The organism is Allorhizobium borbori, assembly GCF_014196535.1.
GTDB lineage: Bacteria > Pseudomonadota > Alphaproteobacteria > Rhizobiales > Rhizobiaceae > Ectorhizobium > Ectorhizobium borbori.
In genome coordinates this window covers 113,625-169,058 of record NZ_JACIDU010000008.1, presented here as the reverse complement: position 1 = coordinate 169,058, position 55,434 = coordinate 113,625, and the positions used below count along the sequence as shown (strand labels likewise).

Below are 55,434 nucleotides of genomic sequence, written 5' to 3'. Positions count from 1 at the left end.
GGCGCTGGCCGGGGAGAATGATGTGCCGCAGAGAAGGCCGACACTTGCGTTGTTCCGCCATCCGGTGTTTCGCGCGCTGTGGATCGCCACGCTGGTTTCCAATCTCGGCGGGCTCATTCAGGGGGTGGGCGCTGGCTGGTTGATGGCGACAATCTCGCCGTCGCAGGATATGGTGGCGCTGGTGCAGGCTTCGACCACGCTGCCGGTGATGATTTTCTCACTCGCTTCGGGTGCGCTTGCCGATAATTTCGACCGTCGTCGCATCATGCTGGCGGCCCAGCTCTTCATGCTGGCTGTTTCGCTGCTTCTTGCCTTCGCGGCCTTTGCAGGGTTGATCACGCCCTGGCTGCTGTTGTGCTTCACCTTCCTCATTGGTTGCGGCACGGCGCTGCATAATCCGTCCTGGCAGGCTTCGGTCGGCGATATTGTGCCGCGTGAGGATGTGCCGGCTGCCATTTCGCTGAACAGCATGAGCTTCAACCTCATGCGCTCCATCGGCCCGGCCTTCGGTGGCGCCATCGTTGCGGTGGCCGGCGCTGCGGTAGCCTTTGCCTTCAATGCCGTCAGCTATCTCGCACTCATCGGCGCCATATGGTTCTGGAAGCCGGAGCCGCGCCCGTCGGGCCTGCCGCGGGAACATTTCGGCAGCGCCGTTATGGCCGGTCTGCGCTATGTCTCCATGTCGCCGAACCTTATCAAGGTCATGTTCCGGGGCTTTCTGTTCGGCACCTTCGCCATTTCCGTTCTCGCACTTTTACCGGTTATCACACGCGATATGCTGAACGGTGACGCTTTCAGCTATGGCGTGCTGCTCGGCTGCTTCGGCCTTGGCGCCATCGGCGGTGCGCTGGCAAACGGTCGGGTGCGCGAGGTTCTGGCCAATGAAACCATAGTGCGCTTTGCCTTTGCCGGCTTTGCCGCCTGTCTCGGCGTGCTTGCCGTCAGCCGTTCGATCTGGCTGGACTGTCTGGTTCTCCTGCCGGCCGGTGCCTGCTGGGTCATGGCGCTGTCGCTGTTCAATGTCACGGTTCAGCTTTCCACGCCACGCTGGGTGGTTGGCAGGGCTTTGGCGCTCTATCAGACGGCGACTTTCGGCGGCATGGCGCTCGGAAGCTGGATCTGGGGCGTGATTTCGGAAGGGCAGGGGCCGGAAGTCGCGCTGGTCCTGTCCAGCTTCGCGATGCTGATCGGGCTTGCTGTCGGCCTTCGCCAGCCTCTACCGCCCTTCAATGATCTCAATCTCGACCCGCTCAACCGCTTCAGCGAGCCGGAACTCAGCCTCGACATCCGCTCCCGCAGCGGTCCGATCATGATCATGGTGGACTACCAGATTGCGCAGGAGGACGTCCCGGCCTTTCTGGCCGCCATGACCGACCGCCGGCGTATCCGGCTGAGGGACGGGGCGCAGCAATGGGCGCTGCTGCGCGATCTCGAGACACCGGACATCTGGACCGAGACCTATCACGTTCCGACCTGGGTTGAATATATCCGCCACAACCAGCGCCGCACGCAGGCGGATGCCGAGGTGACGGAACGTCTGCTGGCGCTGCATCGCGGTTCGGAAAAGCCGAGGGTTCACCGCATGATCGAGCGCCAGACCGTGCCGCGCCAGGACGACATGCCGCTCAAACCGCAGCACCACGATCACCATCCGATTCTCTGACGGGAACTGGATCAGGCCCGGACATCAGCAACCAGCGGGAATATGGCGATCAGCGTGAGCGGTATGGCGAAGACGAGGGCGGCGGGCAGTCCGAACAGGGCGAACAGAAATGCGCCACAGATGCCGCCGCTGAAGAACAGGCCGATCATGCTGAGCAGCAACTGCAGCTTGGCCCGGTCGGCCCTGACGGGCGGCAGACCCGGACGTGGCAGCGGCCCGTTGCGGTAAAGCAGCTTGCCGAACTCGATGCCGACATCCGTCACCATGCCAGTGACATGGGTGGTGCGGATGCGCGCGCCGGAGAGCTTGGTAATCATGGCGTTCTGCAAGCCCATGACATAGCAGAGAAGCACGACGATCAGCAGCGTGTAGCGCATCGGCGCAATGTCGGAAACGGCGATGCTGCCGGCAAACACCACGAACAGTGCGGCCTCCAGCGCCAGCGGCAGGGCATATTGCGAGTGCAGGTTTCGCCGCCGGGCCCAGTTGATGAGGATGGCCGAGGTCGCGGCCCCCGAGACAAAGGCGGCGATTGCGCCAAGCGCCAGCCCCACGAGTTTCATGTTTCCCAGCACGATGTTATCGGCAAGGGACGAAATCATGCCGGACATATGCGAGGTATACTGATGCACGGCCATGAAGCCGCCTGCATTCACCCCGCCCGCCACGAAGGCAAGCACATAGGCAAGGTGCCGGTCGCCGCGTTCGCTGCGGTCCCGGTCTGCAAGGCTGAGGAAATAGGTTTTCATGGCAGGTCCGCTTCAGCCGGTGACGCCTGAAGCGCTTCATTCGGCACGTCTTATTCGGACTTTAGTCTAGGAGCCGTTTTCGCATTCATCAACCGCGAAGGCGAAGGCTGATGTCGATTTGCAAGGTCCGGGGCGGCGTTTGCCACCCCCGGACCGGCGCAGGTCAAGCCTTCAGCCGCGCCGCGTGCCAGCGCAGGTGGTCGTCCATGAAGGTGGAGATGAAGTTGTAGGAATGGTCGTAACCTTCCCGCAAATTCAAGACGACCTTCTGGCCTGCCTTTGCGGCGGCGTCGACCAGAAGTTCCGGCATCAGGCCGGTCGTCAGGAAACTGTCGGCCTCGCCCTGATCCACGAGGAGTTCGGGGAAGCGCTTGCCGTCTTCAATCAGAAGAACCATGTCATAAGCCCGCCAGGCGGTTTCATCCGCGCCGAGGTATTTTTCAAGCGCTGGCTTTGACCAGCCGGCCACGCTCGGCTTGACGATGGGTGCAAAGGCTGAGGCGCTCTTGAATGTGTCCGGATTTTTGAGTGCGATCGTCAGGGCACCGTGGCCGCCCATGGAGTGGCCGGTAATGCCCTGGCGGCTCATATCCGCCGGGAAATTGGCTGCGATTACCGCCGGCAATTCCTTGGTGACGTAGGAATACATCCGGTAGTTCTCGGCATAGGGTGCCTGCGTCGCATCGACATAGAAGCCGGCACCCGAACCGAACTGCCAGTTATCCTTTTCATCCGGCACGGTTTCGCCGCGCGGAGAGGTGTCTGGCAGAACGACGATGAGGCCGAGTTCGGCGGCAAGACGGCGATACTCGCCCTTGTCCATGCAGTTGGCATGGGTGCAGGTGAGCCCCGAGAGATACCAGAGCACCGGCAGCTTTGCGCCTTGCTCGTGGGGTGGCACGAAGACGGCGAAGGTCATCGGTGTCTTCGTCTCGGCGGAGGCATGGCGGTAAACACCCTGCACCCCGCCATGCGCTTTCGCGGTGGAAATGGTTTCAAGTGTCATGACCGACCTCAGTAAACCACGACCGAACGGATCGACTTGCCCTCGTGCATCAGGTCAAAGGCCGTGTTGATCTCGTCCAGCGGCATGGTGTGGGTGATGAGGCTGTCGATGTCGATCTTGCCTTCCATGTACCAGTCAACGATTTTCGGCACGTCGGTGCGTCCGCGCGCGCCGCCGAAGGCCGAGCCTTTCCAGACGCGGCCGGTGACGAGCTGGAACGGACGGGTGGAGATTTCCTGCCCTGACGGTGCCACGCCGATGATGATGGACTCGCCCCAGCCGCGATGGCAGCATTCCAGCGACTGGCGCATGGTGTGGACGTTGCCAATGCATTCGAAGGAGAAGTCGGCGCCGCCGCCGGTGATGTCGACGATGGCTTCGACCACCTTGTCATGACCGACTTCGTTCGGGTTGACGAAGTGTGTCATGCCGAACTTCTTCGCCATCGCGACCTTGGAGGGGTTGAGATCGACGCCGATGATCTTGTCCGCGCCAACCATGCGCGCGCCCTGAATGACGTTGAGACCGATGCCGCCGAGGCCGAAGACCACGACATTGGCGCCCGGCCAGACCTTGCCGGTGTAGACGACCGCGCCGATGCCGGTGGTCACGCCGCAGCCGATGTAGCAGATCTTGTCGAAAGGCGCGTCCTCACGCACCTTGGCGACGGCGATTTCCGGCAGCACGGTGAAGTTCGAGAAGGTGGAGCAACCCATGTAATGGAAGACTTCGCCGCCATCGCAGGAAAAGCGGGTGGTCTTATCTGGCATAAGGCCCTGACCCTGTGTCGAGCGGATGGCGGTGCAGAGGTTGGAGCGCTGCGAAAGGCACGTCTTGCAGCCGCGGCATTCCGGCGTGTAGAGCGGGATGACGTGATCGCCCGGCCGCACCGATGTAACGCCTGCGCCGACTTCGCGCACGATGCCGGCACCCTCGTGGCCGAGAATGGCCGGGAACTTTCCTTCGGAATCAAGGCCGGAGAGCGTGTAGGCGTCAGTGTGGCAGACACCGGTCGCCATGATTTCGATCAGGACCTCGCCTGCCTTGGGGCCTCCGATCTCGATGGTTTCGATGGTCAGCGGCTTGTTGGCTTCCCAGGCAACGGCGGCGCGGCTTTTCATGGTCTTGTCTCCTTGGCTGTGGCGGGTGCGGTCACTTGAGATAGGTGCGCACGATCTTCATGATGGCGTCCAGATTGTCGCCGGTATCGGTGGAGGATATGGGGCCTTCAGCCCTTTGCGCCAGACTTTCCCTCAGGTGGATATCCAGCACCTCGGCCATCAACCCACCCGTCGCACCCCGAAGGGCGGCGATCTGTTGCAGGAGCAGGCTGCATTCCGTGCCGGCCTCGACGGCGCGTTCCAGCGCTTCGACCTGGCCCTTGATGCGTTTCAACCGCACCAGTGCTCGCTTCTTGTCTTCGGGTGAATGGGGCATGAAACCTCTCCTGAAAGGAGGCATACAGATACTGCATGGGGTATGTCAACATACCCATGGGAGTATCGTGTATGCCGAAACGGATGAGGCATCTGCCCAAGAAAAAAGCCCGCACGCGGCGGGCCTGAATGGAGGACTGAAAGAGTGCGGTTACGCGTCGTCCTTCTTCTTCCGGTCGGTATGGCCGAGATCGCGGTCGGGGTCGATGATGTCGCGCACGCGCTGCTTCAATTCCGCCGGGCCGGGAAAGCCGCCATCCGTCTTGCGCTCCCAGATGGTCTGGCCATCGAGCGTGATCTCGAAGGCACCGCCGGTGGCGGGAATGAGCGCGACTTCACCAAGCGTCTGGCCGAATGTCTGCAGCAATTCCTGCGCCATCCAGCCTGCCCGCAGAAGCCAGTTGCACTGGGTGCAATAGGTAATCGCAATGCGTGGCCAGGGTGCGGCATTTTCGCTGGTGGTTGTGGTCTCGGTCATCGCAAACTCCCTGAATAGAAAGGCATTAACGTCGCAGGCCATTGCGGGCAAGAAAATCTACGGCGTGAACCTCGTGATTTTGGAATCTCATTCCCTTGCTTGACGGCGTGTCTTCGAGAATATCAGCGCCGCATCAACAATGAAAACCGGCGGGAGACGAAGAAATGACGGCGAGCCTGATGCTGGCAATCACACTTCTGTTGCTGACGCCCGGTCCCACCAACACATTGCTGGCCATAGGCGGCGCTTCGGCGGGCTTCCGTCGCAGCCTGCCTCTCATCCTCGCTGAAAATCTCGGCTACCTTGCCACCATCGTGCCGCTCATCGCCTTTGCCGGCCCGTTTCTGGCCGACCATCCGATGGCGGCAAGCGCATTGAAGCTATGCTCGGCGGCCTGGGTCACACTGCTTGCGATGAAGCTCTGGGTGACGCCGCTGGGTGAAATCACGGAGCGTGGTCTCATCACGTTCCGGCAGGTCTTCGTGACCACCATGCTGAACCCGAAGGCGCTGATCTTCGGGATTGCACTCCTGCCCAATGGCTCCTTTTTCCAGACCTTGCCGCGTCTTGGTGTTTTCGCGATGATCGTTGCCGCCGTGGCGGCGTTCTGGCTTTCGGCTGGTGCCTCGATCCTTCGTTTTGCCAGCCGGCGCTTTCCCTGTCTCTTCTGCCGCGTGGCGGCAAGTTTTCTCATGGCGTTTGCCGTCAGCCTCGCGGGCAGCTCGCTCGGTTGGCTCTAAGCGTCTGCGGGCACGAATTCGATAGCTATTTCCGGGCATATGTGAGCAGGATGATTTTTAAGGAGATCATCATGCGTTCCCCGCTTTTCCTTCAGGCCGTTTTTCTTGTCGCTTTCGGAGCCTGCCCCGTCCTTGCGATGGAATTGCCGACCGAGGTTTTCCTTTCGACCGCTGAGAAGGCGAACGGTGTCAAGAACGCCGTCGTTCTGGGAAAGCCGAACGTGTTTCTGTTCAAGTCCACGGAAGCGCGCGACATTACCTTCACGCTGGAGGCGGAAAACGGCTTTTGCGGTTTCGAATTGCAGCGGAGCTCCGAACTGGGATACCAGTTCAATCCAAGCCGCTTTCCGGTCGTACGTGTGCAACATGCGCAGGCGGGCGAGACATTTACGTTGCAGTTTCACCAATCGCGAGCCGCATGGGTCGAGAACAAGCCCTGCACTTTTTCGTTCGATATCCGCTGATACGTCCGGCGAAGCACAAGTTGCCTGACGTTCTTCAGGGGCGGATGGAACAAAAACATCTTTAAAGACTTGAAGGCCCCGGATACGCTCCGATGTGAAACGGTGCGGCCTCGGGGGGAATGGGATGAAGGCATTTTTGGCGCTGATCGCCCAGATTGCGTTCGTTCTGTTCGCAGGCGTTCTGGTGGTTCAGGTCGCTACTGAAACGTCCGGCTCCCCGACATCGAGGAACGTCAGGCTGGATGTGAGTGCCGAAGGCCTCTGGACAAACGTTCCGGTGAAGGTGGTCAATGCGCAGAATCAGGAATTCGAGCGCCTCCCTGTTCCGCCCGATCCCTATCCCCTCAAATTTCGCGCGGACGGCCGCTGGCGTGCACTGGACAGCAATCACTTCAGTTTCAACGGGGTAACTTACCGGGTCATGGATCTGGCGCCCGTGGAGCGCAACCGCGTTTGCATAGACGCGCAGGGGCGCCGGTTCGCCTGTGGCCTGAACGCGTTCAAGGCGCTTGGCAATATCGTGCGGGGAAAATTTCTCGAATGCCGCATTCTTCCCGGCGAAGACGCTGAAATGACAGCGGACTGCGTGATCGACGGAAAGAGCCTGGCGCAAATCTTGAGCCGGGTGCCCGGCCTGCCACCGCAATAAGCCGGTCCCGCCTCAGGGCGCTCGGCAATGAGCTGGTCAGTAGCAGGTCGATTGACCGCGCTCGTCCGTGTAACAACGGGACTGCGTTGTACCGCCTGTGCGTTTTTGCTGCGGCGGAACGACGATGACCGGATTACGGCGCTGCGATCCGGGCTGGCTCTGGGGGCGGCTATAGTCCCGTTCCACCTGAAAGTTCTGACCGCCATACTGGCCGGTCGCGCCGCCACGTCGGTCAGGCGTTACTTCCAGATTGGGATATTGCTGAGCAAGCGCGCCGGCTGCGGAAAGACAAAGGCCGAGCGCGACGGTTGCTGCAAGCAACACGCGGTGTTCGAAAGACTGGCTTGGCGACGACGATTTGAACATGACCCTTATCCTCCCGGAAAACCCAGTAGAGCGCAGGATGGCGGTCGATTTATGGCGCCCAATGCAGGGCGCCATAAACATGGGAAGGCGGAGCCTCCGGCCTTACTCGTCGTTCATCTTGAGGGCGGCGATGAAGGCTTCCTGCGGAATTTCGACCTTGCCGAACTGCCGCATGCGCTTCTTGCCTTCCTTCTGCTTGTCCAGCAGCTTGCGCTTGCGGGTGGCGTCGCCGCCGTAGCACTTAGCCGTCACGTCCTTGCGCAGTGCGCGCACGGTTTCGCGGGCAATGACCTTGCCGCCGATGGCTGCCTGGATCGGGATCTGGAACATATGCGGGGGAATAAGCTCCTTGAGCTTTTCGCACATGCCGCGCCCGCGCCGGTCGGCCGCCGAACGGTGGACCAGCATCGAAAGCGCATCGACCGGATCGCCGTTGACGAGGATCGACATTTTCACAAGGTCGCCTTCGCGGTAGTCCGTGATGTTGTAGTCGAAGGAGGCGTAGCCCTTGGAAATCGACTTCAGGCGGTCGTAGAAGTCGAACACCACTTCGTTGAGCGGCAGTTCATAGGTCAGCATGGCGCGCGAGCCGACATAGGTCAGTTCGGTCTGGATACCGCGGCGATCCTGGCAAAGCTTGAGGATCGAGCCGAGGTAATCGTCCGGCGTCATGATTGTCGCCTTGATCCACGGCTCGCGGATTTCCTTGATCTTGACCACATCCGGCATGTCGGCCGGATTGTGCAGCTCCTTCTCCGTGCCGTCGGTCAGCGTCATCTGGTAGACGACCGAGGGCGCGGTGGCGACGAGATCGAGGTTGAACTCGCGCTCCAGCCGCTCCTGAATGATTTCGAGATGCAAAAGGCCGAGGAAGCCGCACCGGAAACCGAAGCCGAGTGCCGCAGACGATTCCATTTCGAAGGAGAAGGACGCGTCGTTCAGGCGCAACTTGCCCATGGCAGAGCGCAGGTCTTCGAAATCGGCAGCATCGACGGGGAACAGGCCACAGAAGACGACCGGCTGGGCCGGCTTGAAGCCCGGCAGGGCTTCCGTGGTCGGGCGCTTGTCATCGGTAATCGTGTCGCCGACGCGGGTATCGGCCACTTCCTTGATGGAGGCGGTGATGAACCCGATTTCGCCGGGGCCGAGTGAATCGACATTGACCATCTTGGGCGTCAGAATGCCGACGCGCTCCACACCGTATTTTGCGCCGGTGCCCATCATGCGGATCTGCTGGCCCTTGGAGAGAACGCCGTCGATAATGCGCACGAGAACCATGACGCCGAGATAGGTGTCGTACCAGCTATCGACCAGCAGCGCCTTGAGCGGAGCCTTTTCATCGCCTTTCTTCGGCGGCGGCAGCTTGTGCACGATGGCTTCCAGCACGTCGGGAATGCCGAGGCCGGTCTTGGCCGAAATCAGCACCGCGTCGGACGCGTCGATGCCGATCACTTCCTCGATCTGTTCCTTGATGCGCTCCGGTTCGGCGGCGGGCAGGTCCACCTTGTTGAGGACGGTCACCAGTTCATGGTTGTTGTCGATGGCCTGATAGACGTTGGCCAGCGTCTGGGCTTCCACGCCCTGCGAGGCATCCACCACCAGGAGCGACCCTTCACAGGCCGACAGCGAACGCGAGACTTCATAGGCGAAGTCGACATGGCCGGGCGTGTCGATGAGGTTCAGCACATAGGTTTCGCCGTTGTTCGCCTTGTAGTGCAGGCGCACGGTCTGGGCCTTGATGGTGATACCGCGCTCACGCTCGATATCCATCGAGTCCAGCACCTGTTCGGACATTTCGCGCTCGGCAAGGCCGCCGCAGGTCTGGATCAGACGATCGGCCAGCGTCGATTTGCCGTGGTCGATGTGGGCCACGATCGAAAAGTTGCGGATATGGTCGAGGGGCGTGCGGGTCGAATTGGTGCTCATGGAACCGGCGTATAGCAGGGGCCAAGTTGACAGCAAAGGGGAAAGAGGCTGAAGAGCCCACGAATGCTGAAAATTTTAAGGATTTTCGCCGGCGTTTTCGGAAACGGGCTGGGTGAGGGCGGTAGCATCGGGCACCTGGGCGCTCCGCATCTCGAATCCGTCCCGTTCCTCTTCGGCGCTCGGTGGACGCTGCCTCAATCGCAGAAGCGTAAAGGCCGCATATGCAATGGCGACGAGAATCGCCGTAAAAAGGAAGGTCTTGGGCCCGAGGATCGGCGTGAGCGCTGAAATCCCAAGCGGAACGATGGTGGCCGAGATGGACCAGGCGATGAGAAGCGTGGAGGCCAGCGGCACGAAATAGGACGGGTCCGCGCGGTCGCTGGCATGGGCGGATGCGATGGAATAGATCGCCTCCGAGGAGCCCGCGAGCACAGAGAAAACGATGAGAAGCAGGATGAAGGACGAGAAGGAAACGCCGAGCGCGAAGAAGCCGGCCACGGCGATGATCGCGCAGGTCAAAATCAGCACGTAACGGCGGTCGATGCGATCCGAGAGCGCGCCAAGCGGATACTGGACGAAGAGAAGGCCGAGCGCCATGACGAACATCAGCGTGGCGATGGTTTCCTGCGAAACGCCGTTGACGGCGGCGTAGACGGGCGTGAAGCTCTGTACCGAGGTGGAGAGCGCCCCGGACGCCAGAATGCCGATGAGGGCGACAGGGGAGTTGCGCCAAGCGAGCCGCAAATTAACCTTCACACTGGCCGGTGCCGGCGGGATCGGCAGCCGGGTGAGGCTGACGGGCAGGATGGCGATGGCGCAGAAGATGATGGCGACGACCGGCGCGATGTTGGTGGCTTCGGGCAATTGTCCGAGCAGAAGCGCGCCGAAGCCAAGGCCGATCACATAGGTCATGTAGAAGAACGACATGGCCTTGCCGCGCCAGTCGTTCGAGGCGGCGTGGTTGATCCAGCTCTGGGTGATGATGAAGTTCATGTTGCCGGCCGCACCGAAAATGCCGCGAGCGAGAACCCATGCCCATGGATTGACGCCGATGGCGATGATCGCCTCCGAAACGATTACGAGCGCGAAGGAGGCGGCAAAGAGGCGTGCATGGCCGGCACGGCGAATGAGCGGCCCGGCGATGACGCTGCCGATCAGGCCACCGAACGCCACGGCGGCAATCGCGAAGCCGGCTGCCCATTGGGTTTCGGGTGAGCGCGCCAGCGTATAGGGCACGTAGGTGAAGATGATGCCGTTGCCCAGCGCCAGGATCGTCATCGACAGAATGATGGCGGCAATCGAAAGCGGCGATGCCGTGCCGGGTACCTGACTGTCCATGATGGCCTCTGATGGCGTTTCGGAAACGACAGGGACCGGCGCCGCAAGACGCCGGTCCCTGAATGCATCGGGTGGATTACCTCAGCGCGCCTGAAGCGGCTTCGGACCTTCACCCAGGCCGGTCGCCACCACGGAAACGCGGAAGCGGCCGTCGAAATTCTGGTCGAAAATGGCGCCGACAACGATATCGGCCTCATCATCGACTTCGTCGCGAATGCGGGTTGCGGCTTCGTCGACCTCAAACAGCGTCATGTCCATGCCGCCCGAAATCGAGATCAGCACGCCGCGCGCGCCCTTCATCGACATGTCGTCCAGCAGCGGGTTGGCGATGGCGGCTTCCGCCGCACGCAGCGCCCGGCCTTCACCGGAAGCTTCGCCCGTACCCATCATCGCGCGGCCCATGCCCTTCATCACCGATTTCACGTCGGCGAAGTCGAGGTTGATGAGGCCTTCCTTGGTGATGAGGTCCGTGATGCAGGAAACGCCCGAGAACAGAACCCGGTCGGCGATGACAAAGGCATCGGCAAAGGTCGTGTTCGCATCGGCGATGCGGAACAGGTTCTGGTTGGGGATCACGATCACCGTATCGGCGGCCTCGCGCAAACGCTCGATGCCTTCTTCGGCAGCCTGCAGGCGACGGCGACCTTCAAAGGAGAAGGGCTTCGTCACAACGCCAACCGTCAGGATGCCGGCTTCGCGTGCCGCGCGCGCAATGACCGGAGCCGCGCCCGTGCCCGTGCCGCCGCCCATGCCGGCGGTCACGAAGCACATATGCGTACCGGAGAGGTGGTCCATGATCTCGTGTAGCGATTCTTCCGCAGCGGCGCGACCGACATCCGGCACGGACCCTGCGCCAAGACCTTCGGTGATATCGGCGCCGAGCTGGATCAGCCGCTCGGCTTTCGACATGGTCAGGGCCTGCGCATCCGTGTTGGCGGCAATGAAATCGACCCCCTGCAGGCCCTCCGTGATCATGTTGTTCACAGCATTGCCGCCGCCACCGCCGACGCCGATTACCGTGATTTTCGGCCGCATCTCCGCGATCTGCGGTCTCATTACATCGTTCATGCCTCTCTCCAAGAGCGCCGTGCGCCCGATTGGGCGCGCGAAGGACGTTCTAAATTGTTTAGTTCCGGCTTCGACTCGAAAGCCGATTCCCCTCGAATCATCGGGATGCCATCTGAACTTGGAAATGGGCAGGATGTGGGCGGAAGTGCAAGCATTCTGTTGCATTCGTCAGGAATTTCCGCAAACCGAGAGTCGGCTTGACTCTATTATCGTAATCAGCAAGTCTACGATAATGGAAAATGACGATGAACTGAACCGAAGAATTGCAGGGCGGCTGAAGGCTTTGCGGGCCGAGAAGCGCCTGACCCTCGATGAACTGGCAACCCTTTCCGGGGTTAGCCGGGCGATGATTTCGCGGATCGAGCGAGGCGATGCGAGCCCGACGGCCGCCCTTCTTTCCCGGCTGGTCTCAGCCCTCGGGCTTTCCCTTTCCGCTTTTTTCGAGGAAGCGGAAAAGGTTACTTCGCCGCTCGCCCTGCGGGCAGATCAGCCGGTCTGGCGCGATCCGGAAACCGGTTATGTCCGTCGCTCGGTGTCACCCTTCGGCATGCCGGCGCGGGCGGATCTGGTTGAGGTTGAGTTTCCTTCGGGCAAGACCCTGTCCTACCCGGCGCTTACCGGTCAACCTGCCATGGTCCAGCATGTCTGGCTGTTTTCCGGTGTGCTGGAAATGACGGCGGATGGCGCGACGCACCGGATGCTGCCCGGCGACTGCCTGTTCATGACGCTTTCCGCGCCGCATGCCTTTCACAATCCGGGGCCGGAGCCCGCACGCTACGCCGTCATCATCGAAAAACCGGCCTGACCATCAGGAGAAAACCATGACCGAAATCCGATTTCTGACCCGCGAAGAGGCTCTTCAACGTCTGGAAGAGCTGAGCGCGGTTCTTTACGATTGCGTCCATGGCGGCGCATCCGTCAGCTTCATGCTGCCGTTTCCACTTGAGGAGGCGCGCGATTTCTGGCGCGACGTGGCCGAGAGTGTAGGTCGGGGTGATACGTTACTGGCGACTGCCCTTCATGAGGGCAGGGCGGTCGGCACGGTTCTGGTCGGACTCAAGCAGGCGCCGAACCAGCCGCATCGCGGGGACTTGAAGAAGCTGCTGGTCCACCGTGACGCGCGCGGACTTGGCCTGTCGCGTCTTCTCATGGAGGAGGCGGAACGCAAGGCGGCGGAGGCGGGCAAGACGCTTCTGGTGCTCGATACGGCGACCGGTAGCCCTGCAGAAGAGATTTATCCGCGTTTCGGCTGGCAGCGCGTTGGCGTTGTACCGGATTACGCGCTTTATCCCGATGGCTCCTATTGCGGCACCACCATTTTTTACAAGCGTATCGTCTGAAAGCCGAAAAGAATCCAAATGGCGCCCGCCAATTGATCTTCATCAAGTCGTTGCCATTCGCCTTGCGCGATGATGCACTGAAGAACTACCCTTCGTTGATGATCGTTACATGATCGACATGCAGGGGCAGTAATCGTCGCTTGGTATGAAAACGAAGAGGGTCAGGTTTATGGCAGAAGCAGGGATCGCAACGGTTGCCCGTCCGGCAGAGAATGAACTTGCGCTGATTGACCGCTATTGGCGGGCGGCGAACTATCTTTCTGTCGGCCAGATTTACCTGCTCGATAATCCGTTGTTGAAGGCGCCGCTGGAATCCGAACACATCAAGCCGCGCCTGCTCGGCCATTGGGGCACGACGCCCGGCCTGAACTTCATCTATGCCCACCTCAACCGCATCATCAAGGCGCGTGACGAAAACGTGCTTTACATCTGCGGCCCCGGTCATGGCGGCCCCGGCATGGTGGCGAATACCTATCTTGAAGGCACCTACAGCGAAATTTATCCCGACATTCCGGAGACGGAAGAGGGGATCCAGAAGCTGTTCAAGCAGTTTTCCTTCCCCGGCGGCATTCCAAGCCATGCGGCGCCGGAAACGCCCGGTTCCATCCATGAGGGCGGCGAACTCGGTTATGCGCTGGTGCATGCCTATGGCGCGGCCTTCGACAATCCCGACCTCGTGGTCGCCTGCGTTGTGGGCGATGGTGAGGCCGAAACCGGTCCGCTGGCCACGGCATGGCATTCCAACAAGTTCCTGACCCCGGGTAGCGACGGCGTGGTCCTGCCGATCTTGCACCTCAACGGCTACAAGATCGCCAATCCCACGGTTCTCGCCCGTCTGTCAGATCAGGAGCTGACCGACCTGTTTACAGGTTACGGCTACGAACCCTTCTTCGTGGAGGGGTCCGAACCCATCGACATGCACGGCCAGATGGCCGCGACGCTGGACACGATCTTCGACAGGCTGAATGCCATCCGCGCCGCCGCAAAGGCGGGCGATCTTTCGCGTCCGCGCTGGCCGATGATCATCCTGCGCAGCCCAAAGGGCTGGACGGGTCCGAAGACGGTCGATGGTAAGGTGGTGGAGGGTCACTGGCGTTCGCACCAGGTACCCGTTTCCGGTTGCCGTGAGCATGAGGCGCACCGCAAGATCCTCGAGGACTGGCTCAAGTCCTACAATGTCGCTGATCTCTTCGATGAGAAGGGCGCATTGAAGCCCGAACTCAAGGCGTTGGCGCCCAAGGGTGAGAAACGGATGGGCGCCATCCCGCAGGGCAATGGCGGCCTGTTGCGCAAGGAACTCAAGCTGCCGGATATCCGCGCCTATGAGGTAAAGGTCGCGTCACCGGGTGCGGGAGACGAACAGTCCACCAAGATCCTCGGCGATTTCCTGCGCGACGCACTGACGCTCAATGACGCCGAGAAGAATTTCCGCATTTTCGGGCCGGATGAAACGGCCTCGAACCGTTTGCAAAGCGTATTCGAGGTGACGGATCGCGTCTGGCAGGCGGAAATCCTTCCAACGGACGATCATCTGGCGCGTCACGGCCGGGTCGTTGAAGTGTTGTCGGAGCATATGTGCCAGGGCTGGCTGGAAGGCTATCTGCTGACGGGCCGCCACGGCTTCTTTTCCTGCTACGAAGCCTTCATCCACATCATCGACTCCATGTTTAACCAGCACGCCAAGTGGCTGAAGGTGACGCGCGATATCGAGTGGCGCAAGCCGGTCGCCTCGCTGAACTATCTGCTGACATCCCACGTCTGGCGGCAGGATCATAACGGCTTCTCGCATCAGGATCCGGGCTTCGTCGATCACGTCGTCAACAAGAAGGCCGATGTGGTGCGCGTCTACTTCCCGCCGGATGCCAATACGCTGCTGTGGGTGGGCGATCATTGCCTGAAGACCTGGAACCGCATCAACGTTATCGTGGCCGGCAAGCAGCCCGCGCCGCAATGGCTGACAATGGATGAAGCCGTTGCCCATTGCGAAGCCGGCGCCGGCATATGGCACTGGGCCGGCACGGAAGAAGAAGGCTTCGAACCCGATGTGGTTCTGGCCGCCGCCGGTGATGTGCCGACGCTTGAAGCGCTCGCCGCCGCTGACCTGTTGCGTCAGGCGCTTCCTGACCTGCGCATCCGCGTCGTCAACGTGGTCGACCTGATGGCCCTGCAATCACCGGACCAGCATCCGCACGGTCTGACGCATGAGACCTTCGATGCGATGTTCACGACAACGAAGCCGGTGATCTTCGCCTATCACGGCTATCCATGGCTCATTCACCGTCTGGTTTACAAGCGCAAGAACCACGATAGCTTCCATGTGCGCGGCTACAAGGAAGAAGGCACCACCACCACGCCGTTCGACATGGTGGTGATGAACGATCTCGACCGGTTCCATCTGGCCATCGAGGCGATCAACCGTCTGCCTTCTCTGGGACGCAAGGGTGCGGAAGCCATCGCCAAGTTCGAGGCAAAGCTCGCCGAACACCACGCCTATGTGCGCGAGCACGGCGAGGACATGCCGGAAATCCAGAACTGGAAATGGCCTTACGGCAAGGGCTGAAGCGACCGGAGCGCCGGGCCGTCGCGGGGATCACTCCTCGCGGAAGGCCCGGTTGATCTGGTCGGTCATCGGCTTCATGAAGTAGGAGAGGGCGGACCGCTCTCCCGTCTGGATGAAGGCTTCGGCCGGCATGCCGGGCAGAAGCGTCAATTGCCCGAGCTTTTTCGTCTCCGTTGCCGGTACGGAAATCCGGACCTGATAGTAGGAGAGGCCGCTGCGTTCCTCCGTCGTCAGATCAGGTGCGACGCGGTTGACGAAGCCGTTCAGTTCCGGCGTCGTGCGCTGGTTGAAGGCGGACATGCGCAGCACGACCGGCTGGCCGGGCACGATCTGATCCACATCCTTCGGCTGGATCTTCACGTCGAGGGCGAGATTGTCGCCTTCGGGAACAATCAGCATGACCGGATCGCCGGGTGCGATAACGCCGCCGACCGTGTGAACGGTGAGCTGGTAGACGGTGCCCTTCTGGGGGGCGAGGATGTCGATGCGCCGCAATTCGTCGTCTGCGGCAATCTTGCGTTCGGAATACTCGCCGATCTGGGCCTGCGTGTCGCGCAGGTCGCGCCCCACCTCGGCCTTCATATCCTGATCAAGCTGGATGATCTGAAGGCGTGTTTCGGAAATACGGCCGGCCACCTGGGCCTGATAGGCGATCTTTTCGCCGCGATCGCCGCCGAATGTGGCGACCTGCGTTTTCAGGCCGTTGAGTCGCTGGTCGGACACGATCCCCTGTTCGCGCAGGCCGATGAGGGAATTAATTTCCTTGTCGAGAACCTCGATGCCGTTGTTGAAGGCCGTTTCCTGCGCCTTGAGGCCTTCGATCTCGTGCTCGTATTGCGCTATGCGCTCGATAAGCTGGGCCTTCTTGCTGGCCAGTGCTTCCCGGCGAATTTCGAACAGACGGGCTTCACCGTGCAAGATGCCGGCAATCTGCGGATCGGAGGCGCGGTCGAGCAGAGTCTTCGGAAAGGAAATCGTTGCGGCATCGTCACGCTCGGCTTCCAGCCGGGCATAGCGGCCAAGGGCTTCATCGAGCCTGCGGGTTATGATCGCCAGGTTGGCGCGGGTGGACGCGGCATCGAGGCGCATGACCACCTGCCCGGCTTCCACCTTCTGGCCTTCCTTGACGAAGATTTCGCCAACGACGCCACCGGTCGGATGCTGCACTTTCTTGACATAGGAATCGACCACGAAATGGCCGGACGTGACCACCGCGCCGGACAGTTTCGTCATCGAGGCCCAGCCGCCAATGGCAACGACGAGCAACGCGCCCACGCCCATGCTCGCGAGGAGATGACTGCGGATCGAGCCAATGACGCCCAGTTCCCGATTTTCATCCTTCATGCATCGTCTCCATGCGGTTCGACGGCCTGTAGCAACCGTTACGAACGCCGATAATCCTCAAATGCGGCATCAAGCCGTTCCGCGCTGGGCCGTCGGAGCGATATTGGCGGGTGCGACCTTCAGCACCTTCGAAAGCACCTCGTCCTTCGGCCCGAAAGCCCGCTGGCGACCGCTTTCCATGAACAGCACCAGATCGACGACGCTGATGGCGCTCGGGCGATGGGCAATGACGACGGCAACACCGCCGCGTTTACGGATCGAGGCAATGGCATTCACCACTGCCGCTTCACCATCGGCGTCGAGATTGGCGTTCGGCTCGTCCAGAATGACGAGGAAGGGATCGCGATAGAGTGCACGGGCAAGGCCGATACGTTGACGCTGGCCAGCCGACAGGGCGGAACCGCCCTCCCCGATCCGGGTTTCGTAACCGTTTTCGAACCGCAGGATCAGGTCATGCGCGCCAGCCGTCCTAGCTGCCGCCACGATGGCGTCAGGGTCGGGATTCTCCTCGAAGCGGGCAATGTTTTCCGCAATTGTGCCGTCGAACAATTCGACACCCTGCGGCAGATAGCCGATATAGCCACCAAGCTGCTCGTCGTTCCAATGATCGAGGCTTGCGCCATCAAGGCGCACGGTGCCGGCGGCCGGCCGCCATGCGCCGACAAGCGCGCGGGCAACGCTCGATTTACCCGAGCCGGACGGGCCGATGACGCCGAGCGCGCTGCCGGCCTCGACAAGAAATCCGATACCCACGACATTCGGAGCGCGTTCTCCCGGAGGAACGATGGAGAGCGCCTCGACGCGCAACTCCCTGACGGGAGCAGGCAGAGGCATGGTCTCGGGTCGGGCGGGAATTTTTGTCAGCAGATTGTCGAGGCGCTCCCAGCTCTTGCGAGCCATCACGAACGGCTTCCAGTTGGCAATGGCCAGGTCGACCGGTGCAAGGGCGCGACCCATCATGATCGAGGATGCGATCATGACGCCGGCACTGGCTTCCTGCATGATGACCAGATAGGCGCCGACAGCGAGAATGGCCGATTGCAGCATGACGCGCAAAGTCTTGGAGAGGCTACCCAGTCCGCTGGTGACGTCGCTCGCCTTGCGATTGGCCATCAGATAGGCCTCGTTTGCCTTGTGCCAGCGATTTTCAAGCCGGCGCCCCAGGCCAAGCGCCTGCACGACTTCGGCATTCCGGCGCGAGGCCTCCAGCAGCCCGTTGCGCGCCATGTTGTGCGTCATGGAGTCCTTGACCGCATTCTGTGAGAAAATGTTGGTCAGCAGCGTCAGCGAGACGAGAATGACGGCGCCGACCAGCGCCGTAACACCCAGCCAGAAATGGAATATGAAGCAGATGGCGAGATAAAGCGGCATCCACGGCAGATCGAACACAACGGTGGGGCCGGCGCCCGAGAGGAAGCTTCGCACATTGTCCAGGTCGCGCAGCGGCTGAAGGCCATCGCCCTGCATCCGCGTCACCAGCGGCAGGCGAATGGTCGCCTCGTGCACGCGGGCGGACAGGCTTCTGTCAAACCGTTCACCGATGCGGGTGAGAACGCGCGAGCGCAGGATTTCGAGCAGCGCCTGAAAGCCATAAAGCACGCTGGCGAGAATGACGAGGCCGACCAGCGTGGGAACGCTGCCGCTCGAGAGAACCCGATCATAGATCTGCAACATGAAAAGCGGTGACGTCAGCGCAAGAATATTGACGACCAGACTGCTGAACAGAAGTCCACCGATGGTGGGAAGATCAAAGAGACGGCGCATCGTTCAGCCACAGCTTTCCATAAAGTCCGGTAACCTGCCTTGTCGCCAAATTTTATGGCTGCAGGAAGCCGGAGAATGGGCCAAAACCCCTAAATTTAGATTACGGGCATCAGCTTCAGAGGCTTTATGCCCTAGCTTCGCGTCAACGTGACGGCAGGATTGTGGAAGATCGACAGGATGAGGCTGCGGGCGATTCTTTCCGCCGACGCCATAAGAAAGTCGCGGGCTTCCGGAGAGGGCGCAATATCATCCAGCGTCTCGCCGAATAATGCCAACCAGTCGGCAAAGAGAGGTTCCTTCAGGCCGGAGACCCCGAGATGGGCCGGCACGGGACGGCCGGAATAGGCGCCGTTGCGAAGGGCGACGGCCTGCCAGAAGAGCTTCATTTTGCCGAGGTGTTCCGGCCAGCGGCCATGCAGCTTTGCCTCGAAAACAGGACCGAGTACGGCATGCGTTTGTATCCGCCCATAAAATGTCTCAACGAGGCGGTCGATAAAGATCGGGTCGATGCCGATGGCAGCCATGTCCGCGGCGGCTTTTGCCTCCGCTTCGGCGCGATGGGCCGCTCTGTCCTGCAGGTCGGGGGGCATGGTTGCTCCTTGCTTTCTGGCGCTCTTTGTCCGGCAGTCAGGCCCGCCTGTCAAATGCGGCATGTGCGCGCGCTGCCGCTTTAAGCCTTGACCTTCTTCGCTCGATTATCTAATTTAGAATAATTCTAAAAATAAGACGGCAATGATCATGTTTTCCCATCTTTTCGGCACCGGTAAACGCTCCTTCGATCAGCTCAGCGAACAGGAAATCCTGGCGCTGGCGATCTCTTCGGAGGAAGATGACGGGCGCATCTATATGGCCTATGCGCAGCGTCTCGACGCTGATTTCCCCGCAACGGCCAAGATTTTTCGCGACATGGCGGAGGTGGAAGATACCCACCGCCGCAATCTGATTGCCATGTATCGCGAACGGTTTGGCGAGGTCATCCCGCCGATTCGCCGGGAGCATGTCCGTGGATTCTATGAGCGCAGGCCCGACTGGCTGCAGAAGAACCTTTCCTTCGAAACCATTCGTGAGGAAACCGAACGCATGGAGCAGTCGGCGGCTCGCTTCTATCGCGAAGCCGCCAAGCGGGTCTCCGATGCGCGCACCCGCGATCTTCTGGGCGAACTTGCCATGGCCGAGGACGGTCACGAAGACATCGCCCGGGGCCTGAGTGAAAAGCATACTCCCGATGACGTTGTGAAAGAGGAGGCGCATAACGCGCATCGTCAGTTCGTGCTGACCTGGGTGCAGCCGGGGCTTGCCGGCCTCATGGACGGCTCGGTTTCGACGCTCGCGCCGATCTTTGCTGCGGCATTTGCCACTGGCAATACGTGGCAGACCTTCCTTGTCGGTCTTTCGGCTTCGGTCGGTGCCGGCATTTCCATGGGCTTTACGGAAGCAGCCCATGATGACGGCAAGCTCTCCGGGCGCGGTTCGCCCGTCAAGCGCGGATTGGCTTCAGGTGTGATGACGGCGCTCGGCGGCCTTGGCCATGCCTTGCCTTACCTCATTCCGAACTTCGTGGTGGCGACGTCCATCGCGGTCGCGGTCGTGTTCGTGGAACTCTGGGCGATTGCCTTTATCCAGAACAAGTTCATGGAAACGCCGTTCCTGCGGGCCGTCATGCAGGTCGTGCTGGGTGGCTCGCTGGTGCTTGCTGCGGGCATTCTCATCGGGCAGGGCTGAGCACACGGCGCAGACACGGCTGGTTGGGCCGCATAGCCATGGCCCCGGCGCTCTCAAGGCGGCGGGGCGCATTTTCTGGAGCGCGGGCTTACAGCTTCGCGACAGAACGCTCCGTTTCGGATGGCTTCTGCCCGTCATTGGCCGCATAGGCATTGATGGCGCTGAACACATCATAGACCGTTTCGGCACAGCTCACATTTTGGGCGAGAAAGACCAGCGCACCGATCAGGTCGCCAGACTTGAGTGCTTCCTCAGCCACGGCGGATGCCGTTCCCAGAAGAGCGCCGGTGGCGCTTGCTTCCGTTTCAGCGTCACGCAGGGTCGACGACGGATGAATGGTTCTTGACGGAATGCGAAAGGCGGAGGAGATCATCTTGACGCTCATTCAAAGTACAGCGCCGGTACAAAGAAACACAATCCGGCTTGCTATCGAGCGTCATGCTCATCTTCAAACTAGAATGGCTTTGTGAAGATTTTATTAAAATTCTCCTGGTCGATACACTACTGTTCTTTATGTTCGCCGTCCATCGTTAAGTTCTCACCCCTTATGAATTGCATAAGCGTCGTAGAGATAAATTCATCTTGGCTTTTCCGCCGCAAGCGATAGTTTTACCGAACCATGAAAATCGCTCCGCTCACCCTCGGCCTCGGGGTATCCATGACCTGCGGCTATGGCGCGCTCTATTACTCGTTCGGCGTGCTTGCGCCGGAAATTGCGCGTCATTTTCAGTGGGATAACAGTTTCGTTTTCGGCGTGTTTTCCGCAGGCCTTCTGGTCTCCGCCTTCCTGTCGCCGCTTTGCGGCCGGTTGGTTGACCGGTTCGGCGCCCGGCCGGTCATGAGCATCGGGTCTGCTGTGTCCGCGGTTCTTCTGGCGCTGCATGGCTGGGTGGAACAGCCTGTTCTTTTTGCCCTCATCATGGCGCTGGTGCCGCTCGTTTCCATCGCTGTGCTCTACGAAACCGGCTTTACCGCGCTCACCCAGCGTTATGGATCGGCATCGCGATCACACATGACGGCAGTCACGCTGGTGGCCGGTTTTGCCTCCACCATTTTCTGGCCGCTGTGCCAGTGGCTTCTCACGGTCACGGACTGGCGGGGAACCTATCTCGCCATTGCCGCGGTCTATGCCATCGGCGCGCTGCCCGTACACCTTGCACTTCCGCGCGTCGTGTCTCCAGTGCATGCCGTCAAAGCTGGTGGTGGCCGTGGCGATACCCGAAACGCCGTCGTTTCACTGGAGAGGCGGCGCAAGGCGCTCATTCTGATGAGCGCGATGCTGGCGGCTGGCGGTTTCATGATCTCGGCCATGTCGACGGTACTGATGGTGCTTTTGACCGGGGCGGGCTTCTCCGCGGCTTCGGCCACTCTGATCGGTTCCTGCGTCGGGCCGGCACAGGTGGTGTCGCGGCTTCTGGATTTCGGCCTGCGCGGCGCGATGACGCCGATGATGACGGCGGTCGTCTCATCGGCGGCAACGCTTCTGTCCGTGCTGACGCTAGGCCTGGCCCAGTCCTATCCCCTGATGGCCATCGGTATCCTGTTTGGCGTGTTGATGGGATGCGGGCAGGGCCTGAACTCCATCGTCCGTGGCGTGCTGCCGCTCTATTTCTTCGGGGCGGAAGGTTATGGCAAGCTGACAGGCAACCTGTCCTTCCCCCGCATCGTCTGCGGGGCTGTCGCGCCGGTTTTCGTGGTGTTCGTGCAGGAGCATTTCGGATTGACGGCGGCACTCGTCGCGCTCGCCGTCGTCGCGTTCATCGGGCTCGCGACGGTTCTGGCGCTGGCTCGCCTGGCCAGGCCGCAGTAATCAGCGCAACGCGCCGACAACCACGACGTTGCCGTTCTCGATCGTGACCCAGCGGCCCGAATTGAAGCTCGCCTGACGTTTCAGGTAGGTGTAGGGCGTATCCGTCCAGAGCTTCACATCCGCCGACAGGTTGTCGAGGATGAAATCGCCCTCGGAGGTGCGGACGGTCAGGACCGCATGGCCTTCTCCATCAGGCTTACGCACGACGGTGATCAGCAGATCGGCAGCGGAAAAGCCCTTGGCCAGAAGCTGGCGGCGCTTTTCGAGAACGAAGTCCTCGCAATCGCCGGCGTCCACCGGATATGCCCAGTATTCTTCCTTGCCATAGATGTCCTGGTCGGTCATGGCCACAACGGTGGTATTGACCCGGGTATTGACCGCATTCAGCACCTGCCAGCCATGCTGGGTCAGCGTCGGTGCCGGGCCGACCTTGCTGCGCACGGCGCATTCGGAAGCGTAACGCTGGCAGAATTCATAGTGACCGATGGGCTGCGAAGTCACGGAACCGGTCACCATGGCGGCGTCCGGACGAAGTTCGCTACCGCTCGCAGCCGTACCTGCTGCGGCAAGCGCAGCCAGCGCGAAAACAATGCGTTTACCCGTACTCAACATCGGTCCGTTCCTTCAATTCTTAACAAAGAGTTAAAGAACCAAAGGCCCCATGAGTCAACGGGCGGCGAAAGCTTAACAGAAGATGAACGCGGATATGGTTAACGCGAGAGCGATTAAGCTCTCACAATTTCCGCGAGCGCAGCCCGGAGCCGTTCGATGTCCTGCGGGCGGGAGAGGCGGTGATCGCCATCGCGGATCAGCGTCAGCACCACATCGTCGGCGGGCAGATGTTCCAGCAATTTCAGGGAATGGGCATGGGGCACTGCGGTGTCGCGCATGCCCTGAAGAATATGGACCGGGCAACCGGTGGCGATGACGCCTTGCAGGACGCGGTTCTGCCGGCCGTCCTCGATCAGTGCTCGGGTATAGATGTAGGGTTCCGGCCCGTATTCCGAAGGTTCCTCGAAATAGCCGCGCGTCGCGAGCGACTGCCGCTCCGCCTCGGTCAGTTCCGGCTCGATCAGTTCGCAGGTGAAATCGGGGGCGGGGGCAATGAGGACCAGCCCTTTGATCCTTACCGGCAAGCCGCGCCGGGCGATCTCCTGAACGGCCCGCAGCGCGATCCAGCCGCCCATGGACGAGCCGACGAGAATGGCTTCTTCAGGACCGAAATGCGTGATGACGGCCAGCGTTTCCTCCAGCCAGCGCGAGATCGTGCCATCCTTGAAGGCCCCGCCGGAAACACCGTGGCCGGAATAATCGAAGCGGATCGCCTCGAAGCCGGTTTCGGCGGCAAAGGCATCGAGCGCCAGCGCCTTCGTGCCTTCCATGTCGGACTTGTAGCCGCCAAGCCAGATGACCGCTGGCCCCGGCTTGGTCGCTGCCCGGCGCTTCCACGCAATCTCGCGAGCTTCAACCCCTTCGCCGACCGGGATGGAACCTGAAGAAATGCCGTCCGTCATGCGCGTGCCCTCCGCCCTGATTTGCCTGTTGTCGGGCCTTTCTAAGCGTGCGTTGCGGCTCTTGCCAAGCAAAGACGCGTGTCTTTCGGTCACGAACCGTCGAAAACCGCTGAAAACAAAGGGAGGAGGTGATTTTTTTGAAAGCCTGTGCTATTGACTCGCCAGCAGCAATAACGACATTGCCATCAGCCGCGTTCGCTTGGCTCATTTTTCATGAGCCGCCCGACGATCGCACTGTCAATTACTAGGAGAATACGACCATTCGCAGACCGTTCAAAGCCGACGTTCCCACGAAAGACGGACCGCGCGCCAACCGGGAAATTCGCATTCCTCGCGTCCAGCTCATCAATGATGAGGGGCAGAATCTGGGCGTGGTCCCCACCGATCAGGCATTGAAAATGGCTGAAGAAGCCGGTCTGGATCTCGTGGAGATTTCCCCCAACTCCGAACCGCCGGTTTGCAAGATCCTCGATCTCGGAAAGCTGAAATACGCGACGCAGAAAAAAGCTGCCGAAGCGCGCAAGAAGCAGAAGATCGTCGAGGTCAAGGAAATCAAGATGCGTCCCAACATCGACACCCATGACTATGAGGTGAAGATCAAGGCGATGCACCGCTTCTTCGATGAAGGCGACAAGGTCAAGGTTACCCTCAAGTTCCGCGGTCGCGAAATGGCGCACCAGGAACTCGGCATGAAGCTTCTGATCCAGGTCAAGGAAGACATGCAGGAAATCGCCAAGGTGGAAGCCGAGCCGAAGCTCGAAGGCCGCCAGATGATGATGGTACTGGCGCCGAAGTAATTCAAGCGCCGCCGCGACCATGCCGAAGCCGCTCCTTGAGGGCGGCTTTTTCATGTGTGGCGGTCCCGTTGACAATTTGCTGACAATCACCGTCAAGCACCTGTCAGCGGCACAATGCCATGGTCCCTCCATCGCAACACGATGTTGAAGGGACACGCAAATGGTCAAACACCTCAAGAGCCTGCTTCTCGTTTCCGCGGCCGCCATGGTCACGGTCACCGCGCTTCCGCTGGCAGGCCCGTTCGCGCCAACAGGCGCCTCCTTGTTCTCAGCCTTCGCACTCGCCGACCGGGGCCGCGACAGCGACGACGATCATGACGATGGCGACCACGGGAACGACCATGATCGCGGCGATGACCACGACCGCAATGACGACCATGGCGGCCGTGGTGGCGACGACGATCGTAACGACGATCGCGGCGGCAAGGGCGACGATGGTCGGGATCATTCCAGCCGCGGACGTAGCGATGACCCCGACGAAGTCAGGCTGAGCCCAACGCCGGAGCAGCTTCGGGGCCTGAGCGATGGATCGCTGATCGCAACCGACGGCCTTGGGCGGCGTCTGGAAATCGAGATTGAACGGGAACATGGTCGCGTCGAGGTCAAGGGCGAACTCAGCGATTATGATGCCCGCACGAAGCCCGGCGCCATCACTGATGTTGAATACAGCCCTGCCGCCCTGCGGCGTTAAGAACGAGCCCCGACAGGCAGGCCCCATCCTCGTTGGGTCTTGCCTGTGGCGGGAGAAGACGCCATCCTCGCCGCCTTACGAATGGCCCTCTTCTCCCGCCTTCCCCTTGCAGAGGAATGAATGACAGATCTCCTGAGCCGTCGACACTTGCTGTTGGTTGCGCTTGCCTCTCTCCCTCTGGCGGCGTCGCCCTTCGGCGTGCGTTCCGCTTTGGCCGACAAGGGCGGAGACGATGGTGGCGGGGACGACAGCGGTGGCGATGATGACGATGGGCATGACGACAGCGATGACGGCGATGATGATAGCGGCAGCAGCGGCAACCGTGATGGAAGCTCGGGACGTGGCGACGATCATGAAGACGTTCGGGCTGCGGTCAAGCGCGGGGAAATTCTCAGCCTGCGGGAGATCCTTTCGCGCTCGGGCGTCGAAAAGCGAGGCCGCGTGATCGACATCGAACTGCGCAGCATTCAACGCAAGAATGTCTATGTGATCACGCTTCGGCGTCCGGATGGCTCCATTCGTCGGGTGAGGGTCGATGCGGTCAGCGGCAAGGTGATGTGATGCGGATTCTGATCGCGGAGGACGACGGGAACATTGCCGAATATCTCAAGGGCAAGCTGGAGGTCGAAGGCTATCAGGTCACGCATGAAAGCCACGGCCCGGCGGTCTGGGAGCGGGGAGAGATGGATGAGTTCGATGTCATCGTCCTCGATCTCGGTCTTCCCGGACTCGATGGGCTGTCCATCCTGCGGCGCTGGCGCAAGGCGGGCGTGCAAACGCCCGTGCTGGTGTTGACGGCACGCGGGTCGTGGATGGAGCGGGTGGATGGTTTCGATGCCGGCGCGGATGATTATCTGCCGAAGCCGTTCCGGTCCGAGGAGTTGCTCGCACGGCTGCGGGCGTTGCTGCGCCGGGCGAGAACCGTGAAGCCGACCCAGGCTATCGGCGCCGGACGGTTTACCATCGACAAGGCGGCCATGCGCATTTCCTTCGACGGTGCACCGCTTGCGCTGACACCGCTGGAATATCGCCTTCTCGAATGCCTGATCGACCGGGCCGGCGAGATCATGACGCCCTATGAGCTGGCGGAGAAAGTGCAGGGCCGCGACGATGCGACCGCAAAGAATGCCGTGGAGGCCATCATCACGCGTCTTCGTCGCAAGACGGCACCCGACGCCATCGAAAACAGGCGCGGCTTTGGTTACCTACTGCCTGTCGCGGGCAAGGGAGTGGGCCCGTGATACGCTCCCTCGGGCTGCGGCTTGCGGCTGGTGCGGTGATCGCGATTGCGCTGGCGTTGAGCGTCGTCTGGTGGACGCTGGAGACGCAATTCTCCACCTATGTGGCCAGCCGTTACCGGGAGGAAATGCAGGCCGTGTCCGATGCCGTGGCGGCGGGGCTTGTTGTGCGCAACGGACAACTGGTAATCCAGCGCGAACCGGCGGACACGCGTTTTGCAAATCCGTTCGGCGGTCGCTTCTGGCAGGTTTCACCGGACGGGGGCGAGCCGCTTCGCTCCCGCTCACTATGGGATACGGTTCTTCCCGATCGTTCCGACATGCAGGCAGCCTATGGCTTTTCGAGGGCCGAAGGGCCCGAAGGTGGCCCGCTTCTCGTCCTTTCACAGCCATCCATGATCAGCGCTGGCGGCACGGCGCATCGCTTCGTTATTCATGCCGCCTTTCCAGAGAGCGAGTTCGACGCCGCGCTGACCGATTTTCAGAACCCTCTCAGGGTCATGCTTCTGACGATGGCCCTCCTCCTGAGCTTTGCGGCATTTCTTCAGGGCTTTCTCGGCCTTGAGCCGTTGCGACGGTTGCGTGCGCATGTTGCCGCCGTGCGCGAAGGGCGGGAAAATCGCATCGCCGACTACGGTCCGTCGGAAGTTCAGCCTCTCGTAAGCGAGTTGAACCAACTCCTGAAGGAACGGGAAAATGCGGTAGAGCGCGCCCGCAGCCGGGCCAGCGACCTAGCGCATGGTCTGAAGACGCCGCTGACCGTTCTCGCCCACCTCGCCGAATCCCTGCCGGACAAGGAGCGTGCCATTGCGCTGGAACAGGTTGACCTCATTCTCCAGCGCGCCGGGCGACAGTTGCAGGCGGCGCGCATGGGGGTGGAACGCATGGCGGAGACGCCGCTTGCCGTTCTCATCCGGCGACTGGTAAATGTTTTCGCGCCCGTTACGGAGGAGCGCGGCATCGTCTGGTCGATCGATGTCGATGAGACGCTGGTTCTGCCCATGGACCCCGCCGATCTGGCTGAAGCGCTTGGAAACCTGCTGGACAATGCCGCGAAATGGACCGGCAGCCATATTCACGTTTCGGCCGAGAAGCGCGGAGAGGCGGCGATCATTTCCGTTGCCGACGACGGTCCCGGCATTGCCGATGATGACCGCGCGACCATTCTGAGGCGCGGGGCCAGCCTTGGCGGAGAGGGAAGCGGCCATGGGCTGGGATTGGCCATCGCGGCAGACATTGCCGCCGCCTATGGCGGCAAAATTACCCTCGGAAGATCCGGGGAGGGCGGGTTGCTGGTGCAAATGAGCGTCAGCACTTCCGGTGAACGACGGCCTTCCGCTAATCCTGCCTGAGAAAAGTCTCAGGCAGCCGCTTCGCTGGTGCGTCGCTCGATGTCGGCGGCGGCGAGTTCGTCGGTCACGCGGCCCCAGACCCGGGCGAGAACCTCATGGGCGAAGGCGCGGGCATTTTCCTGCGCTTTGTCGAGGTTCGATACGCGAACGGGATCGAGATCCTGCAACGTACCGCCGATATCGAAAATATCGCGGAAGGCCGCGCGCTCGATGATCGGCGTATCCAGAACATGCACGTTGCGGCTGGCCAGAAGCTGGCGCACGGCCATCAGGGCACGCGTGGTGACAAGCGGATTGACGCGGGTCAGCACGACGGAATGAGGAATGCGGATCTTCGCCTTGTCAGCCAGGAATTTCAGCATTTCCAGCACATGCGCGCCGCCCTGCGCATCCATGGCACAACCCTGCACGGGAATGAGAACATGGTCGGAATGACCAAGCGCCCGCGCCAGAAGCGGGCTGCGCACACCCGGAAGATCGATGATGGTGTAATCGGCCCGGGCCTTGCTGTCAGCGATACGGTCGGCGAGCGAGGATTCCGTCACGTAGCTGACGACGGTCATGTTGCGCACCTTGCCGCCGCTGACGTCGTGCCAGCGGCTGAACCACTGTTGCGGGTCGGCGTCCAGTACATCGACCCTGTAACCCCGGCGACATAGCTCGGTTGCGAGTAGAAGGACCGCCGTCGTTTTGCCGGCGCCGCCCTTGGAATTGGCAAAGGTGATGATGGGCATGTCGTTTCCCTGATTGGCCGAACCCGAGCACGTCATCGCTCCTTGCGTGGCACACATCGTCATCGCGCCACGGACCAAATTTCAACCACTATACTTAACGAAACATAAACGAGGCTTACCAAGGGTTAGGGGTGAGGGCGTCGTGCGTAGACTGAAATGCAATTCCTTCAATGAAGGCGATTTCGGATTGAAATTTTATTTCCGGATGCTGTCGTGGCCTGCAATACCTCGTTCGCAGTGATGGCAGCCCCTATTGTGGCCAGCATAAGAGGAAACACGACAACCGGAGACGACCATGAAACGCCTAACTCTTGCCGGCGCGGCGCTTGCACTGATTCTCGGCTCTGCCGTTACCGCCCAGGGCGCCGACAAGCTGCTGAACGCCTCCTACGATATTTCGCGGGAGCTGTTCGCCGACGTGAACAAGGCGTTCATCGCCAGGTACAAGGCCGACAAAGGCGTGGACGTGACCATCGACCAGTCGCATGGCGGTTCCTCCAAGCAGGCGCGCGCCATTCTCGAAGGGCTTGAGGCCGATGTCGTGACCTTCAATCAGGTTACGGATGTCGAGGCGCTGGTGAAGGGCGGCTTCGTGCCGAAGAACTGGCAGGAAGCGCTTCCGAACAAGGCCTCGCCTTATTATTCGCTGCCGGCTTTTCTTGTCCGCAAGGGCAATCCGAAGGGCGTGAAGGACTGGTCCGATCTCGTGCGTGACGACGTGAAGGTCGTGTTCCCCAACCCGAAGACCTCCGGCAATGCGCGCTATACCTATCTGGCGGCCACCGCCTATGCCAAGGAGAAGTTCGCCAACGATCCGGTCAAGGTCGAGGAGTTCATTGCCAAGCTGTTCAACAACGTCCCGGTTTTCGACACCGGGGGACGCGCGGCAACGACGACCTTCGTGGAGCGTGAAATCGGCGATGTGCTGATCACCTTCGAAGCCGAAACCCATGGCATTGCCAAGGAATTCGGTGAAGACAAGTTCGAGACGGTTGTGCCCTCCGTCAGCCTTCTGGCCGAGTTCCCGGTTGCCGTGGTCGAAAAGGTTGCCGAAAAGCACGGCACCCAGACGCTTGCCAAGGACTATCTTTCCTTCCTCTACACCCCGGAAGGCCAGGAGGTGTTGGCCCGCAATGGAAACCGCGTGCATGACAAGGATGTGACCGAAAAGCACAAGGCCGAATTTCCCGACGTGCGTCTTGTGACTGTCGAAGACGTGTTCGGCGGTTGGTCCTCCATCCAGAAGGAACACTTTGCGGAAGGCGGCACGCTGGATCGTCTTTACGGCAAGCGCTAAGCGCGCCGAAGAGCCGAATCGCGATCGAAACCGTCACCCGGCCCAAGGCCGGGTGACGCTGTGCAAGAGGGTTCCCATTGAAACGCCGTCCCGTTCTCCCGGGCCTGAAACTGACGCTCGGTTTCACGCTCTTTTATGTGGCGCTGATCGTCGCCCTGCCGGTGGCAGCCCTCCTCTTCAAGGCGGCGAGCCTCGGGCCGGCTGAGTATTGGGCGATCGTTTCCTCGCCGCGCGCGGTTGCCAGCTATCGGGTTACCGTGCTCTCGGCGCTGGGAGCTACGGTTTTCAACCTGGTTTTCGGGCTGGCGCTTGCCTGGGTCCTGACCCGCTACCGCTTTCCCGGCCGACGTATTCTCGATGCCGTGGTCGATCTGCCCTTTGCGCTGCCGACGGCTGTGGCCGGCATTGCGCTGACAGCACTTTTCGCACCCTCCGGCTGGTTCGGCGCTCCGCTCGCCGAGCTTGGTATCAAGGTCGCCTATACGCCGCTCGGCATCATGGTGGCCATGACCTTCACCAGCCTGCCCTTCATCGTTCGCACCGTTCAGCCGGTTCTCGAGGATCTCGACCCGACGCTGGAGGAGGCGGCGCTTTCACTCGGCGCATCCGATAGTGCGATCTTTGCACGAGTTGTACTGCCGCTGCTGGCGCCCGCGTTGCTGGCCGGGGTCTCGCTGTCTTTCGCGCGTTCGCTCGGTGAATTCGGCGCCATCATCTTCATTGCCGGCAATCAGCCGATGTCGACAGAAATCACCGCACTCCTCGCCTTTATCCGGCTGGAAGAATATGATTATCAGGCAGCGGCGGCGATTGCGTCCGTGCTGCTCATTACCGCTTTTGCCATGCTGGCGATCACCAACATCCTGCAGGCGCGTGCCCTGCGCTACACGCGGAAGGGCTGACATGAGCGGATCCAGCAACGCCTCCTCGCACCGTCCGCCGCGCATCGGTGAAAGCCCTCTCGTTCGCCGGGCGCTCATCATCGGCGTCCTTGTCGTATCGGCTTTCGTGATTGCCGCACCGCTTGCGGTCATTGCCGTTCAGGCCTTTTCCAAGGGTGTCGAAACCTACCTGGCTGCGATCACGCATCCCGATACGCTGCACGCCATCGGCATGACGCTGGTGACAGCGCTGATCGCCGTGCCGATCAACACGCTGTTCGGCATCGCGAGCGCCTGGGCGATCACCAAGTTCGATTTTCCGGGACGCCGCCTGCTTCTGGTCGTGATCGAAATTCCCTTTTCGATCTCGCCTATCGTGGCCGGCGTGGCCTATCTCTTCGTCTATGGTTTGCAGGGTCTTTTCGGTGAGTGGCTTTCGGCGCATGACGTCAAGGTGCTGTTCGCACTGCCGGGCATCGTTCTCGCGTCTCTGTTCGTCACCGCTCCCTTCGTCGCGCGCGAACTCATTCCGCTGATGCAGGCACAGGGGCGCGATCTGGAAGAAGCTGCCGCTTCGCTCGGCGCTTCGGGCCTTCGCACCTTTTTCTCGGTCACGTTGCCGAATATTCGCTGGGCCCTGCTTTATGGTGTCGTGCTCTGCAATGCCCGCGTCATGGGTGAGTTCGGGGCCGTTTCGGTCGTGTCCGGCAATATTCGCGGCCAGACCAACACGCTGCCGCTGCATGTCGAACTTCTCTATCACGATTATCAGACGGCTGGCGCCTTTGCCGCCGCCTCCATTCTCGCCGGCCTTGCCGTCGTCACCCTCTTCGTAAAGGTGGCGCTGGAACGGCGTGGCGCCGGTCGCCGCAACCGCCCCGCTTTCGTTGCCGAACCGGCCGGAATTTCGAAGGAAACGCCATGAAAATCACCCTCGACAATGTCGTGAAAACCTTCAACACCTTCCGGGCCGTGCGCGGCGTTTCGCTGGATATCGGTAGCGGTGAACTTGTGGCGCTGCTTGGCCCCTCCGGCTCCGGCAAGACAACGATCCTGCGGATGGTGGCAGGCCTCGAATATGCCGATGGCGGTCAGATCCGCTTCGGTGAGGAGGATGCGACCGACATTCCCGTGCGCGAGCGCGGCGTCGGCTTCGTGTTCCAGCATTACGCACTTTTCCCGCATATGACGGTGGGCGACAACATTGCTTTCGGCATGAAGGTTTCGAAGAAGAAGCGCAGCCCGGCGGAAATCGCCGCCCGCGTCGCCGATCTTCTCCGCCTCGTTCGTCTGGAAGGGCTTGGCGACCGCTATCCGGCGCAGATTTCCGGTGGTCAGCGGCAACGCGTGGCGCTCGCCCGCGCACTGGCCGTCGATCCCAAAGTGCTGCTGCTCGATGAACCCTTCGGCGCGCTCGATGCCAATGTACGCCGCGAATTGCGCCGCTGGCTGCGCGAAATTCACGATGAACTCGGCATTACCACGCTGTTTGTGACGCACGATCAGGAAGAGGCGCTGGATCTGGCCGATCGCGTGGTCATTCTGAAGGATGGCAAGATCGTGCAGGTTGGCACGCCGGAAGAGGTCTGCCGCACGCCGGTCAATGCCTTCGTCATGCGTTTTCTGGGCGATGCCAATCACTTCCCGGCGACGATCTCGGGTGAAGTCGCCAGCATTGGCGGCGCCAGAATGCCGGCCCCCGGCCTCGTGGATGGAGCGGCGGATGCCTATGCACGCCCCGGCGATCTCGGCTTTTCACTGGAAGGTGATGGCGTCGCCGCAACCATTTCCCGTGTTCTGGATCGCCCAGACGGGCGGCGTCTGATCGCGGTGACAGAAGCTGGTGAGCATGTGGAACTGGATGTGGCGCCGGATGCGCCGGTCAAGGCGGGTGCTCGGGGCGTGATCACGCTCGCCCGCGCGCATATCTTCCCGGCGGCCTGACTATTCTGCCGCAGTGGCAGCTTCTGCGCGGGCCTTCTTTGTCGCCAGATGATGCTCCCGCAGCACGGTAAACAGGCCCGCGCCGACGACGATGATGGCGCCGGCAATCATGTTCCAGCTCAGACGTTCATTGAACACGGTGACGGCGATGAAGGAGCCGATGACCAACTGAAAATAGGTCAGCGGCTGCACTTCGCTGGCCTCGAGAATGTCGTAGGCGCGGATAAGCAGATAGTGGCTCACCATGCCCGAGATACAGAGCGCTCCCATCCAGCCCCAGTCATGCAAGGCAATCGGCGTCATGTAGAACGGTCCGATCAGCGTAATCGCAGCCGCACCCGCAATGCCGGTATAAAAGAAGCTCGTCATGGAGCGGTCAACACGACTGACGGCACGCGTTGCGATCCCGTAAAGTGCGAACATCAGAACGCCGAGAACGGGAACCAGAAGCGTGGGCCCGAAATCGGCGCTGACCGGATTGATGATGAGCAGCACGCCGCAAAGGCCGACGATGATCGCCGTCAGACGCCGCCAACCGACCTTTTCACCCAGCAATGGCACGGAGAGAAGCGTTATGATGAGCGGTGTGCCCTGAAGAATGGATTGCGACATCGCCATGCCGGCATGGGCGAAGGCATAAATCATCACCACGATCTGCGCGACGAGCATTACGCCACGAAAAATCTGCAGAAAGGGCCGTTTGGTGGAAGCTGCATGGCGAATGCCGCCGGCGCGCGCCGCCAGAAACAGCACGAACACCGCAAATGCCCAGTAGCGGATCATCGCGACCAGAACCGGCGGGTAGTGCGTGCCGAGATATTTGGACAGGCCGTCCTGTGCCGCGAAGATGGTGACCGCGGACAGCGTGAACAGATAGCCATGAAGCTTGTTTTTCATGTCCTCCTTCATAGTGGTCCGGACTTTTTTCCGCTATGGGGAAATTGCGATTTTGCAGGTTCCGCGCTGCGGGTCTGCCATGCACCCAGACCATTGCTCGCGCCTTGAGCTTGTGTCACGAACATAGAACTATAGTCTGGAATCAGTCGAAAGGATCCGCGATGTCGGAAGCTCATACGCCGCCCGGAATGGAACTGACGCTGAGAACGCTTGCAATGCCGGGCGACGCCAATCCGGCGGGTGACATTTTCGGCGGCTGGGTTATGTCGCAGATGGACTTGGCGGCCGCAGTGCGTGCCGATGAGCGCGCCAAGGGGCGCACCGCCACCGTAGCCGTCCATGAGATCGTTTTCAGGAAGCCGGTGAAGATCGGCGACACGCTGTGCGTCTACACCAAGATCGAGAAGGTTGGACGCACGTCCGTCACGCTCAAGATCGAGGCCTGGGCGCGCCGTCACTACGACCACACCCGTGAAATGGTGACGGAAGCCGTTTTCGTAATGGTGGCGCTGGACAAGGACGGCAAGCCGCGCTCGGTCGACGCAGAATAACCAGCGGGCGGGCGCCCCGCCCGCTTCCTTCACGTCTTGCGGAAAATGTAATCCGTTTCCTGCACCAGCTCGACGCCGGGGCGCAGAACGGCGTTCGGGAAATTCTCCTTGTTGATCGCATCCGGCCAGATCTGGGTTTCCAGGCAGAAACCGGCGAAGGGGCCATAGGTGCGGCCATCATGGCCTGGCACGGGGACCGACAGTTTTTGCGCCGTGTAGAACTGCACACCCGGCTCGGTCGTCTCGACATCGAGGCTGACACCGCTTTTCGGGCTGAACGCGCGGGCCACGGCGCGTTTGGCCACGCGCTCCGGCGAAAGGCAGAGATTGTGGTCGTAGCCGGATAGATCTGCCCCGATCCGGTCGCGCAGCGCGGTTTCGCTCCGCAGATCGAACGCGGTGTCTTCTACCGCGCGCACTTCCCCGGTCGGGATCAATTTCTCATCCACGGGCAGGTAGTGTTCGGCAGCGATGGTGAAGCGCGTGTCGAGAACGTTATCCGCCTCGTCCAGCGTGAAGTAGCTGTGCTGGCAAAGGTTGACCGGAGTCGCCTTGTCGGATGTGGCGCGATAAACGCAGGAGAGAACCCCGTTTCCGGGCAGGGAATAGGTGACGCTTGCATCGCAATTGCCGGGGTAGCCGGCATGCCCATCCTCGTCATGGATGGAAAGCGTCACGCTGTCGGCTGCAAGTGCGGTGATCGTCCAGTTACGCTTGCCGAAACCCTGCTTGCCGCCGTGCAGATGCGTGACGCCGTTTTCGTTCAGTTCAAGCTGGTAGTCCGTGCCGTCAATGGTGAAACGGCCGCCGCCGATGCGGTTGGCGCAGCGACCCGGTGAAGCGCCGAAATGGCGGGAATGCTGGCGGTAATCCGGGAAATTATCGAAGCCGAGCACCAGCGAAGGCGCATAGCCGTCAAGCCGGACGTCCTGGATGACAGCGCCATAGGTGATGACCGAGACGGTCAACCCGCCGCCGTTGATCGTCACGCGCCGCACGGTTTCGCCATTTTCCAGCGTTCCGAAAATCTCCGCCTGTTCCTCGATCGATGCCATCGTGCCTGCCTCCCTGTCGTATTCGGTGCGAGACTAGCCTTCCGGTCGCCGCAATGGCAAGGTGGGTCTTCTCCGTTTCTCGATTCGATCAGGACATTGCCGCGATGGAAACACCCGCCGCGCCGCGCCGCAGGGCGTTGCCTTTTCTTTTTGCCTTTGCCTCGGGCGGTATTTTGACTCTGATGGCGCACAAGAACGGTACGCTCGGCCACTTTGGTGGGCCGTTTTTCGCCTCCTGGATGGCGCATGGCGCGGGCACCGTTGCCGCCATTCTGCTGCTGGCTGTGCTGTTCCGGCGCGGTGAGGGCAAGGCCCTCAAGGGGCGTGCGCCGCTCTGGGCCTATTTCGGCGGCTTCTCCGGCGCCTTGACCGTCATTTTTACGGCAAAAGCGGTGAATTCACCGCTCGCCCTGTCCGGTACGCTTGCGCTCGGGCTGGCCGGTCAGGTCGTGTTCAGCCTCGCCGCCGACAAATGGGGCCTGTTCGGATTGGCCAAACGCCGGCTGTCGCTGAAGGATGCGGCATCCCTTGGACTGATCGGGCTTGGCAGTGCACTCATCATTCTGTTCGGGAGGGCCGGGTTATGATGCTTGCCGCACTTTTCGCCTTTTCCGCCGGCCTGCTCATCAGCCTCAGCCGACAGATCAACGGTCGCCTCAGTCTCTCGACCTCACCGCTTGTCGCATCGTTCTGGAACCACGTTGTCGGTCTTGCACTGTTGACGGCCATCGGCCTCGTAATTGGCGGCATTTTCCCGCCGGGGGCGGAGGAAGCCCCGTGGTGGGCCTATTTCGGCGGCCCGCTTGGCGTCATCTTCGTCGCGTCGGGAAGCTGGCTGATCGTCAGGATCGGCGCGACCAACACGGCACTGCTGGTCATTGGTGGCCAGATGGTCACCGGTATCGTGCTTGACCTTCTGTCCGGCCAGAAGCCGGTGCTGTGGGCAAGCGCGCTCGGTGTTTTGATGATCATCTCCGGCGTCTGGATTTCCCAGAAACGCAATTAAGTGCCGCAAGTGGTGCGGATGCCGCGTTCCTCGGGGAAGGGCGGCGCGGCCAGGTAATCGATGCGCGCGTTCCTGTCGAAGGGGTGGCGTGCCGCCTCGAGAAGATCGAGGACGCCGGACAGTGAACCAGTCGCCGCCGCCATGTCGGCCGCCGCTGCCACCCGATGGTTGCGCATGATATAGCGCGGATTGGCCCGGCGCATGCGAACGGCGGATGCTTCCGTCTGGGTGCCGAGGGCGGCCTTCCAGTCGGCCTTCCACGCCGCGAAGGCAGGCAATGCGGCGAAGACTTGCGGCAGGAGGTCGGCTTCCCGCCCGGCGGCAATCGCGTTCAGCGCGTTGAACGTTGCGGTGAAATCGGCTTCCGCTTCGCTCATTAGATCGCGCAGCCGGTTTGCGAGTTCACGGTTACGGTCGTCGACTGACACAAAACCGAGCTTTTCCGCAAAGGCCTGTTCATAAGCCTCCTGAAAGGCGTAGGACATTTCATCGAGCGCTTCCTGCGCTGCGGCAATGGCGGCCGCTTCGTTATCCGCCAAAAAAGGCAGCAGTGTTTCGGCAAAGCGCGCCATGCCCCAGCCAGCCATGGCCGGTTGGTTGCCATAGGCATAGCGCCCGCGCCGGTCGATGGAGCTGAACGTGGCGCCGGGATTGTAATTGTCGAGAAAGGCCGTAGGCCCGTAATCGATGGTTTCACCCGCCAACGATATATTGTCGGTGTTCATGACCCCGTGGATGAAGCCAACGGCCATCCAGCGGGCCACAAGCTGCGCCTGTCGTGCGCAGGCCGCCGCCAGCAGCGCCCTTGCCCGCTCAACGCCCTGAAGCGGCAGAAGATCGGGATAGCTTCGGGCAACGACATCGTCGATCAGCAGGCCGAGCGCTTCGTTATCTCGCCTTGCTGCGAAATACTGGAAGCTGCCGACCCGCACATGGCTTTCCGCCGTCCGCGCCAGTACCGCGCCTGGACGCATGGTTTCGCGAGCCACCTGCTCGCCGGTCAGAACCACCGCCAGTGTGCGGCTGGTCGGGATTGAAAGCGCGTGCATCGCCTCGGAAAAAATATATTCCCGCAGCACGGCCTCCAGCGGTGCCCGGCCATCGCCACCGCGCGAAAACGGGGTGCGCCCGGAACCCTTGAGCTGAAGCTCGACGGGCTTGCCGTCGCCGGTCACCAGTTCACCCAGCAGAAGGGCACGACCATCGCCCAGCGAAGGCACGAAATTGCCGAACTGGTGACCCGCATAGGCCAGGGCGACCGGTTCAACGCCGGGCAGCGCGGCATTGCCGGCAAGATAGGCGACGGCCTCCACAGAGCGGAGCCAATCAGGATCGAGATTGAGGTCCTCGGCCAGCGATTCGTTCAGCATCAGAAGCGAAGGGCTTGCCGATGGGGACAGTTCCACGGGTTCATAAAAGCGTGCCGATAGCGCCTGATAGCGATGCTGTGTCCACATGGTTCCGGCCTCTCCCTTGCGGATCATTCTGATTGATCCGGCACTTCGAGCCTATATAGGCGATGTAAGGCAAATTGCGACGCTTGTCGGCCGCTCTATCGTGATCTTTGTCAATTTCAAAAGCAATTTCGGGGAAGCTGCCGCCCGGCGACCGGCGCGCTCAATGCCCTTCCTATCTCCATTCGGTCGGTCCGGACACGCAATTCCCGACTGCCCTCTATTGCCTCGCGGCAAGGATCACTTTAGGGAGCGTGCAGGGTCGATTGTATGCTCATCTGACTCGGTTTGATGCACGCACGCTTGCCATCTGGTGCGTGGTGTTTGTGTGGATTGTGTCATCAGGACGACAGTCGCGCGCCTGTCGCGTGGCTCACCATCTTGACTGGTCGCAGCCGTAACGGGCTCGAACTCGGTTGCTCACAATTGATGCGGATAAATTCGTCTGTCATGTGTTGACTAATGATCGGCGTTACTGAAATTCCCTCATGCCTTTATCAGACGTACAGAAGCAAGGTTTTGATGATGCTCCCGTCCCACGCCAATGGAAAAGTCGCTCTCATAACCGGGATCACCGGGCAGGACGGCTCCTATCTCGCTGAGTTTCTGCTGGAGAAAGGCTATGAAGTCCACGGCATCAAGCGTCGCGCTTCCTTGTTCAATACGCAGCGCATCGATCATATCTATGAGGACCCTCATGTCGATAACGCGCGGCTCAAACTGCATTACGGCGATCTGACGGATGCATCCAACCTGACGCGGCTGATCCAGGATATTCAGCCGGACGAGGTTTATAATCTCGGGGCGCAAAGCCATGTGGCCGTCAGCTTCGAAGCGCCGGAGTACACTTCCGATGTGGATGCGGTCGGCACCTTGCGGTTGCTGGAGGCAATTCGGTTCCTGAAGCTGACCGACAAGACGCGCTTCTATCAAGCCTCGACGTCTGAACTCTATGGTCGCGTTCAGGAAATTCCGCAGCGGGAGACAACGCCGTTCTATCCCCGCAGTCCCTACGCGGTGGCGAAGCTCTATGCCTACTGGATGACCGTCAACTATCGCGAAGCCTATGGCATGTACGCCTGTAACGGGATCCTCTTTAACCACGAATCGCCACGCCGCGGCGAAACATTCGTGACACGCAAGATCACCCGTGGCCTGGCCAATGTCGCACTCGGTCTTGATCGTTGCATCTACATGGGCAATATCGATTCCCTGCGTGATTGGGGACATGCCAAGGATTACGTGCGCATGCAGTGGATGATGCTGCAGCAGGAGGTGCCGGAAGATTTCGTGATCGCCACCGGTGTTCAGCATTCTGTCCGCGAATTTATTGCCTGGGCGGGGCAAGACCTCGGCTTGACCATTGAATTCAAGGGCGAGGGCGTCGATGAAGTCGGTATTGTGACGAAGATCGAAGGAGATCTGGCGCCAGCCATCGCGGTAGGCGATGTGATCGTTCGTATTGATCCCCGCTATTTCCGTCCGTCGGAAGTTGAAACCCTGCTGGGAGACCCGACGAAGGCCAAGGAGCGTCTGGGTTGGGTGCCCGAGATTTCCGCCCGCGAGATGTGCAGCGAAATGGTCGCTGCCGACCACAAATTCGCCAGGCGCCATGCGCTCCTCAAGGAGCATGGCCTCGACCTTCCCGTCAGTCTGGAGGGGTAAACGTTGGCTTTCGAACTCGAAGGTAAGCGCGTCTGGGTCGCGGGCCATCGCGGCATGGTCGGCAGCGCGGTGGCTCGGCGTCTCGAGCGGGAAAATTGCACCATGGTCTTCACGGGCCGTGAACGGGTGGATTTGACTCGTCAAAACGAAGTTGAACGCTTCCTGCGCGAAGAAAAGCCGGATGTGGTCATCATGGCGGCCGCCAAGGTTGGCGGCATTCTTGCCAACAGCCAATATCCTGCAGATTTTCTGTATCAAAACATGATTATTGAAGCCAACATCACACATGCAGCGCATGAAGTTGGCGTCAGCAAGTATTTGTTCCTGGGGTCGTCCTGTATCTACCCCAAATTCGCGCCACAGCCGATTGTTGAAAGTTCGCTTCTCACCAGCGCTCTGGAGCCGACCAATGAATGGTACGCCATCGCCAAGATTGCCGGCCTGAAGCTCGCGGAAGCCTATCGTCGGCAATATGGGCATGATTTCATTTCGGCGATGCCGACAAATCTTTACGGCCCCGGCGATAATTTCGATCTGAATTCGAGCCATGTGATGCCCGCGCTGATACGCAAAGCGCACGAGGCAAAGCTCAGAGGCGACCGCGAGATTGTCATTTGGGGCACGGGAACGCCTCGGCGCGAGTTCCTGCATTCCGACGATTGCGCTGACGCGCTGGTCTTTCTCCTGAAGAACTATTCCGGCGAAGAGCATGTGAATGTCGGGTCGGGTGAAGACATTACGATTTTGGAACTCACCCAACTCGTGTGCGAGGTCGTAGGTTTCGAGGGGAAGATCGTTCACGATCTCAGCAAGCCCGATGGAACGCCCAGGAAGCTGATGAGCGCCGACAAGCTGCGCGGACTTGGCTGGAAGCCCAGGATTGCGCTCCGTGATGGCGTAAGTGCAAGCTATGACTGGTTCAAGGCCAATATGGCGTCGACGGCACGCGGCACATAAATCATTCGTACGCATTACAGATGAAATCCGGCGCTTTCCGGACGGCGCGTGCGGAGCGTTGCCGCTTTCCGGAGGTTGATGCCGAGAACGGAACGCCATCGTCGCGGCGTTCGAGAAACGGCGGAAATTTCAGATCGCGGGCGTTTATGGAATTTAGCGCTCTTGCATGGTGGGCTTTTTGTTGTGCGGCTGTGTCAGTCGGTCGCCCGTCCGCCTCGATTGCCGATTGACATCAGATCGACGCTCTGAATTTATTTCATTTTGGTAATTTTTTGTTCATCAAAAGAAAATGAGGGATGCATTGAAATGACTGATGTTGTCTACCGCTTTCCGGCTCCGGGCCCGGAACCTGTCACGGCGGATCTCGATGGCTGGACGAAGGTGGAGGGCAATCCCACCATGAAGACTTGGGTCCAGCACACATCTGCGGATGGCACCGTCATCAGCGGCACCTGGGAGGCGACGCCGGGCACCTATCATGCCACTTACGCGGCTTACGAGTTCGTCCACATGATGGAAGGGCAGATCACGATCACGCCGGACGGTGGCGAGCCGGTCTTTCTGACGCCGGGCGATGCCTTCATCGTTGAGCCCGGTTTCAAAGGCACATGGAAGATCGAAAAGCCGGTGCGCAAGCATTTCTGCATCAAGCTGAAATAAGACTCTGACCTTCTCACGGACAGCGAATGCGCTGTCCGTGTCGCGGTTTTCACGGACCAGGCCCAGCCGTTTCAGAAATACGCATGGCCGGCGCGAAGGCTGGCGGGCATGTCCATACGGGCGTCGGTGTCAATTCTCACTCAGCCGGCTGCGGAAGGCCTCCTTAAGCGATTTCCAGACGGTGGAGATGCGGGGTACCTTGCGGGCTTCCTCCGGCATCAGCATGTAATAGGTCTTTCGGAAGTTCACGAGATCCGGCAGCACGGCGCGAAGCATGCTCTCATTGTCGCCGACATAGTTCGGCAGCAGTGCGATTCCACAACCGGACAGGACGGCAGCCTTCTGGGCGGTGAGAGAGGTGGAGCGGATGATCGGCCGGCTCGTGTTCGGCACGCTCTCGCAGGTCGGGAGATCCTTGGCGGGTTCCATTTCAGCGACGTAACTGATGAACTGGTGGTCCCTGAGATCGGCCAGACGCTGTGGTGACGGGCGCGTGGAAAGGTAATCCGCAGCGGCAAACAGGCCGAGACGGTAATCCAGAAGCTTCGAGATGAGATAGGGTCCGCGCTCCGGGCGGTCGATATTGATGACGATATCGGCTTCGTTGCGCGGCAGATGCGCCGAGCGCGGCTTGACCAGGAGATCGATGGTTATGCCGGGCTGCGCCTCACGGAAGGCAGTGAGCCAGGGACCAATGAGATAGGACGCAAAGCCCTCCGTGCAACCGATCCGCACGAGACCGGATAGCGGATCAGCCGGCACGTCGCGTCCGGCACCGATGCGGGCAAAGGCCGCCTCGATTTCCTCCGCTTGCACCAGAAGCTTCTGGCCGGCGCGATTCAGGTGATAGCCCTCCAGACTGCGGGTAAAAAGCGGCGTTCCCTGAATGCGTTCCAGCCGGGTAATGCGGCGCGAAACCGTGGAATGTTGCACTTGAAGACGGCGCGCGGCCGCTGTCAGGGTGCCGGTACGCGCCAGTTCGAGAAAGTATTTCAGGTCATCCCATTCCATGGCGGCCTCCCTCCGGACATAACGGCTGACGATTTTTGCAAAGTTGTTTTGCGACATTTGCCAATTTATCGCCAGCGATTTCTATTGCTCTATGCCGTGGTCGCATCGGGAAGAGGAGACCCGGTGCGGTGCATGACCGGGAGGAGACATGGCCAGAATTGCATTTATCGGCCTCGGCACCATGGGTGGGCCGATGGCGAAGAACCTGCTTGCGACCGGACATCGGCTGGTGGTTCACGACCTCGTGGAGGCGAGTACCGCCGAGGCCGTTGCCGCCGGCGCTGAGCGGGTGACAGTCCCTGCGCAGGCCGTAGCGGGTGCGGACTTCGTGATTACGATGCTGCCGAATGGCGGGATCGTCAAAGCCCTGCTTCTGGGGGGAGGCGGTCTGTTCGCGGCCGTTGATGGCAGCAAACCGCTGTTCATCGATTGCTCGACCATTGCGCCGGAAGACGCGCGGATACTGGCCGCGGAGGCGGTGGCGCGGGGCGTGGAATTCATCGATGCGCCGGTCTCGGGAGGTGTTCAGGGCGCGCGAGAGGCGACGCTTGCCTTCATGGTCGGCGGAACCGACGAACAGTTCTCCCGCGCCGAACCCATTATCCGCGCGATGGCGAGGATCGTTCTTCACGCCGGTCCGGCCGGCAGCGGCCAGTCCGCCAAGATCTGTAACAATATGCTGGCGGCGGTCATCATGGCGGCCACCTGCGAGGCGTTGTCGCTGGGCGAACGTCTCGGTCTTGAAGTCGAGACGTTGAGCCGGATCATGGCCGGAAGCAGCGGCAGTTCCTTCCTTCTGGAGCGCTGGAACCCTTATCCGGGTATTGTCGCGGCGGCGCCCGCCAGCCGGGACTACGATAACGGCTTCCAGCTTCAACTGATGTTGAAGGATCTCGGGCTTGCGCTGGAAAGTGCACGCGCCAGCCACCAGCCGGCTCCCTTCGGGGCGCTTGCCCAGAACCTTTACACCCTGAAGCAGCAATCCGAAGCGGGTGCGCGGCTAAAGGACTTTTCCAAGATCATCGACGTGTTTCGTGCGGGCCTGCCCGGACACACGCCCGCTTCCTGAAATCCCTATAACCGGAGAAAGCCATGTACGGTTCTCGACACTATATCGGCGGCGCCTTCGTCGCATCCCCTTCTGCCCGCAGCGGGGCGGTCTTCAATCCGTCCACCGGCGCGGAGCTTTACCACGCAGCCTATGCCGACCGGGCGACGGTGGACGAGGCTGTGGCCGTGGCGCGCAAGGCGGGACGGGAATGGGCCAATGCCTCGCAGGCCCGGCGGCTTGCCGTCATCTTCCGCATGCGTGAACTATTGATCCGCGATACCGACAAGCTGGCGGCAATCTGCGGTCTTGAGAACGGCAAGACGATTTCGGATGCCAAGGGCGAGATCGGGCGCGCTCTGGAGGCGGTGGAGTTCGCCACCAACGCGCCGCAGGTAACGAAGGGCGAATATTCCCGCAATGTCGGCGGCGGCATCGATACGTTTTCGCTGCGTATGCCGGTTGGCGTCGTCGCCTGCATCGCGCCGTTCAATTTTCCGGTGATGGTGCCGCTGATGATGGCAAGCATGGCGATTGCCACCGGCAATGCCGTCATCGTCAAGCCTTCCGAGCGCGTGCCGGGTGCATCTGCCATGCTGAGCGATCTGTGGGCGGAGGCCGGTCTGCCGGCGGGCGTGTGGAACGTCGTGAACGGCGACGCGGAGGCGGTTGACGCCATTCTCGAACATCCGGGCATTCCGGCCGTCAGTTTTGTCGGCTCCACCCGCATCGGCGAGTATATTTACCAGAAGGGCTGCCGGCACAACAAACGGGTGGCCGCCTATACCGGCGGCAAGAACCATATGGTCGTCATGCCGGATGCCGATCTGGAAGCGGCCGCTGCGGCCTTCGTCAGCGCCGGTTATGGCTCGGCCTCGCAACGCTGCATGGCGGTGTCGCTGCTGGTTTGTGTGGGCGAGCAGACGGCGGAACGGCTCCTCGCGCTGGTCAAGACGAAGATCGGGACGTTGAAGGTTGGTCCCTATGACGACGCCACGGCCGATTTCGGCCCGGTGGTGACGAAGGCAGCGCGCGATGCCGTGGAAAACGCGATCCAGCGCTCCATCGAGGAGGGTGGTGAACTGGTCATCGATGGTCGCGGCCTGACCGTTGGCGGTCATGAGAACGGCTATTTCACGGGCCCGTCTCTGGTCGACCGGGTGACGCGCAACATGCAGCTCTGGCGTGAGGAGATCTTCGGCCCGGTTCGTGGCGTGATGCGCGTGGCCAGTCTTCAGGAGGCCATCGAGGTGGTGAACGCCCATGAATACGGCAATGGCGCGGTCATCTTCACCCGGTCGGGTGGTGCTGCGCATGATTTCTGCGAGGAGGTGGAGGCAGGCATGCTGGGCGTCAACGTGCCAGTGCCGGTGCCGGTTGGTCACCACAATTTCGGCGGCCTGCGACGTTCGAAATTCGGCGATGCCCATATGTTCGGTCCCGATGCGGCCCGCTTCTACACCAAGATGAAGACCGTATCGCAACGCTGGCCAGCGCCGGAAATGGCAGGCGCAGTCCCCGGCAAGATGTCACTCGATTTTCCGAGCAATAACTGATGCTTTCGCGGTCTTTGACCACATGCGGGAGGCGTGGGGCCGAAGATCTCGGCGATTTTCAACGGGAGGAAACAAGAATGAAGACAATCCTGACACTGGCAGCAGCGCTGCTCGCATCCAGCGCGATTTCGAATGCCGCCGAATTGTCCGGCGGATCGGTCAAGATCGGCGTTATGAACGACCAGTCCGGCACCTATTCCGATTTTGGCGGCAAGGGCTCTGTCGCCGCTGCAGAAATCGCCATCGAGGAATTCAATCCGTCGGCCAAGGGCATCAAGGTGGAACTGATTTCCGCCGACCACCAGACCAAGCCGGACGTTGCGTCTGCCATGGCCCGCAAATGGTATGAGACGGAGCAGGTGGATGCAATCGCCGATCTTACCGGCTCATCCGTCGCCATCGCCGTCAACAACATGGCGCGCGATCTGAAGAAGATCACGCTGATGACCGGCCCCGGCACCACCGCGCTGACGAACAAGGAATGCTCGCCAACCGGCTTCCACTGGGGCTGGGACACCTATTCGCAATCGGTGTCTTCGGCTTCCGCGTTGCTCGACAAGGGCTACAAGGACTGGTTCATCCTGAGCGCCGATTACGCTTTCGGCCACCAGATGGTTGCCGACCTCACCCGCGTCGTTACCGAAAAGGGCGGCAAGATTGTCGGTTCGGTCAAGCATCCGCTGGGAACAATGGACTTTTCGTCGTTCCTCCTGCAGGCGCAGTCTTCCGGCGCGCAGCTTATTGCGCTTGCCAATGGCGGTGCCGATACCGTCAACGCACTGAAACAGGCAGCCGATTTCGGCATTGCCCAGAACGGTCAGGCGCTGGCGGGAATGGTCGTCGTCATGTCGGACGTCAAGGCGCTCGGGCTCCAGAGCGCGCAGGGTCTGACGTTTGCCACGTCCTATTACTGGGATCGTGACGAGCGCAGCCGTGCCTTCGCCAAGAAGTTCATCGAACGGCGCGGCGTGATGCCCGGCATGATCCATGCCGCGACCTATTCCGCCGTTCTGCATTACCTCAAGGCCATCGAGGCGGCGGGGACCGACGACGCCACCGCCGTGGCCGCGAAAATGCGGGAAATGCCGGTCAATGACGACTTCACCCAGACGGGCAGGATCCGTGCCGATGGACGCATGATCACCGATATGTATCTGGTTCAGGTGAAATCGCCGAAGGACAGCAAGAGCGAGTGGGACTATTTCGACGTTCTCTCGACCATTCCGGCCGAACAGACCGCTGCGCCGCTCTCGCAGACCACCTGCCCGACTGCCAAGTGAAGTGGCTCTGGCACCGGTCTCCTTCGAACATCCCGGCGGCGAGACCGCCGGGATGTTACATGGTGGAGCTCAGGCGCCGAAGCGGGCATGGTATTCGCGGTCGAGCGCTTCCCGGAAATCGGGATGGGCAAGACCGATCAGCGCCCGGGCGCGTTCTGCCAGCGTCAGTCCCCGCAGGTTGACGATCCCGTATTCCGTCGTGATGTATTGCACATCGGTTCGCGGTGTCGTGACGGGGCCGCTCAGGCGGGGAACGATCTTGGAGATGGTGCCCTTGGAAGCGGTGGAATGGCAGGCGATGATCGACTTGCCATTCATGGACGCCCCCGCGCCGCGCACGAAGTCGAGCTGGCCGCCGGTTCCGCTGAACTGGTTTCCATTGGCGAATTCGGAATTGCAGTTGCCTTCCAGATCGATCTCCAGCGTGGAATTGACCGAAACCACGTTATCGTTCTGGCAAATGACAGCGGGGTTGTTGGTGTATTCCACCGGCCTTGCCATGACTTCGGGATTATCGTGCAGGAAGTCGTAAAGCGCCCTGTCGCCCAGGGTGAGCGTAAAGACGGTCTTGCCCGGATCGGTCGTCTTCCGGCTGTTATCCACTATGCCGTCCTGCATCAGCTTGGCCATGCCCGGCGTCATGAGTTCGGTATGGGCGCTGAGATGGCGGTGGTTCGAAAGAACGGAGCAGACGGCATCCGGAATTCCGCCGATACCCAATTGCAGGCAGGCACCATCATCGATGACGGTGCCGATGTGGCCTGCTATGGCCTTGTCTTCCGGCCTCAGGTCCCCGGATGGAAACTCCGGCAGCGCCGATTGATGTTCGATCACCGCCGCCACATCATTGATATGAATCTGGTCGTTGCCGTAAACGCGCGGCATCGACGGATTGACCTCGACGATGATTTTTCTGGCGCTGCGGGCAAGCGCCACCGAATAGGAGGCGTTGACGCCGAGATTGAAGTAACCGCGCTCGTCCGGCGGCGACACCATCACAAGAAAGGTATCGACGATCGGGCAGAGGATTTTCGAGGCCTGGCTGAAGGAGCAGGGAATGAAATCGATACGGGGCAAGCCAAGGGCAATGGCCTCGGCGTCGAGCTTCCGTTCGATGGCGCCGCTGAACAGGCTGATCGGACGGATCCTTTTGCGCAGCGGCGTCGTCAGGACCGATTTCGCGTTGCCGGAAGACAAAAGGTAATAAAGATCGATGTTCTCGACATCCTCACGGGCCGCGAGCGCCTGAAGAAGGCCCGGCGGCTGGGAAACGCTGATGGCAAGGCAAACCTTGGAGCCGGATTCGATCAGGCGTGCGGCTTCTTCGGCGGTGCGCAGCTTGCCGGCGTAACGGTCATTTGCATTCGACATATTCATCACTCTCCTTCCTGAAAACGCGGTGCCCGCTTTTCGAGGAACGCCGTCATGCCCTCGATCTGGTGCTGCGTGCCGAACATGCGGTGGAAAAGGCCGCGCTCGTAGTGAACACCTTCGGCAAGCGGCAATTCCTCGGCCCGCATCACCGTGTCGCGGATGGTCCGCACCGTGGCACGGGCGTAGGAAGCGATCAGCTTTGCCGATTCCATCGCTGTCGAGACGACCTCCGCATCGGGGACGACACGGGCGACGAGGCCGGCCTGCAAGGCTTCGGCGGCCCCCATGGTCCGGCCGGTCAGATGCATTTCCATGGAGCGCGCGCGGCCGATCAGCCTTGTCATGCGCTGCGTGCCGCCCATGCCGGCCACCACGCCGAGCTTGACCTCCGGTTGTCCGAATTTCGCGCCTTCACCGGCAATAGCGAAATCGCACATCATCATCAGTTCGCACCCGCCTCCGAGCGCGTAGCCGTTGACGGCTGCGATTTTCGGTGTGCGGCAACGGGTAAAACGCTCCCATTCGGCAAAGAAATCCGCCTCGATCATGTCCGAAGCGGTTTTTCCGGCCATTTCTGAAATATCGGCGCCGGCGGCAAAGGCGCGCTCCGAACCCGTCAGCACAATCGCACCGATCGTGTGGTCTTTCTCAATGGCTTCCGTTGCCGCGATGATCTCACGCGCAACCGTGCTGTTAAGGGCATTGAGCTGCTTCGGCCTGTTCAGGCGGATCAGCGCAACACGCCCCTCCTGGCTGACTTCGATGGTTTCATACATGATGACCTCCCGCTGATTTCGATAATGACGTTCGTCGCGGACGCTCAGACCGCCGGCCATGGGTCAGAGACCCCGCGCGATCACGAGCCGCTGCACTTCGCTCGTGCCTTCGTAAATTTGCGTGACGCGCACATCGCGATAGATGCGTTCGACCGGATAGTCGGCGAGATAGCCATAGCCGCCGAAGATCTGGATTGCCGAAGAGCAGACCTTCTCGGCCATTTCCGAAGCAAAGAGCTTGGCCATGCTGGCTTCGGTCAGGCAGGGCTGACCGGCATCGCGAAGCGCCGCAGCCCGCAGCACCATCAGTCGTGCCGCATCGACCTGTGTGGCCATGTCGGCCAGCTTGAAGCTGATCGCCTGATGTTCGATGATCGGCTTGCCGAAGGCCGGCCGTTCCTTGGCATAGGCAACGGCGGCCTCATATGCGGCCCGGGCCATGCCCACCGCTTGCGCGGCGATGCCGATGCGGCCGCCTTCCAGATTCGAGAGCGCGATCTTGTAGCCTTCGCCTTCTTCCCCGAGGCGATTTTCAACCGGTACCCGCATGCCGGTAAAGCTGAGCGCGCAGGTGTCGGAGGCGTGCTGGCCAAGCTTGTGCTCCACGGAAACAACTTCATAACCCGGCGTGGTGGTCGGGACGATGAAGGCCGAGATGCCCTTCTTGCCCGCTGCCGGGTCGGTAACCGCGAAGACGATGACGACATCGCCGTTCTTGCCGGAGGTGATGAACTGCTTGGCGCCATCGATGACGTAATGGTCGCCATCGCGCCGGGCGCGGGTTCGCAGGTTGGAGGCATCCGATCCCGCCTGCGGCTCGGTCAGCGCGAAGGCGCCGATCCATTCGCCGGAGGCCATTTTCGGCAGGAAGCGGGCTTTCTGCTCCTCCGTGCCGTATTTGAGGATCGGGACGCAACCGACGGAGGAATGCACGGAGACGATCGTCGAGGTTGCGCCTTCAGCGGCGGCGATCTCCTCCAGCGCCAGCGCATAGGCGACAATGCCGGTTTCCGATCCACCATAGGCTTCGGGCACCAGCATGCCCAGAAAGCCGAGTTCGCCCATTTCGCTGAGCGCCTCGCGCGGAAAGGTGTGGTTGCGGTCGCGGTTCGCCGCGCCGGGGGCAAGGCGTTCGGTGGCAAAGCTGTGTGCGGCATCGCGCAGCGCTTCCTGGGTATCCGTAAGGAACATCAGTGAATCCTTTCAACTGCGATTGCCGTTGCCTCACCGCCGCCGATGCAGAGCGAAGCCATGCCGCGATCCAGCCCGCGTTCGGCAAGGGCCGCGAGCAATGTCACCAGAACCCGCGCGCCCGAGGCGCCGATGGGATGGCCCAACGCACAGGCACCGCCATTCACATTGACCTTGTCGTCGGGAAGGGCGAGATCACGCATGGCCGCCATCGTCACCACCGCGAAGGCTTCATTGATCTCGAACAGATCGACATCCCTGAGCGCCCAGCCGGTTTTCTCGGCGAGCTTGCCGAGAGCGCCGATAGGCGCGGTGGCGAAAAGGTTGGGTGCTTGCGCATGTGTTGCATGGCCGGCAATGCGGGCAAGCGGCGTCAGGCCCCGACGCTCTGCTTCCGAAAGCCGCATCAGCACAAGGGCGGCGGCGCCATCGGAAATCGAAGATGCATTGGCTGCCGTCACGGTGCCATCCTTGCGGAAGGCGGGCTTCAGCGTGGGGATTTTTTCCGGCCTTGCCTTGCCCGGCTGTTCGTCCGTGTCGATCACCGTTTCGGCCTTGCCTTGCTTCACGGTCACGGCGGCGATTTCTGCCTTGAAGCGACCGGTGGCAATCGCTTCCTGCGCGCGGGCAAGCGATCGGATGGCGAAGCTGTCCTGCGCCTCGCGGGTAAACTGATAGGCTTCGGCGCAATCCTCGGCGAAGGTGCCCATCAGGCGACCCTTGTCATAGGCATCTTCCAGCCCATCGAGGAACATGTGGTCCATTACCTGACCATGGCCCATGCGCATGCCCTGCCGCGCCTTCGGCAGCAGGTAGGGCGCGTTGGTCATGCTCTCCATGCCGCCGGCCACGACGATTTCCGCCGAGCCGGCAGCGATGAGATCATGGGCCAGCATCGCTGCCTTCATGCCCGAACCGCACATCTTGTTCACTGTCGTTGCTCCGGCAGAAAGCGCCAGGCCGCCTTTCAGCGCTGCCTGACGTGCCGGCGCCTGACCGAGGCCGGCCGGCAGGACGCAGCCCATGATGACCTCTTCCACCGTTTCGGGGGCAAGCCCGGCGCGGGCGAGGGCGGCGCGGATAGCCGTTGCACCGAGTTCCGGTGCCTCCACACCCGCCAGATCGCCCATGAAGCCACCCATCGGTGTGCGGGCCATGCCCACAATGACGACTGGATCTTTGCTATCCATCTCACTTTCCTTTCACTTCGGCGCCATGCGCAGCGCGCCATCCAGGCGGATGACCTCGCCATTCAGCATCCGGTTTTCGATGATGTGCCTGACGAGGGCGGCGTATTCCTGCGGCTTTCCGAGCCGCGAGGGGAAGGGAACGGACGCTCCGAGACTGTCCTGAACCTCCTGCGGCATGCCAGCCATCATCGGCGTTTCGAAAATGCCGGGAGCAATGGTGACGACCCGGATGCCGAAGCGGGCGAGCTCTCGGGCGGCGGGGAGCGTCAGCGCCGCGACACCGCCCTTGGAAGCGGCATAGGCCGCCTGACCGATCTGCCCGTCAAAGGCAGCTACGGACGCGGTGTTGACGATGACGCCGCGTTCGCCGTCCTCGCCGGGCGCGTTCCGTTCCATGGCCTGCGCGGCGAGGCGCAGCATGTTGAACGTGCCGACAAGGTTGATCGTTACCGCCCGGGCAAAGCTGTCGAGCTTGTGCGGGCCGTTGCGGCCAAGAATCTTCTCACCCGGCGCGATGCCGGCGCAATTCACCAGAACATCGATCCGGCCATGGGCGGCCAGCGCGGCCTGCACCGCGGCTTCGCCCTGGGTGTCGGAGGTCACATCGGTCTTCACGAAGGTTGCGGCAGGGCCGAGCTTTTCGGCCGTGGCCTGACCGCCTTCGGCATTTACATCCAGCAAAAGAACAGAGGCGCCCGCCGCGACCGCCATGGCGGCGACAGCCGCGCCAAGGCCAGACCCGGCTCCGGTGATGAGGAAGACTTTATTCTCGAGATTCATTCCAATGGTCCTCGCAACTGGTAACTGAACCGCGGCCCGGCGCGCAGCAAGACGCGCTGGAGAACACGCTTCGGTGACAGCGTCTTGGTGCGCTCAAGGGGCGGTGGTGCGGCCTGAAAGAAGATTGGGCCGGTCGTCGATGTGCATGTCGGCAGCACATTTCGGGTGCGGCGCGGCCGTGCTCCACGGCCTTTGTCTGGCCGGAAGCGCCCGAAAGACGGGTTTGGTGTTCATGGGTACTCCTCCCTTGGCTCCGCAAGTCGGGTCGTGCCCTCCTTGTCCTCCCGGAACGCTGGGGAAAGATAAATCCGCCTTGTCATTGCAAACAATGACAAGGCTGCACATAATTTATGAGCAGAAATGCCATAGCTGGGAGACAACCATGGAGCGCAGGTCCATCACGGCGGGGTTTGTCGAGGATATCCTGTTCTATGCGGAAGCAGCGGGTGTCGATCCCGCTCGAATTCTTGACGAAACGGGGGTGACACGCGGCCATCCGGTGGACAACGAGGCGTATGGACGGTTGTGGCTGGCCATTGCCGAAGCCGCGGGTGACGAGTTCTTCGCTCTTGGCGCGCGCGCGATGCGGCCGGGCAGTTTCACGCTGATGGGGCATGCGGTGCTGAGCGCGAAGACACTCGGGCAAGCGGTGCGGCGAATATTGCGGTTCCTGCGCGTTGTCCTCGATGATCCCTGGGGCGAATTGCATCTGGTTCACGGGGTGGAAGCCGAGATCGTGCTGCAAGACCGGAGAGGCGCGCGGCCTGCCTTTGCCGACCGCACTTACTGGCTTCTTGTCATGGGGCTGGCCTGCTGGCTGGTGGGCCGGCAGATCCCGCTCCGGCGGGTCGACTTTGCCGGCCCGGCACCCGAAAACCGGGCCGATTACCTGCAGTTCTTTGGTGCGCCGGTTCGTTTCGACGCCGAACGAAGCCTTCTCGCCTTCGATGTGCGCTATCTGGCGCTACCGAATATCCGTAATGTTGCCCAGTTGCAGGCCTTCCTGCGTGGTGCTCCGGCCAATATTCTCCTTCGCTATCGCCATGATCAGGAGTTGACGATGAGGATCCGCGGACAGTTGCGCGCAATGCCCGCAGCGCGCTGGCCGGATCTGGAGGCGATGGCCGGGGAACTTGGCCTGTCATCGGCCACGCTTCGTCGTCGCCTGCGGGCAGAGGGGCAAGGCTTTGCCACGATCCGGGACGAGGTGTTGCTAGAACGCGCCGAACAATTTTTGTCCGAGACAGGCGATGCCATCACGCAGATCGCCACCGAACTGGGCTATAGCGAGCCTGGCGCCTTCCATCGCGCCTTCCGGAAATGGACCGGCCAAACGCCGGGCGCATTTCGCGCGGCGGCCCTAACGAACCGGCGTGCAAGGGAGCCTGAGAGTGTCCCGAGTTGAATCTCAAAGTTCTTCATGCGGGATGGAACGTCGGGCGCTCCGTGATAATGATTCCGTATTAAAGTCATACCAGTGAGGCGATGCGCCCTTCATTTCAGGTCGGCGAACTTCGATTGGACTATAATATCATTGGATATTTCGCCTGAAGGATATGATCGCGACATTTTCATTTGACCGTTAAAAAATACGATTATATGACTCTTCCTAGGGATGGGAGATCCCGGAGGAGGAGAAATATCATGATGAAAATTGTAACGCGGCTCGCCGCCGCGAGCGCTCTTTCCATGCTTGCGTCAACGGCATTCGCGGCATCGCTGACGGTCGGCTTTTCGCAGATCGGTTCGGAATCGGGCTGGCGTGCCGCTGAAACCACCGTTACGCAGAACCAGGCCAAGGAACGTGGCATTGACCTGAAGTTTGCCGACGCGCAGCAGAAGCAGGAAAACCAGATCAAGGCCGTTCGCGGCTTCATCGCGCAGGGTGTCGATGCGATCCTGATTGCGCCGGTGGTGGCAACGGGCTGGGATGATGTTCTGAAGGAAGCCAAGGAAGCCGACATTCCGGTCATCCTGCTTGACCGCCAGATCGAAGCCCCCGACAGCCTCTATCTTACCGCCGTCACCTCCGATCAGGTGCATGAAGGCAAGGTTGCCGGTGACTGGCTGGTGAAGGATGTCGGCGCCAAGCCGTGCAAGGTGGTCGAGCTTCAGGGCACCACCGGTTCTTCGCCCGCCATCAACCGCAAGAAGGGCTTTGAACAGGCGATTGCCGGCCATTCCAACATTACCATTGCCCGTTCGCAGACCGGTGACTTCACCCGCACCAAGGGTAAGGAAGTCATGGAAAGCTTCATCAAGGCCGAAGGCGGCGGCAAGGATATCTGCGCTGTCTATGCCCATAACGACGACATGGCGGTTGGTGCGATCCAGGCCATCAAGGAAGCCGGTCTCAAGCCGGGAACCGACATCAAGGTCGTCTCCATCGACGCCGTGCCAGATATTTTCCTTGCCATGGCGGCCGGTGAAGCCAATGCCACGGTGGAGTTGACGCCGAACATGGCAGGCCCCGCCTTCGATGCGCTGGAAGCCTATCTGAAGGACAAGAAGGCGCCGGCCAAGTGGATCCAGACGGAATCCAAGCTCTACACCCAGGCTGACGACCCCAAGGCCGTCTACGACGCCAAGAAGGGCCTCGGCTACTGATTGCCCGTGCCGGAAGGCGGCCTTGAGCCGCCTTCCGTTTCCCAGGGTTCGAGTGTTTCCGGAGGAGCCGTCATGGCGGAACACGGGGCCGTGCTTCTTGAAGCGCGCGGTATCGACAAATCGTTTTTCAATGTGAAGGTGCTGGATGGCGTCGATCTGACGTTGCGCACCGGTGAAATCCATGCGCTGCTTGGCGAAAATGGCGCAGGCAAGTCCACCCTCGTCAAGATCCTTACCGGTGCCTATCGCCGCGATGCCGGAACCCTGCGTCTTGCCGGCGAGGAAATCGAGCCGCTCAGCGTGGCCGAAGCGCAGGCGCTGTCCATCGGCACGGTCTATCAGGAGGTGAACCTTCTCGATAATCTGACGGTTGCGGAAAATCTCTATCTCGGGCGTCAACCGCTGCGTTTCGGCATGGTGGATCGCCGCCGCATGCGCGCCGATGCGCGCGCGCTGCTGGCCCGCTACGGGCTCGATGTCGATCCGGATGAAACGCTCTCCGCCTATTCGGTGGCGATCCGTCAGGTCATTGCCATTGCCCGCGCCGTTGATCTCTCCGGCCGGGTTCTCTTTCTGGATGAGCCGACCGCCAGCCTCGATGCGCGCGAGGTGGAGATGGTGTTCTCCATCCTGCGCCGTCTGCGGGCGGAAGGGCTCAGCATCGTCATCATCACTCACTTTCTCGATCAGGTTTATGCAATTGCCGACCGCATTACCGTGCTGCGCAACGGGCGCATGGTTGGCTCGGCTGCCATTGCCGACCTGCCGCGCCGGGATCTGGTCAGTCTCATGCTGGGGCGGGAACTGGAGGCGGAAACGCATCGCCGCCCGGTGGAGGTTGCCGTTGACGATGGTCCGGCCGCGTTCCGTTTCCGCAATTTCGGTCGCCGCGGTTCTGTTCGTCCGTTCGACATGGATATTCGCCACGGCGAGGTGATCGGTATCGCCGGGCTGCTTGGCTCCGGTCGTTCCGAAACCGCCTTCCTGCTTTTCGGCATAGACAAGGCCGATAGCGGCACCGTGGAAATCGACGGCAAGCCGGTCACGCTCTCCTCGCCGGTGGATGCCATCAGCCACGGTTTCGGCTTCTGCCCGGAGGAGCGCAAGACAGATGGCATCGTCGCCGATCTTTCGGTGCGGGAAAACATCGTTCTGGCGCTGCAGGCACGACGAGGCTGGGCGCGACCGATCGGCTATCGCGAAAGTCTGGCGCTGGCCGAACATTATATCAAGGCGCTGGATATCCGTCCGCCGGATCCCGAGCGGCCGATCAAGTTCCTGTCCGGCGGAAACCAGCAGAAGGCGATCCTTGCCCGCTGGCTTGCCACCGATCCGCGGCTTTTGATCCTTGATGAGCCGACGCGCGGTATCGACATCGGCGCGCACGCCGAAATCATCCGCCTGATCGAGAAACTGCGGGAGGAGGGCGTTGCGCTTGTGGTCATCTCCTCCGAAATCGAGGAACTCGTGGCCTATGCCTCCCGCGTGGTTGTCCTGTCCGACCG

At 61.1% G+C, this 55,434-nt stretch carries 56 protein-coding genes (1 of these 56 cut by a window edge); 30 read left to right on the top strand and 26 right to left on the bottom strand.

Annotation, left to right across the window (positions count from 1 at the left end; translation table 11 throughout):
• The first annotated feature begins 22 nt into the window (after window positions 1-22).
• On the top strand, window positions 23-1,663 hold the full coding sequence (locus GGQ66_RS11685) for an MFS transporter (RefSeq protein ID WP_183792656.1): 1,641 nt from the start codon (window positions 23-25) through the stop codon (window positions 1,661-1,663).
• A gap of 11 nt (window positions 1,664-1,674) precedes the next feature.
• Here GGQ66_RS11685 and GGQ66_RS11680 read toward each other — a convergent pair whose 3' ends face one another.
• The 5 genes from GGQ66_RS11680 to GGQ66_RS11660 form a co-directional block, all read right to left on the bottom strand.
• A complete protein-coding gene (locus GGQ66_RS11680; RefSeq protein WP_183792654.1) occupies window positions 1,675-2,412 on the bottom strand; it encodes a YoaK family protein in 738 nt (245 codons plus the stop codon).
• Between the two features lie 163 nt (window positions 2,413-2,575).
• Window positions 2,576-3,418 (bottom strand): S-formylglutathione hydrolase, encoded by an 843-nt coding sequence (fghA, locus tag GGQ66_RS11675; protein ID WP_183792652.1) that lies wholly within the window; start codon window positions 3,416-3,418, stop codon window positions 2,576-2,578.
• An 8-nt stretch (window positions 3,419-3,426) separates the two neighbouring features.
• Complete coding sequence (locus tag GGQ66_RS11670; protein WP_183792650.1) at window positions 3,427-4,539, bottom strand: S-(hydroxymethyl)glutathione dehydrogenase/class III alcohol dehydrogenase; 1,113 nt, start codon at window positions 4,537-4,539, stop codon at window positions 3,427-3,429.
• Between the two features lie 31 nt (window positions 4,540-4,570).
• Window positions 4,571-4,855, bottom strand: a complete 285-nt coding sequence (locus tag GGQ66_RS11665) for a metal/formaldehyde-sensitive transcriptional repressor (protein WP_183792648.1) — start codon at window positions 4,853-4,855, stop codon at window positions 4,571-4,573.
• A 150-nt stretch (window positions 4,856-5,005) separates the two neighbouring features.
• Window positions 5,006-5,332: an Rdx family protein gene (locus tag GGQ66_RS11660; RefSeq protein ID WP_183792646.1), complete on the bottom strand. Its 327-nt coding sequence runs from the start codon at window positions 5,330-5,332 to the stop codon at window positions 5,006-5,008.
• 164 nt (window positions 5,333-5,496) lie between these two features.
• Between GGQ66_RS11660 and GGQ66_RS11655 the strand changes: the two genes are divergently transcribed.
• From GGQ66_RS11655 to GGQ66_RS11645, 3 genes are all read left to right on the top strand, one after another.
• The gene (locus tag GGQ66_RS11655; RefSeq protein WP_183792643.1) at window positions 5,497-6,072 is read left to right on the top strand and encodes a LysE family translocator; all 576 of its coding nucleotides are present in this window, start codon (window positions 5,497-5,499) and stop codon (window positions 6,070-6,072) included.
• A gap of 71 nt (window positions 6,073-6,143) precedes the next feature.
• Window positions 6,144-6,536 carry a hypothetical protein gene (locus GGQ66_RS11650; RefSeq protein ID WP_183792641.1) on the top strand — a complete coding sequence of 131 codons (393 nt, stop codon included), beginning with the start codon at window positions 6,144-6,146 and terminating at the stop codon, window positions 6,534-6,536.
• 136 nt (window positions 6,537-6,672) lie between these two features.
• Entirely contained in the window at window positions 6,673-7,185 is a 513-nt protein-coding gene (locus tag GGQ66_RS11645) for a thermonuclease family protein (protein ID WP_183792639.1), read from the top strand.
• Window positions 7,186-7,221: 36 nt separating this feature from the next.
• Here GGQ66_RS11645 and GGQ66_RS11640 read toward each other — a convergent pair whose 3' ends face one another.
• From GGQ66_RS11640 to ftsZ, 4 genes are all read right to left on the bottom strand, one after another.
• Entirely contained in the window at window positions 7,222-7,551 is a 330-nt protein-coding gene (locus GGQ66_RS11640; RefSeq protein WP_183792637.1) for a hypothetical protein, read from the bottom strand.
• Between the two features lie 102 nt (window positions 7,552-7,653).
• On the bottom strand, window positions 7,654-9,477 hold the full coding sequence (lepA, locus tag GGQ66_RS11635) for a translation elongation factor 4 (RefSeq protein WP_183792636.1): 1,824 nt from the start codon (window positions 9,475-9,477) through the stop codon (window positions 7,654-7,656).
• A 75-nt stretch (window positions 9,478-9,552) separates the two neighbouring features.
• On the bottom strand, window positions 9,553-10,815 hold the full coding sequence (locus GGQ66_RS11630) for an MFS transporter (RefSeq protein WP_183792634.1): 1,263 nt from the start codon (window positions 10,813-10,815) through the stop codon (window positions 9,553-9,555).
• A gap of 81 nt (window positions 10,816-10,896) precedes the next feature.
• Window positions 10,897-11,883 (bottom strand): cell division protein FtsZ, encoded by a 987-nt coding sequence (ftsZ, locus tag GGQ66_RS11625; RefSeq protein ID WP_183792632.1) that lies wholly within the window; start codon window positions 11,881-11,883, stop codon window positions 10,897-10,899.
• A 232-nt stretch (window positions 11,884-12,115) separates the two neighbouring features.
• Between ftsZ and GGQ66_RS11620 the strand changes: the two genes are divergently transcribed.
• The 3 genes from GGQ66_RS11620 to GGQ66_RS11610 all read left to right on the top strand — a co-directional run bounded on the left by GGQ66_RS11620 (window position 12,116) and on the right by GGQ66_RS11610 (window position 15,783).
• Window positions 12,116-12,688 carry a helix-turn-helix domain-containing protein gene (locus tag GGQ66_RS11620; RefSeq protein ID WP_183792630.1) on the top strand — a complete coding sequence of 191 codons (573 nt, stop codon included), beginning with the start codon at window positions 12,116-12,118 and terminating at the stop codon, window positions 12,686-12,688.
• Window positions 12,689-12,704: 16 nt separating this feature from the next.
• Window positions 12,705-13,223 carry a GNAT family N-acetyltransferase gene (locus GGQ66_RS11615; RefSeq protein ID WP_183792628.1) on the top strand — a complete coding sequence of 173 codons (519 nt, stop codon included), beginning with the start codon at window positions 12,705-12,707 and terminating at the stop codon, window positions 13,221-13,223.
• A gap of 169 nt (window positions 13,224-13,392) precedes the next feature.
• Window positions 13,393-15,783, top strand: a complete 2,391-nt coding sequence (locus GGQ66_RS11610) for a phosphoketolase family protein (RefSeq protein ID WP_183792626.1) — start codon at window positions 13,393-13,395, stop codon at window positions 15,781-15,783.
• A gap of 30 nt (window positions 15,784-15,813) precedes the next feature.
• Here GGQ66_RS11610 and GGQ66_RS11605 read toward each other — a convergent pair whose 3' ends face one another.
• From GGQ66_RS11605 to GGQ66_RS11595, 3 genes are all read right to left on the bottom strand, one after another.
• Window positions 15,814-17,127: an HlyD family type I secretion periplasmic adaptor subunit gene (locus GGQ66_RS11605; protein ID WP_183792624.1), complete on the bottom strand. Its 1,314-nt coding sequence runs from the start codon at window positions 17,125-17,127 to the stop codon at window positions 15,814-15,816.
• Window positions 17,128-17,196: 69 nt separating this feature from the next.
• A complete protein-coding gene (locus GGQ66_RS11600) occupies window positions 17,197-18,891 on the bottom strand; it encodes a type I secretion system permease/ATPase (protein ID WP_183792622.1) in 1,695 nt (564 codons plus the stop codon).
• A 131-nt stretch (window positions 18,892-19,022) separates the two neighbouring features.
• Window positions 19,023-19,481 carry a group III truncated hemoglobin gene (locus tag GGQ66_RS11595; RefSeq protein ID WP_183792620.1) on the bottom strand — a complete coding sequence of 153 codons (459 nt, stop codon included), beginning with the start codon at window positions 19,479-19,481 and terminating at the stop codon, window positions 19,023-19,025.
• A gap of 148 nt (window positions 19,482-19,629) precedes the next feature.
• Between GGQ66_RS11595 and mbfA the strand changes: the two genes are divergently transcribed.
• The gene (gene mbfA, locus GGQ66_RS11590; protein ID WP_183792618.1) at window positions 19,630-20,613 is read left to right on the top strand and encodes an iron exporter MbfA; all 984 of its coding nucleotides are present in this window, start codon (window positions 19,630-19,632) and stop codon (window positions 20,611-20,613) included.
• A gap of 88 nt (window positions 20,614-20,701) precedes the next feature.
• Here mbfA and GGQ66_RS11585 read toward each other — a convergent pair whose 3' ends face one another.
• Entirely contained in the window at window positions 20,702-20,998 is a 297-nt protein-coding gene (locus GGQ66_RS11585; RefSeq protein WP_183792616.1) for a hypothetical protein, read from the bottom strand.
• 234 nt (window positions 20,999-21,232) lie between these two features.
• Here GGQ66_RS11585 and GGQ66_RS11580 point away from each other — a divergent pair, with 234 nt between their 5' ends.
• Window positions 21,233-22,423, top strand: a complete 1,191-nt coding sequence (locus tag GGQ66_RS11580; protein WP_183792614.1) for an MFS transporter — start codon at window positions 21,233-21,235, stop codon at window positions 22,421-22,423.
• On the opposite strand, the gene GGQ66_RS11575 is transcribed toward GGQ66_RS11580, so the two are convergent.
• Complete coding sequence (locus GGQ66_RS11575) at window positions 22,424-23,035, bottom strand: transglutaminase-like cysteine peptidase (protein ID WP_183792612.1); 612 nt, start codon at window positions 23,033-23,035, stop codon at window positions 22,424-22,426.
• Between the two features lie 113 nt (window positions 23,036-23,148).
• Window positions 23,149-23,937 (bottom strand): alpha/beta hydrolase, encoded by a 789-nt coding sequence (locus GGQ66_RS11570; RefSeq protein WP_183792610.1) that lies wholly within the window; start codon window positions 23,935-23,937, stop codon window positions 23,149-23,151.
• 260 nt (window positions 23,938-24,197) lie between these two features.
• On the opposite strand from GGQ66_RS11570, the gene infC reads away from it, so the two are divergent.
• The 5 genes from infC (at window position 24,198) to GGQ66_RS11545 (ending at window position 28,015) form a co-directional block, all read left to right on the top strand.
• Window positions 24,198-24,734 carry a translation initiation factor IF-3 gene (gene infC / locus GGQ66_RS11565; RefSeq protein WP_183792762.1) on the top strand — a complete coding sequence of 179 codons (537 nt, stop codon included), beginning with the start codon at window positions 24,198-24,200 and terminating at the stop codon, window positions 24,732-24,734.
• Window positions 24,735-24,894: 160 nt separating this feature from the next.
• Entirely contained in the window at window positions 24,895-25,425 is a 531-nt protein-coding gene (locus tag GGQ66_RS11560; RefSeq protein ID WP_183792608.1) for a hypothetical protein, read from the top strand.
• A gap of 120 nt (window positions 25,426-25,545) precedes the next feature.
• Window positions 25,546-25,986: a PepSY domain-containing protein gene (locus tag GGQ66_RS11555; protein WP_183792606.1), complete on the top strand. Its 441-nt coding sequence runs from the start codon at window positions 25,546-25,548 to the stop codon at window positions 25,984-25,986.
• Window positions 25,986-26,666 (top strand): response regulator transcription factor, encoded by a 681-nt coding sequence (locus GGQ66_RS11550; protein ID WP_183792604.1) that lies wholly within the window; start codon window positions 25,986-25,988, stop codon window positions 26,664-26,666. The genes GGQ66_RS11555 and GGQ66_RS11550 overlap by 1 nt, the downstream gene beginning before the upstream one ends.
• Complete coding sequence (locus GGQ66_RS11545; RefSeq protein ID WP_183792602.1) at window positions 26,663-28,015, top strand: ATP-binding protein; 1,353 nt, start codon at window positions 26,663-26,665, stop codon at window positions 28,013-28,015. Before GGQ66_RS11550 ends, GGQ66_RS11545 begins: the two co-directional genes overlap by 4 nt.
• Window positions 28,016-28,023: 8 nt before the next feature.
• Here the strand turns inward: GGQ66_RS11545 and GGQ66_RS11540 are convergent, their stop codons facing one another.
• Window positions 28,024-28,749: an AAA family ATPase gene (locus GGQ66_RS11540; RefSeq protein ID WP_183792600.1), complete on the bottom strand. Its 726-nt coding sequence runs from the start codon at window positions 28,747-28,749 to the stop codon at window positions 28,024-28,026.
• Window positions 28,750-29,044: 295 nt separating this feature from the next.
• Here GGQ66_RS11540 and GGQ66_RS11535 point away from each other — a divergent pair, with 295 nt between their 5' ends.
• From GGQ66_RS11535 to GGQ66_RS11520, 4 genes are all read left to right on the top strand, one after another.
• Complete coding sequence (locus GGQ66_RS11535) at window positions 29,045-30,046, top strand: sulfate ABC transporter substrate-binding protein (RefSeq protein ID WP_183792598.1); 1,002 nt, start codon at window positions 29,045-29,047, stop codon at window positions 30,044-30,046.
• A 77-nt stretch (window positions 30,047-30,123) separates the two neighbouring features.
• On the top strand, window positions 30,124-30,948 hold the full coding sequence (gene cysT, locus GGQ66_RS11530) for a sulfate ABC transporter permease subunit CysT (protein ID WP_183792596.1): 825 nt from the start codon (window positions 30,124-30,126) through the stop codon (window positions 30,946-30,948).
• A 1-nt stretch (window position 30,949) separates the two neighbouring features.
• Window positions 30,950-31,852 carry a sulfate ABC transporter permease subunit CysW gene (gene cysW / locus GGQ66_RS11525; RefSeq protein WP_183792594.1) on the top strand — a complete coding sequence of 301 codons (903 nt, stop codon included), beginning with the start codon at window positions 30,950-30,952 and terminating at the stop codon, window positions 31,850-31,852.
• Window positions 31,849-32,871, top strand: coding sequence for a sulfate/molybdate ABC transporter ATP-binding protein (locus GGQ66_RS11520; RefSeq protein ID WP_183792592.1), 1,023 nt, complete (start codon window positions 31,849-31,851; stop codon window positions 32,869-32,871). The genes cysW and GGQ66_RS11520 overlap by 4 nt, the downstream gene beginning before the upstream one ends.
• Here GGQ66_RS11520 and GGQ66_RS11515 read toward each other — a convergent pair whose 3' ends face one another.
• Window positions 32,872-33,768, bottom strand: coding sequence for a DMT family transporter (locus GGQ66_RS11515; protein WP_183792590.1), 897 nt, complete (start codon window positions 33,766-33,768; stop codon window positions 32,872-32,874).
• Window positions 33,769-33,929: 161 nt separating this feature from the next.
• On the opposite strand from GGQ66_RS11515, the gene GGQ66_RS11510 reads away from it, so the two are divergent.
• Window positions 33,930-34,319, top strand: a complete 390-nt coding sequence (locus GGQ66_RS11510) for an acyl-CoA thioesterase (protein ID WP_183792588.1) — start codon at window positions 33,930-33,932, stop codon at window positions 34,317-34,319.
• A 29-nt stretch (window positions 34,320-34,348) separates the two neighbouring features.
• Here GGQ66_RS11510 and GGQ66_RS11505 read toward each other — a convergent pair whose 3' ends face one another.
• Entirely contained in the window at window positions 34,349-35,365 is a 1,017-nt protein-coding gene (locus tag GGQ66_RS11505) for an aldose epimerase family protein (protein ID WP_370686340.1), read from the bottom strand.
• A gap of 113 nt (window positions 35,366-35,478) precedes the next feature.
• On the opposite strand from GGQ66_RS11505, the gene GGQ66_RS11500 reads away from it, so the two are divergent.
• Complete coding sequence (locus tag GGQ66_RS11500) at window positions 35,479-35,961, top strand: DMT family transporter (protein WP_183792584.1); 483 nt, start codon at window positions 35,479-35,481, stop codon at window positions 35,959-35,961.
• Window positions 35,958-36,380 carry a DMT family transporter gene (locus GGQ66_RS11495; RefSeq protein WP_183792582.1) on the top strand — a complete coding sequence of 141 codons (423 nt, stop codon included), beginning with the start codon at window positions 35,958-35,960 and terminating at the stop codon, window positions 36,378-36,380. Before GGQ66_RS11500 ends, GGQ66_RS11495 begins: the two co-directional genes overlap by 4 nt.
• On the opposite strand, the gene GGQ66_RS11490 is transcribed toward GGQ66_RS11495, so the two are convergent.
• Window positions 36,377-37,837 carry a protein adenylyltransferase SelO gene (locus tag GGQ66_RS11490; RefSeq protein WP_183792580.1) on the bottom strand — a complete coding sequence of 487 codons (1,461 nt, stop codon included), beginning with the start codon at window positions 37,835-37,837 and terminating at the stop codon, window positions 36,377-36,379. The two genes, GGQ66_RS11495 and GGQ66_RS11490, sit on opposite strands and share 4 nt — an antisense overlap.
• A 522-nt stretch (window positions 37,838-38,359) precedes the next feature.
• On the opposite strand from GGQ66_RS11490, the gene gmd reads away from it, so the two are divergent.
• From gmd to GGQ66_RS11475, 3 genes are all read left to right on the top strand, one after another.
• The gene (gene gmd / locus GGQ66_RS11485) at window positions 38,360-39,499 is read left to right on the top strand and encodes a GDP-mannose 4,6-dehydratase (RefSeq protein ID WP_183792760.1); all 1,140 of its coding nucleotides are present in this window, start codon (window positions 38,360-38,362) and stop codon (window positions 39,497-39,499) included.
• A 3-nt stretch (window positions 39,500-39,502) separates the two neighbouring features.
• Window positions 39,503-40,456: a GDP-L-fucose synthase gene (gene fcl / locus GGQ66_RS11480; protein ID WP_183792578.1), complete on the top strand. Its 954-nt coding sequence runs from the start codon at window positions 39,503-39,505 to the stop codon at window positions 40,454-40,456.
• 306 nt (window positions 40,457-40,762) lie between these two features.
• Window positions 40,763-41,116, top strand: coding sequence for a cupin domain-containing protein (locus tag GGQ66_RS11475; protein WP_183792577.1), 354 nt, complete (start codon window positions 40,763-40,765; stop codon window positions 41,114-41,116).
• Window positions 41,117-41,245: 129 nt separating this feature from the next.
• Here the strand turns inward: GGQ66_RS11475 and GGQ66_RS11470 are convergent, their stop codons facing one another.
• Window positions 41,246-42,127 carry a LysR family transcriptional regulator gene (locus tag GGQ66_RS11470; protein ID WP_183792575.1) on the bottom strand — a complete coding sequence of 294 codons (882 nt, stop codon included), beginning with the start codon at window positions 42,125-42,127 and terminating at the stop codon, window positions 41,246-41,248.
• A gap of 148 nt (window positions 42,128-42,275) precedes the next feature.
• Here GGQ66_RS11470 and mmsB point away from each other — a divergent pair, with 148 nt between their 5' ends.
• From mmsB to GGQ66_RS11455, 3 genes are all read left to right on the top strand, one after another.
• Window positions 42,276-43,196, top strand: coding sequence for a 3-hydroxyisobutyrate dehydrogenase (gene mmsB / locus GGQ66_RS11465; protein ID WP_183792573.1), 921 nt, complete (start codon window positions 42,276-42,278; stop codon window positions 43,194-43,196).
• Window positions 43,197-43,219: 23 nt separating this feature from the next.
• Window positions 43,220-44,731 (top strand): CoA-acylating methylmalonate-semialdehyde dehydrogenase, encoded by a 1,512-nt coding sequence (locus GGQ66_RS11460; protein WP_183792571.1) that lies wholly within the window; start codon window positions 43,220-43,222, stop codon window positions 44,729-44,731.
• 77 nt (window positions 44,732-44,808) lie between these two features.
• Window positions 44,809-46,011, top strand: a complete 1,203-nt coding sequence (locus tag GGQ66_RS11455; protein WP_183792570.1) for an ABC transporter substrate-binding protein — start codon at window positions 44,809-44,811, stop codon at window positions 46,009-46,011.
• A 69-nt stretch (window positions 46,012-46,080) separates the two neighbouring features.
• On the opposite strand, the gene GGQ66_RS11450 is transcribed toward GGQ66_RS11455, so the two are convergent.
• The 6 genes from GGQ66_RS11450 to GGQ66_RS11425 all read right to left on the bottom strand — a co-directional run bounded on the left by GGQ66_RS11450 (window position 46,081) and on the right by GGQ66_RS11425 (window position 51,556).
• Window positions 46,081-47,382 carry an acetyl-CoA hydrolase/transferase family protein gene (locus tag GGQ66_RS11450; protein WP_210287241.1) on the bottom strand — a complete coding sequence of 434 codons (1,302 nt, stop codon included), beginning with the start codon at window positions 47,380-47,382 and terminating at the stop codon, window positions 46,081-46,083.
• A 5-nt stretch (window positions 47,383-47,387) separates the two neighbouring features.
• Window positions 47,388-48,164 (bottom strand): enoyl-CoA hydratase-related protein, encoded by a 777-nt coding sequence (locus GGQ66_RS11445; protein WP_370686339.1) that lies wholly within the window; start codon window positions 48,162-48,164, stop codon window positions 47,388-47,390.
• Window positions 48,165-48,224: 60 nt separating this feature from the next.
• Window positions 48,225-49,352: an acyl-CoA dehydrogenase family protein gene (locus tag GGQ66_RS11440; RefSeq protein ID WP_183792567.1), complete on the bottom strand. Its 1,128-nt coding sequence runs from the start codon at window positions 49,350-49,352 to the stop codon at window positions 48,225-48,227.
• Window positions 49,352-50,542, bottom strand: coding sequence for an acetyl-CoA C-acyltransferase (locus GGQ66_RS11435; protein ID WP_183792566.1), 1,191 nt, complete (start codon window positions 50,540-50,542; stop codon window positions 49,352-49,354). The genes GGQ66_RS11440 and GGQ66_RS11435 overlap by 1 nt, the downstream gene beginning before the upstream one ends.
• Before the next feature lie 12 nt (window positions 50,543-50,554).
• Window positions 50,555-51,322: an SDR family NAD(P)-dependent oxidoreductase gene (locus GGQ66_RS11430; RefSeq protein ID WP_183792565.1), complete on the bottom strand. Its 768-nt coding sequence runs from the start codon at window positions 51,320-51,322 to the stop codon at window positions 50,555-50,557.
• Between the two features lie 93 nt (window positions 51,323-51,415).
• Window positions 51,416-51,556: a hypothetical protein gene (locus tag GGQ66_RS11425; protein WP_183792564.1), complete on the bottom strand. Its 141-nt coding sequence runs from the start codon at window positions 51,554-51,556 to the stop codon at window positions 51,416-51,418.
• A gap of 148 nt (window positions 51,557-51,704) precedes the next feature.
• On the opposite strand from GGQ66_RS11425, the gene GGQ66_RS11420 reads away from it, so the two are divergent.
• The 3 genes from GGQ66_RS11420 to GGQ66_RS11410 all read left to right on the top strand — a co-directional run.
• Entirely contained in the window at window positions 51,705-52,727 is a 1,023-nt protein-coding gene (locus GGQ66_RS11420; protein ID WP_183792562.1) for an AraC family transcriptional regulator, read from the top strand.
• 242 nt (window positions 52,728-52,969) lie between these two features.
• On the top strand, window positions 52,970-53,929 hold the full coding sequence (gene ytfQ / locus GGQ66_RS11415; RefSeq protein ID WP_183792758.1) for a galactofuranose ABC transporter, galactofuranose-binding protein YtfQ: 960 nt from the start codon (window positions 52,970-52,972) through the stop codon (window positions 53,927-53,929).
• A 72-nt stretch (window positions 53,930-54,001) separates the two neighbouring features.
• A protein-coding gene (locus GGQ66_RS11410) for a sugar ABC transporter ATP-binding protein (protein WP_183792560.1) crosses the window boundary here: on the top strand, window positions 54,002-55,434 show its 5' portion. The gene runs 88 nt beyond the window's last position; the window shows 1,433 of its 1,521 coding nt (coding positions 1-1,433); its start codon is at window positions 54,002-54,004; its stop codon lies beyond the right edge, outside the window.

Coding starts and splice junctions, on each gene's coding strand:
- GGQ66_RS11680 (WP_183792654.1), bottom strand. CDS start 2,412: ATGAAAACCTATTTCCTCAGCCTTGCAGACCGGGACCGCAGCGAACGC.
- fghA (WP_183792652.1), bottom strand. CDS start 3,418: ATGACACTTGAAACCATTTCCACCGCGAAAGCGCATGGCGGGGTGCAG.
- GGQ66_RS11670 (WP_183792650.1), bottom strand. CDS start 4,539: ATGAAAAGCCGCGCCGCCGTTGCCTGGGAAGCCAACAAGCCGCTGACC.
- GGQ66_RS11665 (WP_183792648.1), bottom strand. CDS start 4,855: ATGCCCCATTCACCCGAAGACAAGAAGCGAGCACTGGTGCGGTTGAAA.
- GGQ66_RS11660 (WP_183792646.1), bottom strand. CDS start 5,332: ATGACCGAGACCACAACCACCAGCGAAAATGCCGCACCCTGGCCACGC.
- GGQ66_RS11655 (WP_183792643.1), top strand. CDS start 5,497: ATGACGGCGAGCCTGATGCTGGCAATCACACTTCTGTTGCTGACGCCC.
- GGQ66_RS11650 (WP_183792641.1), top strand. CDS start 6,144: ATGCGTTCCCCGCTTTTCCTTCAGGCCGTTTTTCTTGTCGCTTTCGGA.
- GGQ66_RS11640 (WP_183792637.1), bottom strand. CDS start 7,551: ATGTTCAAATCGTCGTCGCCAAGCCAGTCTTTCGAACACCGCGTGTTG.
- lepA (WP_183792636.1), bottom strand. CDS start 9,477: ATGAGCACCAATTCGACCCGCACGCCCCTCGACCATATCCGCAACTTT.
- GGQ66_RS11630 (WP_183792634.1), bottom strand. CDS start 10,815: ATGGACAGTCAGGTACCCGGCACGGCATCGCCGCTTTCGATTGCCGCC.
- ftsZ (WP_183792632.1), bottom strand. CDS start 11,883: ATGAACGATGTAATGAGACCGCAGATCGCGGAGATGCGGCCGAAAATC.
- GGQ66_RS11620 (WP_183792630.1), top strand. CDS start 12,116: ATGGAAAATGACGATGAACTGAACCGAAGAATTGCAGGGCGGCTGAAG.
- GGQ66_RS11615 (WP_183792628.1), top strand. CDS start 12,705: ATGACCGAAATCCGATTTCTGACCCGCGAAGAGGCTCTTCAACGTCTG.
- GGQ66_RS11610 (WP_183792626.1), top strand. CDS start 13,393: ATGGCAGAAGCAGGGATCGCAACGGTTGCCCGTCCGGCAGAGAATGAA.
- GGQ66_RS11605 (WP_183792624.1), bottom strand. CDS start 17,127: ATGAAGGATGAAAATCGGGAACTGGGCGTCATTGGCTCGATCCGCAGT.
- GGQ66_RS11600 (WP_183792622.1), bottom strand. CDS start 18,891: ATGCGCCGTCTCTTTGATCTTCCCACCATCGGTGGACTTCTGTTCAGC.
- GGQ66_RS11595 (WP_183792620.1), bottom strand. CDS start 19,481: ATGCCCCCCGACCTGCAGGACAGAGCGGCCCATCGCGCCGAAGCGGAG.
- mbfA (WP_183792618.1), top strand. CDS start 19,630: ATGTTTTCCCATCTTTTCGGCACCGGTAAACGCTCCTTCGATCAGCTC.
- GGQ66_RS11585 (WP_183792616.1), bottom strand. CDS start 20,998: ATGAGCGTCAAGATGATCTCCTCCGCCTTTCGCATTCCGTCAAGAACC.
- GGQ66_RS11580 (WP_183792614.1), top strand. CDS start 21,233: ATGAAAATCGCTCCGCTCACCCTCGGCCTCGGGGTATCCATGACCTGC.
- GGQ66_RS11575 (WP_183792612.1), bottom strand. CDS start 23,035: ATGTTGAGTACGGGTAAACGCATTGTTTTCGCGCTGGCTGCGCTTGCC.
- GGQ66_RS11570 (WP_183792610.1), bottom strand. CDS start 23,937: ATGACGGACGGCATTTCTTCAGGTTCCATCCCGGTCGGCGAAGGGGTT.
- GGQ66_RS11560 (WP_183792608.1), top strand. CDS start 24,895: ATGGTCAAACACCTCAAGAGCCTGCTTCTCGTTTCCGCGGCCGCCATG.
- GGQ66_RS11555 (WP_183792606.1), top strand. CDS start 25,546: ATGACAGATCTCCTGAGCCGTCGACACTTGCTGTTGGTTGCGCTTGCC.
- GGQ66_RS11550 (WP_183792604.1), top strand. CDS start 25,986: ATGCGGATTCTGATCGCGGAGGACGACGGGAACATTGCCGAATATCTC.
- GGQ66_RS11540 (WP_183792600.1), bottom strand. CDS start 28,749: ATGCCCATCATCACCTTTGCCAATTCCAAGGGCGGCGCCGGCAAAACG.
- GGQ66_RS11535 (WP_183792598.1), top strand. CDS start 29,045: ATGAAACGCCTAACTCTTGCCGGCGCGGCGCTTGCACTGATTCTCGGC.
- cysW (WP_183792594.1), top strand. CDS start 30,950: ATGAGCGGATCCAGCAACGCCTCCTCGCACCGTCCGCCGCGCATCGGT.
- GGQ66_RS11520 (WP_183792592.1), top strand. CDS start 31,849: ATGAAAATCACCCTCGACAATGTCGTGAAAACCTTCAACACCTTCCGG.
- GGQ66_RS11515 (WP_183792590.1), bottom strand. CDS start 33,768: ATGAAAAACAAGCTTCATGGCTATCTGTTCACGCTGTCCGCGGTCACC.
- GGQ66_RS11510 (WP_183792588.1), top strand. CDS start 33,930: ATGTCGGAAGCTCATACGCCGCCCGGAATGGAACTGACGCTGAGAACG.
- GGQ66_RS11500 (WP_183792584.1), top strand. CDS start 35,479: ATGGAAACACCCGCCGCGCCGCGCCGCAGGGCGTTGCCTTTTCTTTTT.
- GGQ66_RS11495 (WP_183792582.1), top strand. CDS start 35,958: ATGATGCTTGCCGCACTTTTCGCCTTTTCCGCCGGCCTGCTCATCAGC.
- GGQ66_RS11490 (WP_183792580.1), bottom strand. CDS start 37,837: ATGTGGACACAGCATCGCTATCAGGCGCTATCGGCACGCTTTTATGAA.
- gmd (WP_183792760.1), top strand. CDS start 38,360: ATGCTCCCGTCCCACGCCAATGGAAAAGTCGCTCTCATAACCGGGATC.
- GGQ66_RS11475 (WP_183792577.1), top strand. CDS start 40,763: ATGACTGATGTTGTCTACCGCTTTCCGGCTCCGGGCCCGGAACCTGTC.
- GGQ66_RS11470 (WP_183792575.1), bottom strand. CDS start 42,127: ATGGAATGGGATGACCTGAAATACTTTCTCGAACTGGCGCGTACCGGC.
- mmsB (WP_183792573.1), top strand. CDS start 42,276: ATGGCCAGAATTGCATTTATCGGCCTCGGCACCATGGGTGGGCCGATG.
- GGQ66_RS11460 (WP_183792571.1), top strand. CDS start 43,220: ATGTACGGTTCTCGACACTATATCGGCGGCGCCTTCGTCGCATCCCCT.
- GGQ66_RS11455 (WP_183792570.1), top strand. CDS start 44,809: ATGAAGACAATCCTGACACTGGCAGCAGCGCTGCTCGCATCCAGCGCG.
- GGQ66_RS11450 (WP_210287241.1), bottom strand. CDS start 47,382: ATGTCGAATGCAAATGACCGTTACGCCGGCAAGCTGCGCACCGCCGAA.
- GGQ66_RS11440 (WP_183792567.1), bottom strand. CDS start 49,352: ATGTTCCTTACGGATACCCAGGAAGCGCTGCGCGATGCCGCACACAGC.
- GGQ66_RS11435 (WP_183792566.1), bottom strand. CDS start 50,542: ATGGATAGCAAAGATCCAGTCGTCATTGTGGGCATGGCCCGCACACCG.
- GGQ66_RS11430 (WP_183792565.1), bottom strand. CDS start 51,322: ATGAATCTCGAGAATAAAGTCTTCCTCATCACCGGAGCCGGGTCTGGC.
- GGQ66_RS11425 (WP_183792564.1), bottom strand. CDS start 51,556: ATGAACACCAAACCCGTCTTTCGGGCGCTTCCGGCCAGACAAAGGCCG.
- GGQ66_RS11420 (WP_183792562.1), top strand. CDS start 51,705: ATGGAGCGCAGGTCCATCACGGCGGGGTTTGTCGAGGATATCCTGTTC.
- ytfQ (WP_183792758.1), top strand. CDS start 52,970: ATGAAAATTGTAACGCGGCTCGCCGCCGCGAGCGCTCTTTCCATGCTT.